This is a genomic window from Streptomyces sp. NPDC088915 (genome assembly GCF_044749825.1).
Taxonomy (GTDB): Bacteria; Actinomycetota; Actinomycetes; order Streptomycetales; family Streptomycetaceae; genus Streptomyces.
Window position 1 is genome coordinate 1 of sequence record NZ_JBIVIR010000005.1, and the last position, 55,539, is coordinate 55,539.

At 73.8% G+C, this 55,539-nt stretch carries 55 protein-coding genes, 1 pseudogene and 1 riboswitch (1 of these 57 only partly in view); of the genes and pseudogenes, 35 read left to right on the forward strand and 21 right to left on the reverse strand.

What is annotated here, in order from left to right; genetic code table 11:
- Positions 1-184 precede the first annotated feature (184 nt).
- The 10 genes from ACIP5O_RS10365 (at position 185) to ACIP5O_RS10410 (ending at position 10,698) form a co-directional block, all read left to right on the forward strand.
- The gene (locus ACIP5O_RS10365) at positions 185-793 is read left to right on the forward strand and encodes a CDP-alcohol phosphatidyltransferase family protein (protein WP_356544842.1); all 609 of its coding nucleotides are present in this window, start codon (positions 185-187) and stop codon (positions 791-793) included.
- Between the two features lie 120 nt (positions 794-913).
- The gene (locus ACIP5O_RS10370; RefSeq protein ID WP_125667252.1) at positions 914-3,409 is read left to right on the forward strand and encodes a mannose-1-phosphate guanyltransferase; all 2,496 of its coding nucleotides are present in this window, start codon (positions 914-916) and stop codon (positions 3,407-3,409) included.
- A gap of 101 nt (positions 3,410-3,510) precedes the next feature.
- Complete coding sequence (locus tag ACIP5O_RS10375) at positions 3,511-4,437, forward strand: DUF881 domain-containing protein (protein ID WP_356544846.1); 927 nt, start codon at positions 3,511-3,513, stop codon at positions 4,435-4,437.
- A complete protein-coding gene (locus ACIP5O_RS10380; protein WP_015032176.1) occupies positions 4,434-4,766 on the forward strand; it encodes a small basic family protein in 333 nt (110 codons plus the stop codon). Before ACIP5O_RS10375 ends, ACIP5O_RS10380 begins: the two co-directional genes overlap by 4 nt.
- A 428-nt stretch (positions 4,767-5,194) precedes the next feature.
- Positions 5,195-6,001 carry a DUF881 domain-containing protein gene (locus ACIP5O_RS10385; protein WP_401291908.1) on the forward strand — a complete coding sequence of 269 codons (807 nt, stop codon included), beginning with the start codon at positions 5,195-5,197 and terminating at the stop codon, positions 5,999-6,001.
- An 82-nt stretch (positions 6,002-6,083) separates the two neighbouring features.
- A complete protein-coding gene (locus ACIP5O_RS10390) occupies positions 6,084-7,025 on the forward strand; it encodes an FHA domain-containing protein (protein ID WP_401291911.1) in 942 nt (313 codons plus the stop codon).
- Between the two features lie 31 nt (positions 7,026-7,056).
- Positions 7,057-7,800, forward strand: a complete 744-nt coding sequence (locus tag ACIP5O_RS10395; RefSeq protein ID WP_401291007.1) for a MerR family transcriptional regulator — start codon at positions 7,057-7,059, stop codon at positions 7,798-7,800.
- Between the two features lie 53 nt (positions 7,801-7,853).
- Positions 7,854-8,327, forward strand: coding sequence for a bifunctional nuclease family protein (locus ACIP5O_RS10400; RefSeq protein ID WP_017238433.1), 474 nt, complete (start codon positions 7,854-7,856; stop codon positions 8,325-8,327).
- A gap of 192 nt (positions 8,328-8,519) precedes the next feature.
- On the forward strand, positions 8,520-9,137 hold the full coding sequence (locus ACIP5O_RS10405) for a MerR family transcriptional regulator (protein ID WP_185893539.1): 618 nt from the start codon (positions 8,520-8,522) through the stop codon (positions 9,135-9,137).
- A gap of 106 nt (positions 9,138-9,243) precedes the next feature.
- Entirely contained in the window at positions 9,244-10,698 is a 1,455-nt protein-coding gene (locus tag ACIP5O_RS10410) for a DNA polymerase IV (RefSeq protein WP_401291010.1), read from the forward strand.
- A 206-nt stretch (positions 10,699-10,904) separates the two neighbouring features.
- On the opposite strand, the gene ACIP5O_RS10415 is transcribed toward ACIP5O_RS10410, so the two are convergent.
- The gene (locus ACIP5O_RS10415; protein ID WP_401291012.1) at positions 10,905-11,279 is read right to left on the reverse strand and encodes a PRC-barrel domain-containing protein; all 375 of its coding nucleotides are present in this window, start codon (positions 11,277-11,279) and stop codon (positions 10,905-10,907) included.
- A 112-nt stretch (positions 11,280-11,391) separates the two neighbouring features.
- Positions 11,392-11,491: riboswitch (glycine riboswitch) on the forward strand.
- Positions 11,492-11,669: 178 nt separating this feature from the next.
- On the opposite strand from ACIP5O_RS10415, the gene gcvP reads away from it, so the two are divergent.
- Positions 11,670-14,555 carry an aminomethyl-transferring glycine dehydrogenase gene (gene gcvP, locus ACIP5O_RS10420; RefSeq protein ID WP_401291014.1) on the forward strand — a complete coding sequence of 962 codons (2,886 nt, stop codon included), beginning with the start codon at positions 11,670-11,672 and terminating at the stop codon, positions 14,553-14,555.
- Between the two features lie 90 nt (positions 14,556-14,645).
- Here gcvP and ACIP5O_RS10425 read toward each other — a convergent pair whose 3' ends face one another.
- Both ACIP5O_RS10425 and ACIP5O_RS10430 read right to left on the reverse strand, forming a co-directional pair.
- Positions 14,646-14,852 (reverse strand): DUF5999 family protein, encoded by a 207-nt coding sequence (locus tag ACIP5O_RS10425; RefSeq protein ID WP_053648929.1) that lies wholly within the window; start codon positions 14,850-14,852, stop codon positions 14,646-14,648.
- Between the two features lie 331 nt (positions 14,853-15,183).
- Positions 15,184-15,774, reverse strand: a complete 591-nt coding sequence (locus ACIP5O_RS10430) for a hypothetical protein (RefSeq protein ID WP_401291018.1) — start codon at positions 15,772-15,774, stop codon at positions 15,184-15,186.
- Between the two features lie 480 nt (positions 15,775-16,254).
- On the opposite strand from ACIP5O_RS10430, the gene ACIP5O_RS10435 reads away from it, so the two are divergent.
- Complete coding sequence (locus tag ACIP5O_RS10435; protein ID WP_401291021.1) at positions 16,255-17,754, forward strand: glutamate--cysteine ligase; 1,500 nt, start codon at positions 16,255-16,257, stop codon at positions 17,752-17,754.
- A 122-nt stretch (positions 17,755-17,876) separates the two neighbouring features.
- The gene (locus ACIP5O_RS10440) at positions 17,877-18,659 is read left to right on the forward strand and encodes a CPBP family intramembrane glutamic endopeptidase (protein ID WP_356544863.1); all 783 of its coding nucleotides are present in this window, start codon (positions 17,877-17,879) and stop codon (positions 18,657-18,659) included.
- A gap of 86 nt (positions 18,660-18,745) precedes the next feature.
- On the opposite strand, the gene ACIP5O_RS10445 is transcribed toward ACIP5O_RS10440, so the two are convergent.
- The 5 genes from ACIP5O_RS10445 to ACIP5O_RS10465 all read right to left on the reverse strand — a co-directional run bounded on the left by ACIP5O_RS10445 (position 18,746) and on the right by ACIP5O_RS10465 (position 23,260).
- On the reverse strand, positions 18,746-19,555 hold the full coding sequence (locus ACIP5O_RS10445; RefSeq protein WP_401291025.1) for a PhzF family phenazine biosynthesis protein: 810 nt from the start codon (positions 19,553-19,555) through the stop codon (positions 18,746-18,748).
- A 231-nt stretch (positions 19,556-19,786) separates the two neighbouring features.
- Positions 19,787-20,575, reverse strand: a complete 789-nt coding sequence (locus tag ACIP5O_RS10450) for a GNAT family N-acetyltransferase (protein ID WP_401291028.1) — start codon at positions 20,573-20,575, stop codon at positions 19,787-19,789.
- Positions 20,576-20,612: 37 nt separating this feature from the next.
- A complete protein-coding gene (locus ACIP5O_RS10455; protein ID WP_401291031.1) occupies positions 20,613-21,140 on the reverse strand; it encodes an SMI1/KNR4 family protein in 528 nt (175 codons plus the stop codon).
- A gap of 387 nt (positions 21,141-21,527) precedes the next feature.
- Positions 21,528-22,583, reverse strand: a complete 1,056-nt coding sequence (locus ACIP5O_RS10460) for a HEAT repeat domain-containing protein (RefSeq protein ID WP_401291034.1) — start codon at positions 22,581-22,583, stop codon at positions 21,528-21,530.
- 5 nt (positions 22,584-22,588) lie between these two features.
- Positions 22,589-23,260, reverse strand: coding sequence for a HEAT repeat domain-containing protein (locus ACIP5O_RS10465; protein WP_401291914.1), 672 nt, complete (start codon positions 23,258-23,260; stop codon positions 22,589-22,591).
- Between the two features lie 101 nt (positions 23,261-23,361).
- Here ACIP5O_RS10465 and ACIP5O_RS10470 point away from each other — a divergent pair, with 101 nt between their 5' ends.
- The gene (locus tag ACIP5O_RS10470; protein ID WP_401291036.1) at positions 23,362-23,796 is read left to right on the forward strand and encodes a VOC family protein; all 435 of its coding nucleotides are present in this window, start codon (positions 23,362-23,364) and stop codon (positions 23,794-23,796) included.
- A 36-nt stretch (positions 23,797-23,832) separates the two neighbouring features.
- Here ACIP5O_RS10470 and ACIP5O_RS10475 read toward each other — a convergent pair.
- Positions 23,833-24,686, reverse strand: a pseudogene (locus tag ACIP5O_RS10475) (phosphotransferase).
- 91 nt (positions 24,687-24,777) lie between these two features.
- Positions 24,778-25,452, reverse strand: a complete 675-nt coding sequence (locus ACIP5O_RS10480) for a formylglycine-generating enzyme family protein (RefSeq protein ID WP_401291039.1) — start codon at positions 25,450-25,452, stop codon at positions 24,778-24,780.
- A gap of 142 nt (positions 25,453-25,594) precedes the next feature.
- Here ACIP5O_RS10480 and ACIP5O_RS10485 point away from each other — a divergent pair, with 142 nt between their 5' ends.
- On the forward strand, positions 25,595-26,218 hold the full coding sequence (locus ACIP5O_RS10485) for a PadR family transcriptional regulator (protein WP_401291042.1): 624 nt from the start codon (positions 25,595-25,597) through the stop codon (positions 26,216-26,218).
- A gap of 60 nt (positions 26,219-26,278) precedes the next feature.
- On the opposite strand, the gene ACIP5O_RS10490 is transcribed toward ACIP5O_RS10485, so the two are convergent.
- Complete coding sequence (locus ACIP5O_RS10490) at positions 26,279-26,503, reverse strand: hypothetical protein (protein WP_356544881.1); 225 nt, start codon at positions 26,501-26,503, stop codon at positions 26,279-26,281.
- A gap of 197 nt (positions 26,504-26,700) precedes the next feature.
- Here ACIP5O_RS10490 and ACIP5O_RS10495 point away from each other — a divergent pair, with 197 nt between their 5' ends.
- From ACIP5O_RS10495 to ACIP5O_RS10505, 3 genes are all read left to right on the forward strand, one after another.
- On the forward strand, positions 26,701-27,342 hold the full coding sequence (locus tag ACIP5O_RS10495) for a Clp protease N-terminal domain-containing protein (RefSeq protein WP_401291046.1): 642 nt from the start codon (positions 26,701-26,703) through the stop codon (positions 27,340-27,342).
- A gap of 41 nt (positions 27,343-27,383) precedes the next feature.
- The gene (locus tag ACIP5O_RS10500) at positions 27,384-28,430 is read left to right on the forward strand and encodes an EamA family transporter (protein ID WP_401291049.1); all 1,047 of its coding nucleotides are present in this window, start codon (positions 27,384-27,386) and stop codon (positions 28,428-28,430) included.
- A gap of 175 nt (positions 28,431-28,605) precedes the next feature.
- Entirely contained in the window at positions 28,606-29,568 is a 963-nt protein-coding gene (locus tag ACIP5O_RS10505) for a DMT family transporter (protein ID WP_401291052.1), read from the forward strand.
- 23 nt (positions 29,569-29,591) lie between these two features.
- On the opposite strand, the gene ACIP5O_RS10510 is transcribed toward ACIP5O_RS10505, so the two are convergent.
- Together ACIP5O_RS10510 and ACIP5O_RS10515 are read right to left on the reverse strand one after the other, a co-directional pair.
- Positions 29,592-30,236 (reverse strand): FMN-binding negative transcriptional regulator, encoded by a 645-nt coding sequence (locus tag ACIP5O_RS10510; protein ID WP_401291055.1) that lies wholly within the window; start codon positions 30,234-30,236, stop codon positions 29,592-29,594.
- 25 nt (positions 30,237-30,261) lie between these two features.
- On the reverse strand, positions 30,262-31,056 hold the full coding sequence (locus ACIP5O_RS10515) for a pyridoxamine 5'-phosphate oxidase family protein (RefSeq protein WP_401291058.1): 795 nt from the start codon (positions 31,054-31,056) through the stop codon (positions 30,262-30,264).
- Between the two features lie 35 nt (positions 31,057-31,091).
- On the opposite strand from ACIP5O_RS10515, the gene ACIP5O_RS10520 reads away from it, so the two are divergent.
- Positions 31,092-32,426: an aminotransferase class I/II-fold pyridoxal phosphate-dependent enzyme gene (locus tag ACIP5O_RS10520; RefSeq protein ID WP_401291061.1), complete on the forward strand. Its 1,335-nt coding sequence runs from the start codon at positions 31,092-31,094 to the stop codon at positions 32,424-32,426.
- Between the two features lie 300 nt (positions 32,427-32,726).
- The gene (locus ACIP5O_RS10525; RefSeq protein ID WP_401291064.1) at positions 32,727-33,575 is read left to right on the forward strand and encodes an oxaloacetate decarboxylase; all 849 of its coding nucleotides are present in this window, start codon (positions 32,727-32,729) and stop codon (positions 33,573-33,575) included.
- A 52-nt stretch (positions 33,576-33,627) separates the two neighbouring features.
- Here the strand turns inward: ACIP5O_RS10525 and ACIP5O_RS10530 are convergent, their stop codons facing one another.
- Positions 33,628-34,695 (reverse strand): DMT family transporter, encoded by a 1,068-nt coding sequence (locus tag ACIP5O_RS10530; RefSeq protein WP_401291067.1) that lies wholly within the window; start codon positions 34,693-34,695, stop codon positions 33,628-33,630.
- Between the two features lie 75 nt (positions 34,696-34,770).
- On the opposite strand from ACIP5O_RS10530, the gene ACIP5O_RS10535 reads away from it, so the two are divergent.
- The 3 genes from ACIP5O_RS10535 (at position 34,771) to lepB (ending at position 37,629) form a co-directional block, all read left to right on the forward strand.
- Positions 34,771-35,673 carry a LysR family transcriptional regulator gene (locus tag ACIP5O_RS10535; protein ID WP_401291070.1) on the forward strand — a complete coding sequence of 301 codons (903 nt, stop codon included), beginning with the start codon at positions 34,771-34,773 and terminating at the stop codon, positions 35,671-35,673.
- A gap of 131 nt (positions 35,674-35,804) precedes the next feature.
- On the forward strand, positions 35,805-36,848 hold the full coding sequence (locus tag ACIP5O_RS10540) for an AraC family transcriptional regulator (protein WP_401291073.1): 1,044 nt from the start codon (positions 35,805-35,807) through the stop codon (positions 36,846-36,848).
- A 172-nt stretch (positions 36,849-37,020) separates the two neighbouring features.
- On the forward strand, positions 37,021-37,629 hold the full coding sequence (lepB, locus tag ACIP5O_RS10545) for a signal peptidase I (protein WP_401291075.1): 609 nt from the start codon (positions 37,021-37,023) through the stop codon (positions 37,627-37,629).
- A 5-nt stretch (positions 37,630-37,634) separates the two neighbouring features.
- Here the strand turns inward: lepB and ACIP5O_RS10550 are convergent, their stop codons facing one another.
- Positions 37,635-38,249 carry a TetR family transcriptional regulator gene (locus ACIP5O_RS10550; protein WP_356544902.1) on the reverse strand — a complete coding sequence of 205 codons (615 nt, stop codon included), beginning with the start codon at positions 38,247-38,249 and terminating at the stop codon, positions 37,635-37,637.
- A 187-nt stretch (positions 38,250-38,436) separates the two neighbouring features.
- Between ACIP5O_RS10550 and ACIP5O_RS10555 the strand changes: the two genes are divergently transcribed.
- From ACIP5O_RS10555 to ACIP5O_RS10580, 6 genes are all read left to right on the forward strand, one after another.
- A complete protein-coding gene (locus ACIP5O_RS10555; RefSeq protein ID WP_356544904.1) occupies positions 38,437-39,117 on the forward strand; it encodes a cholesterol esterase in 681 nt (226 codons plus the stop codon).
- A 194-nt stretch (positions 39,118-39,311) separates the two neighbouring features.
- The gene (locus ACIP5O_RS10560; protein WP_401291079.1) at positions 39,312-39,905 is read left to right on the forward strand and encodes a DUF6114 domain-containing protein; all 594 of its coding nucleotides are present in this window, start codon (positions 39,312-39,314) and stop codon (positions 39,903-39,905) included.
- Positions 39,902-40,687 carry a DUF6230 family protein gene (locus tag ACIP5O_RS10565; protein ID WP_401291082.1) on the forward strand — a complete coding sequence of 262 codons (786 nt, stop codon included), beginning with the start codon at positions 39,902-39,904 and terminating at the stop codon, positions 40,685-40,687. The genes ACIP5O_RS10560 and ACIP5O_RS10565 overlap by 4 nt, the downstream gene beginning before the upstream one ends.
- A complete protein-coding gene (locus ACIP5O_RS10570; protein WP_401291085.1) occupies positions 40,681-41,067 on the forward strand; it encodes a DUF6114 domain-containing protein in 387 nt (128 codons plus the stop codon). The genes ACIP5O_RS10565 and ACIP5O_RS10570 overlap by 7 nt, the downstream gene beginning before the upstream one ends.
- Positions 41,064-41,687: a hypothetical protein gene (locus tag ACIP5O_RS10575; RefSeq protein WP_401291088.1), complete on the forward strand. Its 624-nt coding sequence runs from the start codon at positions 41,064-41,066 to the stop codon at positions 41,685-41,687. Before ACIP5O_RS10570 ends, ACIP5O_RS10575 begins: the two co-directional genes overlap by 4 nt.
- The gene (locus ACIP5O_RS10580; protein ID WP_401291090.1) at positions 41,684-42,391 is read left to right on the forward strand and encodes a DUF6230 family protein; all 708 of its coding nucleotides are present in this window, start codon (positions 41,684-41,686) and stop codon (positions 42,389-42,391) included. Before ACIP5O_RS10575 ends, ACIP5O_RS10580 begins: the two co-directional genes overlap by 4 nt.
- 58 nt (positions 42,392-42,449) lie before the next feature.
- Here the strand turns inward: ACIP5O_RS10580 and ACIP5O_RS10585 are convergent, their stop codons facing one another.
- From ACIP5O_RS10585 to ACIP5O_RS10600, 4 genes are all read right to left on the reverse strand, one after another.
- Complete coding sequence (locus tag ACIP5O_RS10585; RefSeq protein WP_401291093.1) at positions 42,450-43,211, reverse strand: anti-sigma factor domain-containing protein; 762 nt, start codon at positions 43,209-43,211, stop codon at positions 42,450-42,452.
- The gene (locus ACIP5O_RS10590) at positions 43,208-43,798 is read right to left on the reverse strand and encodes a sigma-70 family RNA polymerase sigma factor (protein WP_401291096.1); all 591 of its coding nucleotides are present in this window, start codon (positions 43,796-43,798) and stop codon (positions 43,208-43,210) included. Before ACIP5O_RS10590 ends, ACIP5O_RS10585 begins: the two co-directional genes overlap by 4 nt.
- Before the next feature lie 82 nt (positions 43,799-43,880).
- Positions 43,881-46,037, reverse strand: coding sequence for an MMPL family transporter (locus ACIP5O_RS10595; RefSeq protein WP_401291099.1), 2,157 nt, complete (start codon positions 46,035-46,037; stop codon positions 43,881-43,883).
- Between the two features lie 270 nt (positions 46,038-46,307).
- Positions 46,308-46,799, reverse strand: coding sequence for a MarR family transcriptional regulator (locus ACIP5O_RS10600; RefSeq protein WP_356544921.1), 492 nt, complete (start codon positions 46,797-46,799; stop codon positions 46,308-46,310).
- A gap of 128 nt (positions 46,800-46,927) precedes the next feature.
- Here ACIP5O_RS10600 and ACIP5O_RS10605 point away from each other — a divergent pair, with 128 nt between their 5' ends.
- The 4 genes from ACIP5O_RS10605 (at position 46,928) to ACIP5O_RS10620 (ending at position 52,235) form a co-directional block, all read left to right on the forward strand.
- Positions 46,928-48,703 (forward strand): SDR family oxidoreductase, encoded by a 1,776-nt coding sequence (locus tag ACIP5O_RS10605; RefSeq protein WP_401291103.1) that lies wholly within the window; start codon positions 46,928-46,930, stop codon positions 48,701-48,703.
- A 376-nt stretch (positions 48,704-49,079) separates the two neighbouring features.
- Positions 49,080-50,453 carry a cryptochrome/photolyase family protein gene (locus ACIP5O_RS10610; RefSeq protein ID WP_401291106.1) on the forward strand — a complete coding sequence of 458 codons (1,374 nt, stop codon included), beginning with the start codon at positions 49,080-49,082 and terminating at the stop codon, positions 50,451-50,453.
- A gap of 142 nt (positions 50,454-50,595) precedes the next feature.
- Entirely contained in the window at positions 50,596-51,288 is a 693-nt protein-coding gene (locus tag ACIP5O_RS10615; protein ID WP_401291109.1) for a sigma-70 family RNA polymerase sigma factor, read from the forward strand.
- A 299-nt stretch (positions 51,289-51,587) separates the two neighbouring features.
- A complete protein-coding gene (locus ACIP5O_RS10620; RefSeq protein ID WP_053649006.1) occupies positions 51,588-52,235 on the forward strand; it encodes an alpha/beta fold hydrolase in 648 nt (215 codons plus the stop codon).
- 50 nt (positions 52,236-52,285) lie between these two features.
- Here the strand turns inward: ACIP5O_RS10620 and ACIP5O_RS10625 are convergent, their stop codons facing one another.
- Complete coding sequence (locus tag ACIP5O_RS10625) at positions 52,286-53,353, reverse strand: MerR family transcriptional regulator (protein ID WP_401291111.1); 1,068 nt, start codon at positions 53,351-53,353, stop codon at positions 52,286-52,288.
- A 38-nt stretch (positions 53,354-53,391) separates the two neighbouring features.
- On the reverse strand, positions 53,392-54,117 hold the full coding sequence (locus tag ACIP5O_RS10630) for an adenosylcobinamide amidohydrolase (protein ID WP_401291113.1): 726 nt from the start codon (positions 54,115-54,117) through the stop codon (positions 53,392-53,394).
- A gap of 224 nt (positions 54,118-54,341) precedes the next feature.
- Here ACIP5O_RS10630 and ACIP5O_RS10635 point away from each other — a divergent pair, with 224 nt between their 5' ends.
- Together ACIP5O_RS10635 and ACIP5O_RS10640 are read left to right on the forward strand one after the other, a co-directional pair.
- Entirely contained in the window at positions 54,342-54,995 is a 654-nt protein-coding gene (locus tag ACIP5O_RS10635; RefSeq protein ID WP_401291116.1) for a fasciclin domain-containing protein, read from the forward strand.
- Between the two features lie 229 nt (positions 54,996-55,224).
- Positions 55,225-55,539, forward strand: partial view of a hypothetical protein gene (locus ACIP5O_RS10640; RefSeq protein ID WP_401291118.1) — the beginning only. Its footprint extends 2,091 nt past the window's final position; only the first 315 of its 2,406 coding nucleotides appear in the window; it begins with the start codon at positions 55,225-55,227; its stop codon lies beyond the right edge, outside the window.

The window sequence follows — 55,539 nt, forward strand, 5'->3', positions numbered from 1 at the left end:
AGGGGGGACCCTGTGGGAGAGTAGGACACCGCCGAACAATCATTGTGGGAAAGCCCCGCACCTTTATGGTGCGGGGCTTTTCTGCGTTCACGGGCGCCGGCGAGACCCCTGCGCGCGGTGGTCCGGTGGCTGAAGGTAGGGTCAGGGGGCAACGTCGGCATCATCCCCAGCAGGAGGCCCCCGGGTGGAGGTCCAGGAGACTCGCGTTCAGACCGACCGGGTCCTCACCATCCCCAACATTCTCAGCATGGCGCGCCTCGTCGGCGTGCCGCTGTTTCTGTGGCTGATTCTCCGCCCCGAGTTCGGCGGCCCCAAGAGCGACGGCTGGGCGCTTCTCGTCCTGATGCTCAGTGGTGTCAGCGACTACCTCGACGGGAAACTCGCCCGACGCTGGAACCAGATCAGCAGTCTCGGCCGGCTGCTCGATCCCGCTGCCGACCGCCTGTACATCCTGTCCACCCTCGTCGGCCTCACCTGGCGGGAGATCCTTCCGCTGTGGCTGACCGCCGCCCTGTTGGCCCGCGAGGCCATGCTCCTGGTGATGGTGGGAATCCTCCGTCGGCACGGCTACCCGCCGCCCCAGGTCAACTTCCTCGGGAAAGCTGCGACTTTCAACCTCATGTACGCCTTCCCGTTGCTGCTTCTCAGTGACGGAACGGGCTGGCTTTCGTCACTCGCTGAAGTTTTCGGGTGGGCCTTCGCCGGATGGGGTACAACTCTGTATTGGTGGGCAGGGATCCTCTACGTGGTCCAGGTCCGTCGACTCGTGAAGACGGATACCGAGGCCGATTGAGCCCGTTCCTTCTGTGTCGAGCAGCGTCGCCGGCAACAACGAGGACGTCCGTGGGCCAGTGAGCTAGCGGACAGGCGAAGTCGGCAGGACCGTCATCTCTTGAAGGAGGACGCTTCCGACATGAAGGCCGTCGTGATGGCCGGTGGCGAGGGAACCCGTCTTCGCCCCATGACCTCGAGCATGCCCAAGCCTCTTCTGCCGGTGGTGAACCGGCCGATCATGGAGCACGTCCTACGACTGCTCAAGAGGCACGGTCTCAACGAGACCGTCGTCACCGTGCAGTTTCTCGCCTCTCTCGTCCGAAATTACTTCGGCGACGGCGAAGAGCTCGGGATGGAGCTCACCTATGCCAATGAGGAGAAACCGCTCGGTACAGCGGGAAGCGTGAAGAACGCCGAGGAAGCGCTGAAGGACGACGCCTTCCTCGTCATCTCGGGGGACGCGCTCACCGATTTCGATCTCACCGATCTCATCGCCTTCCACAAGGAGAAGGGCGCACTCGTCACGGTCTGCCTCACCCGGGTGCCGAACCCGCTGGAGTTCGGCATCACGATCGTCGACGAGGAGGGCAAGGTCGAACGCTTCCTGGAGAAGCCGACCTGGGGCCAGGTCTTCTCGGACACCGTCAACACGGGCATCTACGTGATGGAGCCCGAGGTGTTCGACTACGTCGAGGCCGACACGTCGGTCGACTGGTCGGGGGACGTCTTCCCGCAGCTCATGAAGGAGGGCAAGCCGATCTACGGCTATGTCGCCGAGGGCTACTGGGAGGACGTCGGTACGCACGAGAGCTATGTGAAGGCCCAGGCGGACGTCCTGGAGGGCAAGGTCCAGGTCGACATCGACGGCTTCGAGATCTCGCCCGGCGTGTGGGTCTCGGAGGGCGCCGAGGTGCACCCCGACGCCGTGCTCCGCGGACCGCTCTACATCGGCGACTACGCCAAGGTCGAAGCCGGTGCCGAGATCCGCGAGCACACCGTCGTCGGGTCGAACGTGGTCGTCAAGAGCGGCGCCTTCCTGCACAAGGCTGTCGTCCACGACAACGTCTACATCGGCCAGCAGAGCAATCTGCGCGGCTGTGTCATTGGCAAGAACACCGATGTCATGCGGGCCGCCCGGATCGAGGACGGAGCCGTCATCGGGGACGAGTGCCTGGTCGGTGAGGAATCGATCGTGCAGGGCAACGTCCGGGTCTACCCGTTCAAGACGATCGAGGCCGGCGCGTTCGTCAACACCTCGGTCATCTGGGAGTCCCGGGGACAGGCCCACCTCTTCGGAGCGCGCGGGGTCTCCGGCATCCTCAACGTGGAGATCACGCCCGAGCTGGCGGTCCGCCTCGCGGGCGCGTACGCCACGACCCTGAAGAAGGGCTCGACCGTTACCACGGCCCGTGACCACTCCCGAGGCGCCCGCGCGCTGAAACGGGCGGTGATCTCGGCACTGCAGGCCAGTGCCATCGACGTCCGGGACCTGGAGAACGTGCCGCTGCCGGTGGCCCGGCAGCAGACCGCGCGCGGAAGCGCCGGCGGCATCATGATCCGGACCTCGCCCGGCGTGCCCGACTCCGTCGACATCATGTTCTTCGACGAGCGCGGCGCCGACCTCTCGCAGGGCGGGCAGCGCAAACTCGACCGGGTGTTCGCGCGCCAGGAGTACCGGAGAGCCTTCCCCGGTGAGATCGGGGACCTCTCCTTCCCGGCGAGCGTCTTCGACTCGTACACCGGATCGCTGCTGCGGAACGTCGACACCTCCGGGATCGCGGAGGCCGGGCTGAAGGTCGTCGTGGACGCCTCCAACGGCAGTGCCGGGCTCGTCCTGCCCAGCCTGCTCGGACGGCTCGGGGTCGACTCGCTGACGATCAACCCCGGTCTCGACGAGTCCAGGCCCACGGAGTCGGTCGAGAGCCGGCGGGCCGGGCTCGTACGGCTCGGGGAGATCGTGGCCTCGGCGCGGGCCGCGTTCGGCGTGCGGTTCGACCCCGTCGGCGAGCGGCTGTCCCTTGTGGACGAGCGGGGCCGGATCATCGAGGACGACCGGGCGCTCCTGGTCATGCTGGACCTGGTGGCGGCCGAGCGGCGCTCCGGACGGGTCGCGCTGCCGGTGACCACCACGCGGATCGCCGAGCAGGTCGCCGCGTACCACGGCACCCAGGTCGAGTGGACGACCACCTCGCCCGACGACCTCACCCGGGTCGGCCGGGAGGAGTCGACGATCTTCGGCGGTGACGGGCGCGGCGGGTTCATCGTGCCCGAGTTCAGCAGCGTCTTCGACGGGACCGCCGCCTTCGTGCGGCTGATCGGTCTCGTGGCGCGGACGCAGCTCACGCTGAGCCAGATCGACGCCCGGATCCCGCGGGCCCACGTCCTCAAGCGGGACATCGCGACCCCGTGGGCCGTGAAGGGCCTCGTGATGCGCAAGGTGGTCGAGGCGGCGGGCAACCGCTCCGTCGACACCACCGACGGCGTCCGGGTCGTGGAGGCCGACGGGCGCTGGGTGATGGTGCTGCCCGACCCCGCCGAGGCCGTCACCCATCTGTGGGCCGAGGGTCCCGACGACACCTCCGCGCAGGCCCTGCTCGACGAGTGGGCCGCGGTGGTCGACAGCGCAGGTCGCTGACGCAGTCGCCCCGTCCGGTGGGGAGGTGCCCGAGAGGCGCCTCCCCACCGGACGGAGGGGCCATTCGGCGGTACGCCGTGCGACGTGCGACGATGTGCGGCATGTCGCAGCAGCCCCCCGTTCGGAGCACCGGATCACCGCCGCCGCGGCCGGACGCGTCCATGTCGCTGCTGAACAACGTGATCGACCACGCCCTCGACGACGGATACGCCGAGGCGACCGCCCGGCGGGCCGCCGAGGGCGGTGGGCTGCCCCGCAGTCTGCGGGCGAAGCTCGGCGTCGCCGCTGGCCTCCTGCTCGCGGCCGCCGTGGTGACCGTCGGCGCGGCCGAGGCACGGGTCTCCGCGCCAGTCGTCGCCAAGGAGCGGCAGGAACTGATCGACCGGATCGAGGCGGAGTCCTCGGAGGCCGACGACCTGGAACAGGACGTCGAGCGGATCCGTACCGAGGTCGGGGAGCGGCAGAGGCAGGCACTCCAGGAGTACGGCGGCGACCAGGCCGAGCTGGTGGCGCTGCTCTCGGGCGCGACGCCGGTGCACGGCCCCGGGGTGCGGCTCGTCGTCGACGACGCCAAGGACACCGGCACCGGTGGTGGCGGTCCCCGGGAGAGCAGTGGTTTCTCCGACACCGGCCGGGTCCGCGACCGGGACATGCAGCGCGTGGTCAACGGGCTGTGGGAGTCGGGCGCCGAGGCGGTCGCGATCAACGGGCAGCGGCTGACGTCGCTGTCCGCGATCCGGGCCGCCGGCGACGCCATACTGGTCGACAACAAGCCGCTGGTGCCGCCGTACACCGTCCTCGCGATCGGGAACGGGCAGAAGCTGAGCACCGCGTTCCAGGACAGCGCCGACGGGCAGTACCTGCACGCGCTGGTGGAGAACTTCGGGATCAGGAGCAGCATCTCCGCCGAGGGCGACGTGCGCCTTCCGGCCGCGCCGAGCCTGACCGTACGTACCGCAGAGCCGAGGGGGGCCGGGGCGACGCCCTCCGGTCGGGCCACGGCCGACACAGGGAAGGGCACATCGTGATCGCCGTACTGGGCCTGATCGTCGGAGTGGTGGTCGGACTGTTGGTCCGCCCCGAGGTTCCGGCGGTGGTCGAGCCCTATCTTCCGATCGCCGTGGTCGCCGCCCTCGACGCGGTCTTCGGCGGGCTGCGGGCCATGCTCGACGGGATCTTCGTCGACAAGGTCTTCGTGGTCTCCTTCCTGTCCAACGTGGTCGTGGCCGCGCTGATCGTCTTCCTCGGCGACAAGCTGGGCGTGGGCGCGCAGCTGTCGACCGGTGTGGTCGTCGTGCTCGGCATCCGGATCTTCTCCAACGCGGCCGCCATCCGGCGCCACGTCTTCCGGGCGTGAGGCCGATGAGCGAGAACCCCCAGGACCCGCAGAGCTCCCAGGACCCCCAGGACCCGCAGAACCCGCAGAATCCTCAGGCTCCCCGGGGTCCTCAGGACCCGCAGAGTCCTCAAGGCCCGCAGGGGCCTCACGTCCCGCAACGCCCGCAGAATCCCCAGGACCCCCGGAGCCCCCGGGTTCCGGAGGAGCAGCGGCGTCCCGGGAACCCCGAACGCCCCGAGGGGGCCGGGGGCCAGGAAGGGCCTGTGGCGCCCAGGAGTCCCGGCGTGCCCGAGGACGTGGACACCCGGGTCTTCCGGAAGGTGGAGAAGCAGCCGCCCTCCGCCCCCCACCACCAGCACCGGAAGCCCACGGGCGAGGGTGTGCCCGGCGCGGCCCCCGACTCGCCCCCGGCGCCGGGGAGTACGGACCGGGGCGTCCGGGAGCCCGTGGTGCCTCCTCCCGCGGCCGGGGCGCCCGCTGCCGCCGAGGCGCCTGCCGCGGCCGAGCCGTCGGGCGCGGGCGGGCGGGACGAGCAGGGCGGGCGGCGCAGGCTGATCTCCGCGCTGTGGCCGCCGAGGGTGACCAGGGCCCAACTCGTCGTCGCCCTGCTGCTGTTCGGCCTCGGGCTCGGTCTGGCCATCCAGGTCTCCTCGACCAGCGACAACAGCGCCCTGCGGGGCGCCCGTCAGGAGGACCTGGTGCGGATCCTCGACGAGCTCGACGACCGCACGCAGCGCCTGGAGGACGAGAAGACCCGTCTGGAGAAGCAGCGTTCCGAGCTGGAGTCCAGCTCGGACCAGGCCGAGGAGGCGCGCAAGCAGACCCAGGAGAAGGAGCGGCAGCTCGGCATCCTGGCCGGCACGGTCGCCGCCGAGGGCCCCGGCATCACCCTGTCCGTCGGCGACCCCACCGGGTCCGTCGAGTCGGACATGCTGCTCGACGCCATCCAGGAGCTGCGCGCGGCGGGCGCCGAGGCGATCCAGGTCAACGGTGTCCGGGTGGTGGCGGACAGTTATTTCACCGGCAGCGGTGATGACATGCGGATCGATGGAACGCAGGTGGCCGCTCCGTACGTCTTCAAGGTCATCGGCAAGCCGGAGGATCTCGAGCCCGCGCTCAACATCCCCGGCGGTGTCGTGCAGACCCTCGAGAAGGAGCAGGCCACGGCCACGGTGGAGCGGTCGGCGAAGATCGTCGTCGACGCCTTGCGACCCGCGAAGCGGCCTGACTACGCTCAGTCGTCCTCGCAGTGAGGAGGCGTACGAGGGGGGTCCCGCGACAAGGGCAGGGCCTTGCGGGGGGTCGGCGCATCACAACGGTGGTGCGTGGTGGAAACTGTCCGGAGGATACGGACGTTGTGAAGGTGTCCGGGTCGGCAGGTGTGATGGATCTCGGTTCGTCCTGCCCCACGGGCGGGTCTGTTTCGGTCAAGGGGAATCGCCCGTGAAGTTGTTTGCGAAGTTGTTCGGCAAGAGCGCACGCGAGGACGGCGGCAACGCCCGGCACCGCGCGCCGCGCCACGCCCAGAGCGAGGAGCAGGGCGGCGAGCGCCCGCTCTTCCGTGACGAGGTCGGAGGTCGGGGCGGTGACATTCCGGGCGCACCGGGCGCGTCTTCTGTTGACCCCGCCGGGGCCGCCCGCATAGGTTTCGGAGAACCATCGACCTCAAGTACGGGTGGAGGGTTTTCCCCCGACCCGTACGCGACACAGACCTCGGCGGGGCAGCCGCGGCAGGAGGATGCGTCCATGCCGGTGTGTACGAGGTGCGGTCACCGCAATGCGGCCGACAGCCGCTTCTGCTCCCACTGCGGCACGCCGCTGCGGGGCGGGGTCGCCCCCGAGCGCGCGTCGGAGACGACGTCGACGATCTCCATCTCGGGCCTCGAGGCCTACGACGCGGAGGTCACCGGCCAGACCGCGCTGCCGTCGCTCTCTCCGGAGGCGCTGGCGGCCGTGGAGGCGCTGCCGCTGGGATCCGCGCTCCTCGTGGTGCGCCGGGGGCCGAACTCCGGCAGCCGGTTCCTCCTCGACGGGGAGCTGACGACGGCCGGCCGTCACCCGCAGAGCGACATCTTCCTGGACGACGTCACGGTCTCCCGGCGTCACGTCGAGTTCCGGCGGGGGCAGGACGGCAGTTTCACCGTCTCGGACGTCGGCAGCCTCAACGGCACGTACGTCAACCGCGAGCCGATCGACTCGGTCGTTCTGTCCAACGGTGACGAGGTGCAGATCGGCAAGTACCGGCTGGTCTTCTATTCGAGCCAGCGGGGCGTGTGACGCCTCGGGGAATCCCCTTCAGGGAAGGTCCATGCTGCGAACACCGACGGGCGGTGCCGGATCCGGCACCGCCACCGCGGGCGACAGGCTGGTCAGCATCGGCACGGTGCTGAACCAGCTGCGTGACGAGTTTCCCGAAGTGACCATCTCCAAGATCCGGTTCCTGGAGGCCGAGGGGCTCGTCGAGCCCCGGCGGACGGCCTCCGGATACCGGAAGTTCAGCCCGCAGGACGTGAAGCGGCTCGCCCGCATCCTGCGGATGCAGCGGGACCACTACCTTCCGCTGAAGGTCATCCGCGAGCACCTCGACGCCCTCGCCCGGGGGGAGCGGGTCGAGCTCCCGGCCCCCGGGCGCCGGCGCGACCTCCTGGAGGGGCCCTGGGAGCAGGACCCGGAGCCGCCGGCCGCCGCGCGGCTCGGACGGGCCGAGCTGCTCACCGCCGCCGAGGTCACCGAGGCCGAGCTCGCCGAGTGGGAGTCGTACGGTCTGATCGCCGAGGCGGAGGGCGGGGGCTACGACCCCGAGACCGTCACCGTCGCCCGGCTCGTGGCGGATCTGGGGAGATTCGGTCTGGAGCCCCGTCACCTGCGGTCCGTGAAGGCGGCCGCCGACCGGGAGGCCGGACTGATCGAACAGGTGGTCGCGCCGCTGCGCCGGCACCGCAATCCGCAGACCAGGGCCCACGCGGAGGCCACCGCCCAGGAGCTGGCCGCGCAGTCGGTGCGGCTGCACGCGGCCCTGATGCAGATCGCCCTGGGCACCCGCTCGCAGTGACCGGGGAGGGGCCCGACTATCCAAACCGGTCGGGCACGTCCTAGGGTTGCTGTGTGAACGAGCTCGACGTTGTGGGTGTCCGAGTGGAAATGCCCTCCAATCAGCCGATCGTGCTCCTACGTGAAGTGGGAGGCGATCGTTACCTCCCCATCTGGATCGGACCGGGGGAGGCGACCGCGATCGCCTTCGCGCAGCAGGGAATGGCCCCTCCGCGACCGCTGACGCACGACCTGTTCAAGGACGTGCTGGAGGCCGTGGGGCAGGAGCTCACCGAAGTCCGCATCACGGATCTGCGTGACGGGGTCTTCTACGCCGAGCTGGTCTTCGCCAGCGGCGTCGAGGTGAGCGCCCGGCCGTCCGACGCGATAGCGCTGGCGCTCCGGACCGGGACGCCGATCTTCGGCAGTGACGGTGTCCTGGACGACGCCGGCATCGCGATCCCGGACGAGCAGGAGGACGAGGTGGAGAAGTTCCGCGAATTCCTCGACCAGATCTCACCGGAGGATTTCGGGACCAACAGTCAGTGAGACCGGGCGGTACGGCCGTAGGCCGTTCGCGGGGTGCTGTCAGAGCATTCGAGTAGCCTTTCCCCGAAGAGAGACACGGGAAACCACTCTCAGGGTGATTATCACTCGGCGTGCCGAGTGTGGCGATCGTTGACGCACCCCGAGTGACTGCCTACCTTCGTGTGGGCAGGTCAAGGACGGAGGGTCGGCGTGATGAGCAGCGCGGACGGTACGGCGGGCAGCTCCCTCGGACGCGTGTCCGGGGAGAACGGTCCGTATCCGCTTCACGGCAGTGTGGGCGACTTCGGTACGGGAGCCGGTACGGGCGCGGCGGACGAGGTGATCGGCTACCGCGGCCCCACGGCGTGCGCGGCCGCCGGCATCACCTACCGCCAGCTGGACTACTGGGCGCGCACCGGTCTCGTGGAACCGAGCGTGCGGCCCGCGTACGGGTCGGGGACGCAGCGGCTCTACAGCTTCCGGGACGTCGTCGTCCTGAAGATCGTCAAGCGCTTCCTCGACACCGGGGTGGCCCTGCAGAACATCCGGGCCGCGGTGCAGCACCTGAGGGCCCGGGGCTTCAGCGACCTGGAGCGGATGACGCTCATGAGCGACGGGGCCACGGTCTACGAGTGCTCCTCGCCCGACGAGGTCGTCGACCTGCTCCAGGGCGGGCAGGGCGTCTTCGGCATCGCCGTCGGCGTGGTCTGGCGGGACGTGGAGGCGGCCCTCTCGCAGCTGCACGGGGAGCGGGTGGACACCGGCGAGACGCTCGTGGGGCACAACCCCGGCGACGAGCTGGCCCGGAGGCGGCGGGACCGGGCGGTCTGAGCCGGGTCCGCAAACGGCTCCCGGGGCGGCCCCGTCGCGGGGCGTGCCCCGGGTCGCGTCCCGGGGTGTCCGGGCGTTGTCAGTGGCGTAGGGGAGCATCGGAGGCGTGAGAGCCGCGCCGACGATCCTGCATCTCGACATGGACGCCTTCTTCGCCGCCGCCGAGCAGGCGTCGAAGCCCAGCCTGCGCGGAAAACCCGTGGTCGTGGGCGGGCTCGGGCCGCGGGGCGTGGTCGCCACCGCCTCGTACGAGGCGCGCCGCTTCGGGGTCCACTCGGCGATGCCGATGGGCCAGGCGCGCCGGCTCGCGCCGAACGCGGCCTATCTCGTACCGCGCTTCGCCTTCTACCGGTCGATCAGCGAGCAGGTCATGCGGCTGCTCGGGAGCCTGTCCCCGCTCGTGGAGCCCCTCAGCCTCGACGAGGCCTTCGTGGACCTGGAGGCGGGGGGCGTCGCCGACGACACGGCGAGCGCGCGGGCCGCGGGGGAGCGGCTGCGGGCCGACATCCTCGCCACGACGGGGCTCACCGGGTCGGTGGGGCTCGCGGGCTCCAAGATGCTCGCGAAGATCGCCTCCGAGCAGGCGAAGCCGGACGGGCTCGCCCTCATACCGCCGGGCACCGAGCGGGAGCTCCTCGGGCCGAAGTCCGTGCGGATCCTGCCCGGGGTCGGGCCGGCGACCGGGGAGCACCTGCGGCGGGCCGGGATGACGACCGTGTCCGACCTCGCGGAAGCGGGCGAGGACGAGCTCGTACGGCTCCTGGGGCGGGCGCACGGGGCCTCGCTGTACCGGATGGCCCTGGGGCACGACGACCGGCCCGTGGTGGCCGAGCGGGACGCCAAGTCCGTCTCCGTCGAGGACACCTTCGCCGTGGACCTGCACGACCGGGTGCGGATCCGGGCCGAGGTCGAGCGGCTCGCGGAGCGGTGCGTGGAGCGGCTGCGGGCGTCGGGGCACTCGGGGCGGACGATCGTCCTGAAGGTGCGGAGGTTCGACTTCTCGACGCTGACCCGGTCCGAGACGCTGCGGGGGCCGACGGACGCGCTGGGAGTCGTACGGGAGGCCGCGGGGCGGCTGCTCGAGGCGGTGGACACCACGGGGGGCGTGCGGCTGCTCGGGGTGGGGGTGAGCGGGCTCGCGGACTACACGCAGGAGGACCTGTTCGCCCAGGCGGAGCTCACGGGCGAGCGGGGCGGTGAGGAGGCCGGCGCCGCTCCGGTGGTGCCGGTGGTCGAGCCGGCCGGGGCCGTCGCGCCTGCCGAGCGGTACTGGGCGCCCGGGCACGACGTGCGGCACGCGGTGCACGGGGCCGGGTGGGTGCAGGGGAGCGGGCTCGGGCGGGTCACGGTGCGCTTCGAGGAACCGGGGTCGGCGCCGGGGCGGGTGCGGACGTTCGCCGTGGACGATCCGGAGCTGGAGGCGGGGGAGGCGTTGCCGCTGGTGCGGGGTTCCGGGGCGGGGGCGGGGGTGGTGTTGGCGCCTGTGTCGTCGGCGGCCGCGGGCCGTGGGGGTGCGCCCGGCCCGGCGGCCGGGCCGGGTTCCCACCCGCACCACCCGTGACGGTGAGTGGGTAAAGGTGCGGGTCTTCCTGTGGGGCGTGCCGCGCCGTCGGCGGCCGCGGGTCCTGGGGTGTGCCCGGCCTGGCGGCCGGGCCGGGTTCCCAGCCGCGCCGCCCGTGACGGTGGGTGGGCAGAAGTGCGGGTTTTCCCGTGGGGCGTGCCGCGTCGTCGGTGGCCGCGGGTCGTGGGGTTTTCGGGCGGCTCCGGTCAGGTGCCCTCCTGGCCCGCCAGGCGGCCGAAGTCCTTGTCCGGGGTGTCCGTGGGGGGCGGGGGGAGGGCGAGGCTGTAGTGGCGGTAGAGCTGGAGTTCCTGCTCCGGGGAGAGGTGGCGGCCCACGCCGAAGTCCGGGGCGTCCTTGATGAGGGCGCGTTCGAACGGGACGTGGAGGCCGTCGTCGAGCAGGTCGCTCGGCTCCAGGGGGACGAACGCGTCCCTGCTGAACAGGCCCGTGCGGACCGCGGCCCACTCCGGGACGCCGGTCGCGTCGTCGAGGTACACCTCGTCGACGGTCCCGATCTTGTGTCCGTTCCGGTCGTACGCCTTGCGGCCGATCAGGCTGCGCGGATCGATGTCGGTCTGCACGGTCCCTCCAACTGGTCGCAACTCCTCTACCCCCTACCAAAGGGCACATCCGGGATGTCGGCCACTTGAGCGAAGGGAGGCGCAACCGCGCTGGTAGGCTGGGTGTGGCTGTCGACCCCGTGCGGGAGAGTCCCCCGGAGAAACCTTCCGGTGGGCGCCGAAGGAGCAAATCCTCCCCGGAATCTCTCAGGCCCCCGTACCGCACGGACGAGGTCACTCTGGAAAGCAGAGCGGATGTCCGACGGCATGCGCTCTCACCGACGGTGAAAGCCGGCGTGCCGCGAGGCGTGCCGGTGAAGCTCTCAGGTTGAGATGACAGAGGGGGAGGCCGTCCGGGCACCCGCGCCGTGGTGCCCCTCGCAGGTCGTGACGACCAGGAGGCCTCCGTACATGACCGCCAACCGCATTCCGCTCTCCGAGCTCGAACAGGGCATCCCGTTCGAGCAGCGGCACATCGGGCCCGACGCCGAGGCCCGGGCCAAGATGCTCGCCCAGGTCGGTTACGGCTCGCTCGACGAGCTCACGGCCGCCGCGGTGCCGGACGTGATCAAGAACGCCGAGGCGCTGGGCCTGCCGGCCGCGCGCACCGAGGCCGAGGTGCTAGCCGAGCTGCGCGCGCTCGCCGACCGCAACCAGGTCCTCGCCCCGATGATCGGCCTCGGCTACTACGGCACCTTCACCCCGCCGGTGATCCTCCGGAACGTGATGGAGAACCCCGCCTGGTACACGGCCTACACGCCGTACCAGCCGGAGATCTCCCAGGGCCGTCTGGAGGCCCTGCTGAACTTCCAGACGATGGTCGCCGACCTGACCGGCCTGCCCACCTCCGGCGCCTCCCTGCTCGACGAGGGCACCGCCGCCGCCGAGGCCATGGCGCTGTCCCGCCGCGTCGGCAAGGTCAAGAAGGGCGTCTTCCTCGTCGACGCCGACGCCCTGCCGCAGACGATCGCCGTCATCGAGACCCGCGCCGAGCCGACCGGCGTCGAGGTCGTCGTCGCCGACCTGAGCGAGGGCATCCCCGCCGAGGCCGCCGAGCGTGGCGTCTTCGGCGTGCTGATCCAGTACCCCGGCGCCTCCGGTGCCGTCCGCGACATCAAGCCGCTCGTCGACGCGGCCCACGAGCTGGGCGCGATCGTCACCGTCGCCGCCGACCTGCTCGCCCTCACCCTGCTCACCTCGCCCGGCGAGCTGGGCGCCGACATCGCCGTCGGCACCACCCAGCGGTTCGGCGTCCCCATGGGCTTCGGCGGCCCGCACGCCGGTTACATGGCCGTCCAGGACAAGCACGCCCGCTCCCTGCCCGGCCGGCTCGTGGGCGTGTCCGTCGACGCCGACGGCAACCGCGCGTACCGCCTGGCCCTCCAGACCCGCGAGCAGCACATCCGCCGCGAGAAGGCCACCAGCAACATCTGTACCGCCCAGGTGCTGCTCGCCGTCATGGCCGGCATGTACGCCGTCTACCACGGCCCCGACGGCCTCAAGGGCATCGCGCTCCGCACCCACCGGTACGCCGCGATCCTCGCCGCCGGTCTGCGCGCCGGGGGCGTCGAGCTGACCGGGGACGTCTTCTTCGACACCCTCACCGCCCGCGTGCCCGGCAAGGCCGACGAGGTCGTGGCCACCGCCCGCGAGGCCGGCGTGAACCTGTACCGCGCCGACGCCGACCACGTGTCGGTCTCCTGCGACGAGACCACCACGCGCGAGCAGCTCGCCGCCGTCTGGGACGCCTTCGGCGTCACCGCCGACGTCGAGGCCCTGGACGCCGCCACCGAGGACGCGCTGCCCGCCGGTCTGCTGCGCTCCGACGCGTACCTGACCCACCCGGTCTTCCACGCGCACCGCTCCGAGACCTCGATGCTGCGCTACCTGCGCCGCCTCGCGGACCGCGACTACGCGCTCGACCGCGGCATGATCCCGCTCGGCTCCTGCACGATGAAGCTGAACGCGACCACCGAGATGGAGCCGGTGACCTGGCCCGAGTTCGGCCAGATGCACCCCTTCGCCCCGGTCGGGCAGGCCGAGGGCTACGTCACGCTGATCACCGAGCTGGAGGAGCGCCTCGCCGAGGTCACCGGCTACGACAAGGTGTCGATCCAGCCCAACGCCGGTTCGCAGGGCGAGCTGGCCGGTCTCCTCGCCGTCCGCGCGTACCACCGGGCCAACGGCGACGAGCAGCGCACGGTCTGCCTCATCCCGTCCTCCGCGCACGGCACCAACGCCGCCTCCGCGGTGATGGCCGGCATGAAGGTCGTCGTGGTGAGGACCGCCGACGACGGCGAGGTCGACGTCGAGGACCTGCGGGCCAAGATCGCCCAGTACCGCGACGAGCTGTCCGTCCTGATGATCACCTACCCGTCCACGCACGGCGTGTTCGAGGAGCACGTCGCGGACATCTGCGCCGAGGTCCACGAGGCCGGCGGCCAGGTGTACGTCGACGGCGCCAACCTCAACGCCCTGGTCGGCCTGGCCAAGCCGGGTCACTTCGGCGGCGACGTCTCGCACCTGAACCTGCACAAGACCTTCTGCATCCCGCACGGCGGCGGCGGTCCCGGCGTGGGCCCGGTCGGCGTCCGCGCCCACCTCGCCCCGTACCTGCCGAACCACCCGCTCCAGCCCACCGCGGGCCCGGAGACCGGCGTCGGCCCGATCTCGGCCGCCCCGTGGGGCTCCGCCGGCATCCTGCCGATCTCCTGGTCGTACGTGCGCCTGATGGGCGGCGAGGGCCTCAAGCGCGCCACCCAGGTCGCGGTGCTCGCGGCGAACTACATCGCCAAGCGCCTGGAGCCCCACTTCCCGGTGCTCTACACCGGCCCGGCCGGTCTGGTCGCCCACGAGTGCATCGTGGACCTGCGTCCGCTGTCCAAGGCGACCGGCGTCACCGTCGACGACATCGCCAAGCGCCTGATCGACTACGGCTTCCACGCGCCGACGATGTCCTTCCCGGTGGCCGGCACGCTGATGATCGAGCCGACCGAGTCCGAGGACCTGACCGAGCTCGACCGCTTCTGCGACACGATGATCGCGATCCGGGCCGAGATCGAGAAGGTCGCCGCGGGCGAGTGGCCGGCGGAGGACAACCCGCTGCACAACGCCCCGCACACCGCGGCCGCGCTCGGCGGCGAGTGGAACCACCCGTACACGCGGGACGAGGCGGTCTTCCCGGCCGGCGTCTCGGCCGCCGACAAGTACTGGCCGCCGGTGCGCCGCATCGACGGTGCCTTCGGCGACCGGAACCTGGTCTGCTCCTGCCCGCCGCTGGACGAGTACGACCACTGAGGCCGTAGGCCTTCACGGCGGGGTTCCATGACCGAGGGCCGGCCCGGAGAGTTCTTCTCCGGGCCGGCCCTCGGGCGTCGTGCCGCCCCGTCAGGCGGCGGTCGTCACGCGGCCCGCCGTGAGCGGCCGGTGCGGGGCGATGATCTGCCCGTCCGGCAGGAGCTCACCGGTGTCCTCGAAGAGCAGGACGCCGTTGCACAGCAGGCTCCAGCCCTGCTCCGGGTGGTGTGCCGTCAGTCGGGCCGCCTCGCGGTCGGCGGAGTCGGCGGTGGGACAGGCGGGCTGGTGCTGGCACATGGGTGGATTCTTTCGCTGCGTCGTGGTGGATGTCCTGCGGCTCTGCGCGCTCATGGCCGCCCCCGTGGTCGGTTCGGTTCCGGTCCAAGTCTTGCCCCCGGGACGGTCTTCCGCAGGGATTTCGCGGCAGCTCGTCCTCTCCGGGAAGGACGCGTCACCCGCAGGGGCGGTTCGGCCCGACCACCCCGTCCCTTCGGGTGGTTCGGGGTGGTCCGAGCGGGCTAGTCCGTAAGGGCGGGGCGTTCGGACGGCGCGTTCGGGCGGGCTTTTCGGACAGCAGTGCGCCCCGTGGCCCGGTCGGGTCGCGGGGCGCGGGTGCGCGTGGGGTGGATCAGGCGGGCGCCGCCGAGCCCAGGAGGGGCGGCGGCGCGAGGCGCGTGCTGAGGACGGGCAGCAGGTCGGCGACCGGGTACGGCCGGTGGGGCGCGATCCCCGGGGGCGCGGGGGCCAGGGGCACCAGCAGGTCGGCGGTGCCCGGGGTGACGGTGGTGCCGTCCGTCTCCGGATCGGCGTGCAGCCAGAGGGTCAGCATGTAGAGCTCCGGCACGGAGAGCAGCCGGGGCTGGTACACGTCCGGCAGGCCCTCGGCCTGGTGCAGGGCCCGCTCCGTGGCGGAGACGTACGGCCCCTCGAAGAAGTGCGAGAAGGACCAGCCGTCCGGGGTGAGCATGCTGTCCGCGGCGGCGATCGTCCGGTCCCCGTTCCGGATCAGGAAGCGCCATCCGGCGAGCCGGGTGCGGGGAGGGTGCCCCGAGGCTCCGGTGACGCCCAACACGTGGACGGGCAGGGGGAGTTCGGGACTCAGTGGTCCCTGCGCGGCCCGCAGGGCGGGGGTGCGCGCCTCACGGACGGCGGTCGGTGAGCCGAGCGCCGCGAGGACGCTGCGGAGGGCCGGCGCAGGGGCCGGAGAGGGTCGGAGCATGGTGGGTCGCCTCTCGCTCAGGAGACACGGTGACGCGTGGGCAGGTACGACGGCGCTGTCGGCGGCGGGGCCAGAGAGGGGCCATGGGGCCATGGCCGGGCGCCAACACTCTGCCTCGTCCGCGGAGTTTATACGACATGTGTTCACACAGTGTTTCCGCTAGACGTCGCCGATATTCCTGACAAGGCCTCATCAGGTCGTCGTCGAAGGGTGTCGAAGCGGAATCAGGAGGACGATACCGCTCTCACCTGCGCACACCGCGAGGAGCCGGTCGGCTGAATTCCGACCCCGAATCCCGGGACAATATGACATTGGTATATGTCGTCTGTTCCGTGCCCGTGGAATGTGCCGTTGGAGTGCTGCATCCAGCCTATCCTCCGACAGGCCCGTCCCGCAGGCGTTGTGGATCAAAGAGGTGGGCATCATGGTCCGTGACGCGCGGCCGCCCTGACGGCCGCCCACCCGGGGAAGGACGCTTCGATGGGCGAGAAGGTCGTGGCCGACGGGTTCGGCCCGTCCGACCGGCAGCAGTACCGGAGGAAACTCCAGCAATGTCTGGCGGGGCTCGCGAGGCTCCTGGCGGAGAAGAGGTTCGACCGGCCGCGCAATCTCATGGGCGTGGAGATCGAACTCAATCTCGCCGGTCCCGACGGCCTGCCCCGCATGCTGAACGGGCCGGTTCTCGAAAAGATCGCGAGCCCCGATTTCCAGACGGAACTCGGAATGTTCAACCTAGAAGTGAACATCGCCCCCCACCAGCTGGAGGGGCGCGTATTCGACCGGCTCGCGGAGGAGATCGGAGCCGGAATCGGGTACGCCGACCGCAAGGCCGCGGAGCTGGACGCGGGCGTCGTCATGATCGGCGTGCTGCCCACCCTCGAACAGCACGACCTGGTCCCCGAGAACCTGTCGGACAACGACCGCTACGCCCTCCTCAACGACCAGATACTGGCCGCGCGGGGCGAGGACTTCATCCTCGACATCCACGGCGTCGAACGGCTCCAGTGCACCTCGGAGTCGATCGTCCCCGAGGCCGCCTGCACCTCGGTCCAGCTCCACCTCCAGGTGACCCCGGCCCGGTTCGCCGCCGTGTGGAACGCGGCGCAGGCCGTCTCCGGGGTGCAGATCGCGCTCGGCGCCAACGCCCCCTTCGTCTTCGGCCGCGAACTGTGGCGGGAGTCCCGCCCACCGCTCTTCCAGCAGGCCACCGACACCCGGCCGCCCGAGCTGCAGTCGCAGGGGGTGCGGCCGCGCACCTGGTTCGGGGAGCGCTGGATCGACTCGGCGTACGACCTCTTCGAGGAGAACCTCCGCTACTTCCCCGCCCTCCTCCCCCTCCGGGACGAGGAGGACCCGCTGCTCGTCCTCGACCGGGGCGGGGTGCCGCGCCTCCAGGAGCTCGTCCTGCACAACGGCACGGTCTACCGCTGGAACCGGCCGGTGTACGGCCTGGTCGACGGCGTCCCGCACCTGCGCGTCGAGAACCGGGTCCTGCCGGCGGGACCGACCGTGACGGACGTGATCGCGAACGCCGCCTTCTACTACGGCCTCGTGCGCGCGCTCGCCGACGAGGCCCGGCCCGTGTGGAGGCGGATGTCCTTCGAGGACGCCGAGGCCAACTTCGACACGGCCTGCCGCCACGGCATCGAGGCGGAGCTGCGCTGGCCCCGGCCGGGGCGCGCGGGCGGCGTCGCCACCCTGCCGGCCGTACGGCTCGTCCTCGACGAACTGCTGCCGCTCGCCGCGGCCGGGCTCGACGCCTGGCACATCGAACCCGCCGACCGGGACTTCTACCTAGGGGTGATCGAGCAGCGCTGCCGGCGGCGGGTCAACGGCGCCTCCTGGCAGGTCGACACCTTCCACCGGGCCCTGGAGGCGGGCCTCGACCGGAAGACGGCGCTCGCGGCGACGACGCGCCGCTACCGGACGCTCATGAGGGAGGGGGAGCCGGTCCACACCTGGCCGGTGGGGATCCACTGACGGCTCCGTCCCCGCCCCCGTCCCCTTCCCGGGCGGCTCATGGGCGATCATGTCCGGACGGTTCGGGTCGTCCGGGACGTGTCGTCCGGGAAGTGGGGTCAGGCGTGGTGTCGGAGCAACGAGTGAGAGACGCTTCCCCGTCCCCCGGGGGGCTGCCGCGCACGGTGCTGCGCTCCGAGACGCTCATCGTGCTCGCCCTCTCGCTCGGGGCGAGCGGGGTGTCGGCCCTCATCAGCTTCGTCGGCTCGCTGACCAGGCCCGGGGCGCTGAAGGAGCAGGCGGCGACGCTCAACGGCTCGTACGCCCCCGGGCGGCCCTGGCTCGACCTGTCCTGGCAGCTCTTCGGCATCGCCACGGCGCTCGTGCCGGTCGTCCTCGTCGCCCACCTGCTGCTGCGCGAGGGCTCCGGGCTGCGGGCCGTCGGCTTCGACCGCACCCGCCCGTGGCCCGACCTCGGGCGCGGGGCGCTGGTCGCGGCGGGGATCGGGAGCGCCGGGCTCGCCTTCTACCTGGCGGCGCGGGCGTCCGGGTTCAACCTGACGGTGGTGCCCGAGTCGCTGCCGGACGTGTGGTGGAAGTACCCCGTCCTCATCCTGTCGGCGATCCAGAACTCCGTCCTGGAGGAGGTGATCGTCGTCGGCTACCTGCTGCGCAGACTCGGGCAGTTGGGGTGGTCGCCGACGGCCGCGCTGGTGGCGAGTTCGGTGCTGCGCGGCTCGTACCACCTCTACCAGGGCGTCGGCGGCTTCATCGGCAACGTGGTCATGGGCGTGGTCTTCGTCCTGCTGTACCGCCGCTGGGGCCGGGTCGGGCCGCTGGTCGTGGCGCACGCGCTGCTCGACATCGTGGCCTTCGTCGGGTACGGGCTGCTCGCGGGGAAGGTGGGGTGGCTGCCGACCGTGTGACGGACGGTCGCGACGACGGCGAGGGGCGTGCGGAATCCTCCGCACGCCCCTTTTCGTCGCCCTTCCGGCCGGTGGCCGGTGAGCGGTCAGGCGTGCAGGTCGCCCTCGATGACCGTGACGGCACGGCCGCCGAGGAGGGTGCGGTCGCCGCGCAGACGGGTGCGGACGAGGCCGGTGCGGGCGCCGCCCTGGAGGCCGGTCAGCTCGTCGCGGCCGAACCGGGCCGACCAGTAGGGGGCGAGCGCCGTGTGGGCGCTGCCGGTCACCGGGTCCTCGTCGATGCCGACGGCCGGGAAGAAGCCGCGCGAGACGAAGTCGTAGCCGCCGTCCGGGCGTTCGGCGGCGGCGGTCACGATGGTCCCGCGCGAGGACATGGTCTTCAGGACGGCGAGGTCGGGGGCGAGGGAGCGGACGGCGGCCTCGTCGCGCAGCTCGACGACGAGGTCCCCGATGTGGGCCCCCGTGTCGTGGACGGCGACCACCTCGGCGCCGAGCGCCTTCTCCAGGCCGTCCGGACAGGGGACGGGGGTAAGGGGCGAGGTCGGGAAGTCCATGGTGATCGTGCCGTCGGCCTCGGCGGTGGCGCCGAGGACGCCGCAGCGGGCCGCGAAGCGGACGGTTCCGGTCGCGGCGCCGGTGGTGTGCAGGACGTGGGCGGTGGCCAGGGTGGCGTGACCGCACATGTCGACCTCGGTGGTCGGCGTGAACCAGCGCAGGGCCCAGTCCGCCTCGCCGCCGGCGGGCAGCGGATGGGCGAAGGCCGTCTCGGAGAGGTTGACCTCCGCGGCGACCTTCTGGAGCCAGGCGTCCTCCGGGAAGGAGTCGAGGAGGAGGACTCCCGCGGGGTTGCCGGAGAAGGGCCGGTCGGTGAAGGCGTCGACGATTCGGATGCGCATGGGGCCGACGGTACCGGGGGCGGTTTTCCGGCGGCCAAGGCCAATCGCGGAGAACTGGACCGGGCGTTCCGCGCGTCGTCGGAGACGGAGATGGAGACGGAGACGGGCATGGACACGGGCACGGCTACGGCTATGGCCACGGCCACGGAAGGTGTCGCCGTGTGCGGACTCGGGGGGCTTCGATGTACATCGGCGGCATCACGGTGCTGCCCCGGCTCCTCGGGTACGGAATCACCCGCCTGGTCCGGGCCGCGCGGGCGCGCCGGGACGGGGGCGTCTCCCCGGGGTGAGCCGGAAGGAGAGCTGGGCGCCCCGTTCCTCGAAGCCCAGCGCGGCGGCGACCCGCCGGGAGGCCGGGACCCGCGCGCGCCACTGGGGGAGGAGACCGGCGGTGAGGGCATGGGCGACGGCCGCCGACGCCGCTGTCCGCGCGAGCCCGCGTCCCCGGGCGTCCGGGGCGGTCAGCACGCCGAGATGGGCGGTCGAGGCGGGCCAGGCCCGGTAACCGGCGGCGGCCACGACCCGGCCCTGCTCCCGTTCCCGTTCCCGTTCCCGTACGACGAAGGCCGGTGACGTGATCTCGTCCAGGGCGGCCTCCCCGGCGTCGTCGGGGCCCGCCTCCTCCTCCAGGTTCCGCAGGGCCGGATGACGGCCGGGCAGTAGCTCCACCACCGGTGGGGCGACCACCGGGCGGAAGCCTTCGCGCGAGACGTACGCGAGGGCCGCGGGGCCGAGCACGGCGGTCACGGGCAGGACCGCGCGGACCGCGTCGGCGTCCGTCAGGGACTCCGTCGGCAGCCCCGTCAGCGCGTCACGTACGAGCGCGGCCGTGTCCTCGTCCGGCGCCGTCGCGAGCGCCGCCCCACCGAGGGACACCACCCCGACCCAGCCGGGCGGACAGATTCCCGATCCCGGGGAGACGGCCACGGCCACCCCGTCGGCGGGCGGAAAGGGGACGGACGCTCCGGCGAGGTCCTCCCAGAGGAGCCGGGCGCCGGTCAGGAGCGCGGCGGTCCGCACGGTCTCCGTCTTCCTCTCCCCCCCTCGTCTCCCGGGCTCAGCAGCAGAGCTTCGTGATGATGTCGTCGAAGTCGGGGAACTCCCGGGCGGCCTGCTCGATCACGGTGGTCGCCGGGGCCCGGAGGCCGGGTGCGTACCGTTCCGCGACGGTGGTCAGTTCGGGGTGGGGGTGCGGGGACGGGACAGGGCCGTAGGAGTTGGCCGCCTCGCAGGGGCCGACGCCGTCGGCCAGGAGCCACAGGAAGGAGCCCAGGTCGAGGGCGACGACGCCGGTCTCCCCCTCGGAGCCGAGGAAGACGACGGGCTGGTTCTCCAGCGCCTGATCCGGGCGGACCAGCCAGAACGTGGCGTATCCGCCGGTGCCGTCCTGCCCGAACACGCGGAAGTCCTCACCAGTGAGCTGCTCGTTGCCGGTCCAGGACCGGAGCCACTCGGTCGTCTCGTCGGGGGAGAGGAAGGCCGGGAAGGGCTCGAAGTCGACGCCGTCGCCGCCGACGTGGTCGAACCGGACCGCCAGGGCGGCGGCGAGCGCGGGAGGGAAGCGGAGGTCTTCGGCGGGCGTCACGCGAACAGGTTATCGAGGGGGGTGATGTGGCGGGGCTCGGCCAGGAGAAGGAGAGCGGGAGGTCCTCGCGTGAGCCGGGGCCGGTGAAGAGCCTCTCCGCGGCGGCCAGGTCCTTCGCGAAGCCCGGCGCGCGTTCCTCGATCGCCTCTTCCAGGGACCGGGGCCGTGGTGAAGTCCTTTCGCGGGCCGCGGCGTTGAGGTCGTCCACGGTCGCCGGCATCAGACGCTGCCCACGACGGGGCGGAGCTCCCAGCCTGTCGGGACTCCAGGGCCGCGTCGGTCCAGTCCTCCGCCGCGGTCGGGCGGGACGCGAAGTCCGCCGGGTCGTCGAGCGGTGCGTACGGGTATGCGGCGATCACGCCGCCCGGTATCCGGTGCCGGGGCGCGTCAGCGTCCGTCGCGCAGTCCGAGGACGTACGCCGCGGTGAGGGCGACGGCGCGGTCCTCGTCGTGGGAGAGGTCCGCGAGGGCGCGTGAGGCCGTGGAGCCCGGGATGTCCGCGAGGGCCTGGGCCAGCCGGCGGCGTGCGGCCGGTCCGGTGGTGGCGCGGGCGAGGCGGTCGACGAGGCCGATGGCGATCCGGTCCGCCAGGGCGGGGTCGTCCGCCAGGGCGCTCAGCGCGTCGGCCGCGTCCACGTCGTTCGTCCCCTCCCTCCTCTCCTTTCCCGTGCTCCCCGTGCTCCCCGTGCCCTCCGTCTCCCCGGCGACCAGGTCGACGAGCGTCGGGATCGCGTCGGCCACGCCCCGCGCCCCGAGCGCCACGGCCGCGTACCCGCGGACCGCGGTGTCGGGGTGCGCGAGGGCGTCCCGCAGGAGCGCGGTCGCCTCCTCGCCCGGCAGCTCGGCGAGGGTCCGTACGGCGCGTTCCCGTACTTCGGCGGCCGGGGAGCCGAGGCCCTCCGCCAGGAGCGCCGGACCGTTCTCGCCCGTCCGGGCCAGGGCCCAGCGCAAAGCCCCGGCGACGTTGGGGTCCGACTCGTTCAGTACGGCCTCGACCAGCGCCTCCACCGGCAGGGGCACCTCTTCTGACGCGGACAGGGCCGCGCGCTGGCGCGTGCCCGCGCTCTTTGACCTCAGCGCCTGGAGGAGCGCGACGGTCCGGAGGACGTCCTCCCAGTCGCCGGGCTCGGCGGCGCCGATCCGGCGGAGCCGCGTGAGCAGCTCCGTCTCCGCCGCGATCCGTTCCCGCGTCCGGCGTACGAGGTCGTCGACGAGCTCCGCGGGCGCGAAGCCGGGATCGCCGAGGGCGCGCCCGACCTCGCGCAGCGAGAGTCCCAGCGACCGCAGGCTCTCGATGTGGAAGATCCGCCGGATGTCCTCGTCGGAGTACTCCCGGTAGCCGGAGCCGGTGCGGCCCGTCGGGCGCACCAGGCCGAGCGTCTCGTAGTGCCGGAGCATGCGGGCGCTGACCCCGGACCGCCGGGCCACGTCACCGATCAACACGCCTGTCACCCCTCCTGGCCGGCCCCGCCGAGGGCCACGACGCGCTTCGCCTCCTCGACCGCGGACTCGAACCCGGCGTCAGGGTCGCGCCACAGGCGTTCCGTGGCGATCGCGTGCGCGCGCACGTCGGGGTCGGGATCCGTCGCCGCGCCGGCGAGGACCGGCAGCGCCGCCTCCCCGAGCGCGATCAGCGCCCGGCTGAGGCTCAGCCGCGTCTCGCGTCCGCCGCGTCCGAACTGTGTCGCCAACCCTACGGCCAGCCCGTGCTCCTCACCCTCGGGCACGAGGACGACCGCCGCCCGCCAGGCGCTCCGGGCCACCTCGTCGTCGGCGTCGGCCAGCAGCGCCGGGGTGATCACCGGCCACGCCCGCCGGTCCCCGATCTTGGACAGGGTGTGCAGGGCCTGGCTGCGGGCCTGCGCGCGCCCCGAGCGGACCTCGTGCAGGAGCTTCGGGACGGTCGTCGGCGACGGGTGGCGGGTGAGCGCCCAGGTCAGCATCTCCCGTACGGAGAAGTCGGGTTCGACCGCGCACCGTTCGACGAGTCCGTCGACGGTCCCCGGGTCCGGGGCCGTGCCGATCGCCAGCGCCGCCCGCAGCCGGACGGACGGGGCGTCGCTTCCCAGTGCCCGGAGGACCCGCTGTACCGTCCCGCCCTCTTCCTCTTCCTTCGACATGGTCATCGGGACCACCTCCTCGGCGCCAGTGAAGGCCTTGTCACGGTGTCAAGGTCAAATATGGGTTCCCGGCGGACGGCACGTGCCCCTAGGGTGTGCCGATGCCAAAGACCAGGAAAGTCCAGATCACCTTCGACTGCGCCGACCCCGAGCGCCTCGCCCGGTTCTGGTGCGAGGTGCTGGGTTACGTCCTGCCGCCGGTGCCCGAGGGGTTCGACACCTGGGACGACTACCACCGCTCGCTGCCGCCCGAGCACGAGGTGAAGTGGTTCGCCTGCGTCGATCCCTCGGGCGAGGGCCCACGGCTGTTCTTCCAGCGGGTCCCGGAGGGCAAGGTCGCCAAGAACAGGGTGCACCTCGACGTACGGGCCGGCACCGGGCTCGTGGGCGAGGAGCGCCTCACCACGCTCCAGGCGGAGTGCGCCCGGCTGGTCGAGCTCGGCGCGGTGCACCTGTACACGCTGTTCGCCGACGAGGAGAACGAGTCCTGCATCACGATGCAGGACATCGAGGGCAACGAGTTCTGTCTGGACTGAGGTCCGCGAGGGTGTCCCCGGCCGGGGACACCCTCTTCATCGCCCCCGGTGAGGACGTAGCAGGGCGGCCGTGAACGTCCGGCGGTGGTCCGCCGGCCAGGTCTGCGCGCGGTCCCGGTGTTCCCCTCCACCGCGCTCGGCCGACGCCCGGAGGCAGACGGGGTCTGCGTCGGCCGCGCGCCGGGCGACGAAGGACCGGCAGACCTCCGTGGCCCGCTTGACGACGCCGGGCAGCTCGGCGCGGTCCCCCGCCGAGAGGCCGCAGCCGTCGGCGAGAGGCCGCAGCCGTCGCCGAGAGCCCGCAGCCGTCGGCGAGGGTCCGCAGTCGTGCGGCCGCGTCCAGCCCGGGGGATGGAGAGCGGCCGCGGACTCGGGATCGAGCATGGGCACCCAGGAGGGGGCGGTCAGGGCAACGTCCCGGAGGGGACGGCCCGGGGCCGCCAGGTCGAAGTCGATCAGGGCCGCGGCGCGACCGTCGCGGAAGACGACGTTCTCCGGGCACACGTCGTTGTGGCACAGCGCCGTTCCCCCTTCCGGGTCGGTGAGGTCCGGGGTCCACGCGGCGCGGATGCCGACCGCGACGGCCGCGCCGGTCTCGCGCAGACGCCGCAGCAGGCTCCCCACCGAGGCGAGGGCGGAACTCGTCATCGCCCGGTCCGGGAACGGCGGCAGAGCCGCGTCGCCGGGGAGGGAAGTCAGCCGCTCACGGCCCTCCGCGATGAGACCGACAGGGGTCGGCGCCGCGTCGAAGCCGTGCTCCTTCAGCGCGAGGAGACGGGCGTGGAGGGCGCGCACGGTGCGCGGCGCCGGTCGCTCCACCCATTCCCCCGGCGGAAGACCGCCCCCGCGTCCATCATGCCGCCGGTCAGTGCCTCGTCCTCGGCCGTCATGAGGATCACGCTGTCGCCGGACCGCCCCCGCGCGGGCCGGACCGCACACGTCGTGGATCAGCGCACGTGACAGATCAGCGCACGTGACAGATCAGCGCACGACGGAACGCGCGACGCGGAATCCCACGTCGTCGACCTGGAAGGTCGGGTGGCTGCGGCGCCGCGCGGAGGCCCGGCAGCTCCAGTGCTCGTCGAACCAGCCACCGCCGCGGAGCACCCGGTAGGTGCCGTAGACCTCGGCGTCGTAGACATCCCAACACCAGTCCCAGACGTTGCCGAGCATGTCGTGGAGCCCCCACGCGTTGGGGCGCTTGCCGCCCACCTCGTGGACGCGCTCGTGCGAGTTGCCGCGGTACCAGCCGATCTCGTCGAGATCCCCGTAGCGCGGCCCGGTCGTCCCGGCGCGGCAGGCGTGCTCCCACTCGGCTTCGGTCGGCAGTCGGTACCCGTCGGCGGACGCGTCCCACTCGACGTCCTCGGTCTCGGCGCGGAGGTGGTACGCGGGCGTGAGGCCGTCGCACCGGGACAGGGCGTTGCAGAACCGCACCGCGTCCCACCAGGAGACGCCCTCGACGGGCAGCCGGTCCCCGGGGACGGCGCTCGGCCGCCGGCCGGTGACCTGTGCGTACAACGCCTGGGTGACCGGGGACGCCGCGAGCCGGTAGGGCGCGAGTTCGACCGCCCAACTGCGCCGCGTCCGCCGGTCCGACAGCGTCACCCGCCCCGGCGGGATGGCGATCATCTCGGTCCCCGTCATCACGTCCATGATCAAAAGATCCTAACGGGGCCCGTCCGTGCGGGACGACGGTGCGTCGCCTTCCGGCCCTCTTGCTCACCGAACAGTTCCGATATATCGTTGAGGCATCGCGATGGTTCGTAGAAGAAATCCCGATGGAAGGAGCGTTGCGATGCGTTCACATGGACACGAGTACGGAAACGGACACGGAGCCGGTCGTGGAGGCCGTGGCCCCGGAGGCCGGGGAGACTTCGAGGGACGGCGCGCCGCCTTCGGGCCCTTCGGGCCCGGGTTCGGCGGCGGACCGTTCGGCGGAGGCCCCTTCGGGGGACGGGGTCGCGGTGGCGGCCGGGGACGGGCGCGGCGCGGTGACGTGCGGGCCTCGATCCTGGCGCTCCTAAAGGACCGCCCGATGCACGGCTACGAGATGATCCGCGAGATCGGCGAGCGCAGCGACGGGGCCTGGAAGCCCAGTCCCGGCTCCGTCTACCCCACCCTCCAGCTGCTGGAGGACGAGGGGCTGATCACCAGCGCGAGCGAGGGCGGCAAGAAGCTGTTCACGCTCACCGACTCCGGGCGCGCCGAGGCCGAGAACGGGCCCGAGGCCCCCTGGGAGGAGGCCGGGCGCGGGGTCGACTGGGAGGCCGTGAACGAGATCCGGCAGGCCGGCTTCGGTCTGATGGAGGCGTTCGGGCAGGTCTGGAAGACCGGCAGCCCCGAGCAGCGGGAGAAGGCGGTCGCCGTGATCAACGAGGCGCGCAAGAAGCTGTACCTGATCCTGGCCGACGAGCACTGAGACGAAGGGGAAGGGGCCCGCGGTGATCGCCGCGGGCCCCTTCCTCCGCTTCTCCCGCCCTCAGGACCGGTGGACCGTCAGCTCCGCCGTGGCCGGGCCCGCCCCGTCGCCGATCCACCGGATCTCCGCCGCGTCGAAGCTGTCGGAGGCGCGCGGCGCCCCGTCCTCCTCGTGGCAGTGGAACGCGGCCCAGAACAGATCGGCCGGCAGCGCCTCCCGGGGCGCGTACACCCGGTACACGTACTGCCGCCCGTCGAGCGCGAGCAGACCCACCGTCCAGAACACGTTCGGAAGGACGAGCGGAGGGGGGTCGTGGTTGCAGAAGGGGCGCGGGGCAAGGCGGCACGCGCCTTTCCGGGCGTGTCGGGGGCAATCTCCTTCCCGAGGAGGAGGAACCGCGCGTCCGTGCCCACCTCCGGTGGGATGCGGACATGCTTCTCCCCGGTGATGTTCCGGCCGTCCCGGCCTGATGAGGTGGGAGCGTGCACAGTCCCGTCCCGCGCCCTCCGTCGCTCCGGCAGCCCGCCGCCCTGCGCGCGGAGCTCCTCCCCTTCCTGACGCCGTCGCTCGCGGCGGCCGTCTCGGGCGCGCGCCGCAGGGCCCTGCGGGACGGGGACCGCCAGATCGACACCGCGCACCTGCTGCACTCCCTCGTCGAGTCCGACCCCGAGGCCGCCGCCGTCTTCGAGGGCCGCGAGCAGCTCGCCCGCGTCCTCGGCTACCTCGTCCAGCGGTCCATCGGCTACGGCCTGCGCTGGCAGCGCTCCGTCGAGGACTCGGGAGCCCGGCGCCTGCTGCCCGCGACGCGCGGGGCCGAGCCCCGGGACGTCCGGGCCTCCGGCTGGTCGCCGGCCGCGGCAGCCGCCCTGGAGGGCGCCCTCCGGCGGGCCGCCGAGCGCGGCGAGCCGCAGGCCCGGGGCGTCGACCTGCTCGCCGTCGTCGCCGCCGACCCCGAGAGCCGGGCCGTCGAAGTGCTGCGCCGCGCCGGGGTCGACCCGGCCGCCCTGGCCGCCCGCGCCGACCTCCTCGGCACCCCGTGCGAGGCCCTCGACCGCGCCGGTGACCCCGCCCTCGGCGGCGCCTCCGACGGAGCCCGCCACGGGGGGCCGTCTCAACAGGTGTAACGGGGGTTACACCCCTGACGGCGTCCTGTCATGATGACCCCATGCACGCGTCTCAGGGGAGAAGCGCCGGCCTGGGACTCGCCCTGGCCTCGGCCTTCGCATTCGGTGGTTCGGGAGTGGCGGCCAAGCCGCTCATCGAGGCGGGACTCGACCCGCTCCACGTCGTCTGGCTCCGGGTCACCGGCGCCGCGCTCGTCATGCTGCCGGTGGCCTGGCGCCACCGGGACCTCCTGCGCCGCAAACCCGCCCTCCTCCTGGGCTTCGGACTGCTCGCCGTCGCCGGCGTCCAGGCCTTCTACTTCGCCTCGATCTCCCGCATACCCGTCGGCGTCGCCCTCCTCGTCGAGTACCTCGCCCCGGCCCTCGTCCTCGGCTGGGTGCGCTTCGTCCAGCGGCGGCCCGTCACCCGCGCCGCCGCCTTCGGCGTCGTCCTCGCCGTCGGCGGCCTCGCGTGCGTCGTCCAGGTCTGGTCCGGACTGAGCTTCGACCTCCTCGGCCTCCTCCTCGCGCTCGCCGCCGCCTGCTGCCAGGTCGGCTACTTCGTCCTCTCCGACCAGGGCGCCGACGAGGCCGAGCCGGCCGACCCGGTCGGCGTCATCGCGTACGGACTGATCGTCGGCGCGCTCGTCCTCACCGTCGTGGCCCGGCCCTGGGGCATGGACCGGGCGGTCCTCGGCGGCCGCGCCACCATGGACGGGACGACCGTGCCCGCCTGGCTGCTGCTCGGCTGGATCGTGCTGATCGCCACCGTCTTCGCCTACGTCACCGGCGTCGTCTCGGTGCGCCGGCTCTCCCCGCAGGTGGCGGGTGTCGTGGCCTGCCTGGAGGCCGTCGTCGCGACCGTCCTGGCCTGGGTCCTGCTCGGCGAACACCTGGGCGCGCCGCAGATCGTCGGCGGCGCGGTGGTCCTCGTCGGCGCCTTCATCGCCCAGTCCTCGACGCCGAAGGCGCCGCCGTCCGCACCCGTGGCCGGCGGGGCGGGCGACGCGGACGGGGCCGGGGCGGCCACCGACGACGGGACGGGTCCCGGGGCGGTCGGCCGGGATGCCCGGGACGCCGGGTTGTCCGCCGGACGGACCGCCCCGTAGGGTGCCGATCATGCGTCTGACCGTGCTTCCGCCTCCCGCCGCCTAGCGCGCGCGGAGGCCTTCCCCGACGAAGACCGGACCCGAGCGGCGATCCCTCGCCGCCGGGTGGTTCGTCGCTGCCCGCGCGCGGAGCCGAGCGACCACCTTTCCCTCCTGTCTTCCACGGAGAAGTCACGTGTCGAACTCCTCGGGATCCGCCCTGTCCGTCGGGCGGAGCCTCTGCTATCTGATCGTCGCCGGGATCGCCTGGGGCACGGCCGGTGCCGCCGCCTCGCTGATCTTCCGCGTCAGCGACATGGGCCCCCTCGCCCTCTCCTTCTGGCGCTGCGCCGGCGGCCTGGTCCTGCTGCTCGGCGCCCTCGCCCTGCGGTCCCGCCGCGCGGCCGTCCCCGCCGTGAGGGAACCGCGCCGCCGGAGGGCGGTCCGCATCCTCGGCACGGGCGTCGGACTCACGGTCTTCCAGAGCACGTACTTCGCCGCCGTCGAGGCCACGGGCCTGGCCGTCGGCACCGTCGTCACCCTGGGCGCCGGCCCCGTCCTCATCGCGCTCGGCGCCCGCCTCACCCTGGGGGAGCGGCTGGGCCGCGGCGGGGCCGCCGCCGTGGCCGGAGCGCTCGCCGGGCTCGTCGTCCTGGTCATGGGCGGCGGTGACGCCGAGGTGCGCCCGGCGGGCGTCGTCCTCGCGGTCGTCTCGGCGGCCGGGTACGCGGCGATCACCCTGCTCACCCGCCGGCTCGGCCGCGCCGGCGGAGGCGCGGACGCCCTGACCACGACCACCTGGGCCTTCGCGATCGGGACGGCCGGGCTGCTGCCCGCGGCGCTCGCGGAGGGACTCGTCCCGCACACCGACGAGCCGGTGGGCGTGCTGCTCCTCCTCGTGTACGTGGCGGCGGTGCCGACCGCGCTCGCGTACGCGCTGTACTTCGCCGGAGCGGCGGTCGTCCGGGCCGCCACCGTCTCCGTGATCATGCTCCTGGAGCCGGTGAGCGCCGCCCTGATCGCGGTCTCGCTCCTCGGTGAGCGGCTCACCGCCGCGATCGTGCTCGGCACGCTGCTGCTCCTCGCCGCCGTCACGGGCCTCGCCTTCGCGGAGACGCGGACGGCGGTGGAACGCAGGCGCGAGGCCGCGGCGGTGTAGAGGCGGCCCCCTTCCGGCGGGTGTCAGCCGGTCGTGAGGCGGCGCAGCTGGTGGGTCCGGGCCTCCCGGTCGCCGGGGCCGTCCCGTTCGGAGAGGTGCCGGGCGATCCGCTGCCGGACCTCTCGCGGCTTGTTGCCCGCGTACTTGAACTTGGCCCGTACGCCGGTCACTTCCAGGTCGAGGACGCGGATGCCCGACAGGAGGCGGCCGAACGGGACCTCGCCGGGTGCGGCGGGCGCGGTGCCGCCCTCCGGCTGGAAGCGGGCGACCTGGCGGTTGAGGAGCTCGGCCTTCTCCGCCGGGTCGTCGACCACGCGCGCGGTGCAGTGCAGCTGGACGGCCGCGTAGTACGAGGTCGGCGTGCCGTGCTCGGACGGCGCGCCCTCGGGGGCCGTCCAGTGGCCCGGTACGAAGACGTAGTCGTCGACCACGCTCAGGAGCACCGCCGGGCTCGCCTCCAGGGCCCGCCAGAGCGGGTTGGGCCGGGCCAGGTGGGTCAGGACGCGGCCGTGGGGGCCGGGCTCCGGTTCGTACAGGAAGTGCGTCGGCTGCACCCACGGCGGTTCGCCCGGCGGGCCGTTGACGGCGAGCTGGCCGAAGTCGTGCCGGGAGAGCCACGCGCGCCACTCGTCCTCGTCGTGCGCCGCGTCCCAGGGGTGGATCAGCATGGTCCGTGCGTCCCTTCGCCCGCCGTCAGAGCGCGGCGAGGTAGCCGGGCAGGGCGACGGACGGGTCGAGGTCGTCCGCCGGGACCGGGGCGCCGTAGCCGCCGCGCACGGGGACCACGCCGGCCCAGTGGGGGAGGGCCAGGTCCTCGGGGTCGTCGTTGGGGCCGCCGGTGCGGACCTTCGCGGAGACCTCGTCGAGGTCGAGGCGGATCACGGCGGTGGCGGCGAGCTCCTTGGCGTTCGCGGGGCGCGAGTCGGCGGAGCGGCCGGGGACGACGTGGTCCACCAGGGCGTCGAGGGCGATCCGCAGCTCCTCGGGGTCGGTGACCCGGTGGGCGGTGCCGTGGACGACGACCGAGCGGTAGTTGAGCGAGTGGTGGAAGGCGGAGCGGGCCAGCACGAGGCCGTCGACGTGGGTCACGGTCAGGCAGACCGGCAGGCCGGGGGCCTTCGTGCCGTCGCCGGTCGCGCGCAGCGGCCGCGAGCCGGTGGAGCCGTGCACGTAGAGGCGCTCGCCGACCCGGCCGAAGAGGGTGGGGAGCACGACGGGCGCGCCGTCGCGGACGAAGCCGAGGTGACAGACGTAGGCCTCGTCGAGGATCGAGTGGACCAGTTCCCTGTCGTACGAGGCGCGCTCCCGCGAGCGGGTGGGGACGGTCCGGGCGGTCGGCGTGTAGGCGGCGGGCGGGACCGGGGCGGGGATGGCGGTGGCAGCCGTTTCCGGGGCCGGGGTGGCAGCCGGGGCCGGTTCCGGGGCGGGGGCGTCGGTCGGCGTCGGTTCCGGGGTGGTGGGCGGGAGGCCTTCGGCGGTGGCGCTCATTGCGTACTCCATTGCACTAGTGCATAATCGTGTTTGTGCTAGGAGAGTATCGGATCGAAGGCCGCCGCGCATCGGACATCGCCGCCAGCGTCGAGCGGGGGGTCGGCGCCGGAGCGCTCGCGCCCGGCCAACTCCTCCCGCCCATGCGGGAACTGGCGGCCACCCTGGGCGTGAATCCCAACACCGTCGCCGCCGCCTACCGCACCCTGCGCGAGCGCGGGGTCATCGAGACCGACGGGCGGCGCGGCAGCCGGGTGCGGCCCCGCCCCGCCACGACCGCGCGCGGCTCGATCCGGGTCGAGGCGCCCGCCGGAGTGCGGGACGTGAGCAACGGCAGCCCCGACCGCGCCCTCCTCCCGTCCCTCGACGCCGCCCTCGCGGAGGTCGCGCGCCGCTACGCCGAACAGCCCGGCATGTACGGGGAGGCCCCGGTCGACGAGGAGTTCGGGCGGCTCGCCCGCGCCGCCTTCGACGCGGACGGCGTGCCGGGCGGGCCCGTCGGCGCGGCCTCGGGCTCCCTCGACGCCATCGAGCGGGTCCTCGCGGTCCACCTCAGGCCGGGCGACGCCGTCGCCGTCGAGGACCCGGGCTGGGGCAGCCTCCTCGACCTGGTGCCCGCGCTCGGACTGCGGCCGGTGCCGGTCGCCGTCGACGACGAGGGGCCGCTCCCGGAGGAGATCGAGCGCGCGGTCCTGCGGGACGGGGCACGGGCGGTGATCGTCACCGACCGGGCGCAGAACCCGACCGGCGCCTGCGTCACCGGCGACCGGGCCCGGGAACTGCGGCGGGTCCTCGCCGCGCACCCCGGCGTCCTGCTCGTCGAGGACGACCACGGGCACGGCATCGTCGCGCAGCCGCTCCACCCCCTGGCCGGGGTCACCGACCGCTGGGTCTTCGTCCGCTCGGTCGCCAAGGCGTACGGCCCCGACCTGCGGATCGCCGCCTTCACCGGGGACGCCGAGACCGTCGACCGGGTCCTCGGGCGGCAGCGGCTCGGCCCCGGCTGGGTCAGCCGGCTGCTCCAGCGGACCGTCGCGCACCTCTGGGCCTCGGAGGCGGTGGACCCGGCCGTCGTCGCGCGCTCGTACGGCGAGCGGCGCGACGGACTCGTCCGGGCCCTCGCCCGGCACGGCGTCGAGGCGTACGGGCGCTCCGGCATGAACGTGTGGGTGCCGGTCGCCGACGAGACGGGCGCGGTCGCGCGGCTCCTCGCGGCGGGCTGGGCGGTGGCCCCGGGCGCGCGGTTCCGGATGGACACCGGTCCGGCCGTCCGGCTCACCGTCTCGGGCCTGGCCGTCGCGGACGTCGAGCCCCTGGCCGACGCCGTCGCGGGGGCGGCGGGGCCCGCGCCGGCGCGGAGTTACGGGTAGGTCTCCTCCGGAAGGGGGTACGGGTGGGGGCTTCTCCGGAAGGGGTTGCGGGTGGGGGCTTCTCCGGAAGGAGTGACGCGTGGGGGCTTCTCCGGGAGTGCCGTCACCCGCGGCACGTAGCGTCCCAGTGACGTTTCTGCGGTGAACGCGCTACGCCTGGAGGGTGAGTCGCCCCCCTGCGGGGCGGAAGTCCCCCTCCCGGTCGGGGAATCATCGGGTTCCGGCGCGGGCCCGCCGTTCCGCGGTGGTGCGCGCCCCTTCACGTTTCCCGTGTTTTCCCAGACCCCCAGGAGTCGGACGATGAGCCACGGCAGCAGGTTGCGCGACCGGATCGCGGAGCCGGGGACGACCCCGCTGATCGGCGTGTACGACATGTACTCGGCCTCCCTGTCGGCCGCGCACTACGACGGGATGTTCGTCTCCGGGTTCGGCTTCGCCGCCTCGTACTACGGGCTTCCGGACACCGGCTTCATCGCCTGGCCCGACATGGTCGCCTTCGTGCAGCGGCTGCGCGGCGCGTTCCCCCGGCACCACCTCCTCGTGGACATCGACGACGGTTACGTCGACCCCGAGGTGGCCTGCCACGTGGTGGAGGCCCTGGAGCGGACCGGCGCCTCGGGCGTGATCCTGGAGGACCAGAAGCGTCCGCGCCGCTGCGGCCACGCGGACGGCAAGCAGGTCCTGCCGCTCGACGAGTACCTCGCCAAGCTGGAGATGGTCCTCGCCACCCGCCGGGACATGGTCGTGGTGGCCCGCACGGACGCCACCGAGGAGGAGGACATCCTCCACCGGGCCAAGTGCCTGGCCGCCACCGACGCCGACGTGGTCCTCGTGGACGGCGTGCGCAGCGTGGAGTGGATCCGCCGGATCCGCGAGGTGGTCGACGGCAAGCCGCTGCTCTTCAACCAGATCGGGGGCGGCAAGTCCCCGCGCCTCTCGCTCGCCGAACTCACCGAGCTCGGCGTGGACGTGGCGATCTACAGCACCCCCTGCCTCTTCGCCGCCCACGAGGCGATCGACTCGGCCCTCGCCGAGCTGAAGCGCGCCGACGGCAGGCTGCCGGCGCCCGCCCCGGACGGCGGCGTCGGGGTCGCCGCCTCGACGCGGCTCCTGGAACGGAACATCGCCCGCCGGCGTACGCGGGTCTGAGGGGGAGGCGGGGGGCCGTACCCCCGGGTCGTCACCCCGGGGGTACGGAAACTCAGGCGCAGGCGGCGGGCTTCGGGAGGGCGGGGGCCGGCTCCGGCGCTTCCGGGACCGGAACCGCCGCCCCGGCAGGGGGAGCCGTGCGGCGGCGGGAGGTGCGGGTCTGGGTGAGGGCCGCTCCCGCCAGGACCACGACGGCGCCGACCGGGGTGTTCCAGCCGAACTGCTCGCCCAGGAGCGTGACGCCCGCCGTCGCGGCGATGACCGGGATGAAGTACGTGACCATGGAGGCCGTCGTCGGGCCGACCTCCGCGACGATGCCGTACTGGAGCAGCATCGCGTACCCCGTGCCGAGCGTGCCGAGCGCGATCACGGCGAGCAGCGGCAGGAGCTCCACCGACTCCGGGATCGAGGTGAACAGCGGGGCGACCACGGCCAGTTGCAGCGTCGCCAGGCCCACCTGGGAACCGGCGAGCGAGAGGTTCGAGGCGCCGGTGCCGGTCAGCGTCCGGCGGACGTGGATCCAGCCGACCGCGTAGCTGAAGGAGGCGAGGAGGGCGAGCGCGGTGCCGGTCACGTCCAGGCCGGAGAAGCCCTGCCAGGCGCCGAGCACGGTCAGCACGCCGACGAAGCCGATGCCCAGGCCGGCCGCGCGGACCCGGGTCGGGCGGTCCTCGGAGAGCGCGACGAGGGAGAGCAGCATGCCCCACAGCGGGGTCGTCGCGTTGCAGATGCCCGCCAGGGTCGACGGGATCGTCAGCTCCGCGTACGCGAAGAGGGAGAACGGCAGGGCGTTGAGCAGGAAGGCCGCGACCGCCAGGTGGCCCCAGACGCGGGCGCCGCGCGGCAGCCGGTCGCGCTTCACGACCAGGGCGACGGCGAGCACCGCCGTACCGAACAGGAGCCGTCCGAAGGCGACCTGGAGGGGCGCGAAGCCCTCCGTGCCGACCTTGATGAAGAGGAAGCTGAAGCCCCAGACGAGGGCCAGCGCGCCGAACCGGACGCGCCAGTCGAGCAGGCGGGAGGCGGGACGGGACGACCCGGCGGGAGGGACGGCGGGCGGAGTGGAGGAAGGAGGGGAGGGAGGGACGGCGGGGACGGAGGGCGGGGCTGCGGGGCTCATGCCACTCAGGGTGAGGGCGAACGACGCCTTAGGACAAGTGAGACTTCCTCGACCCCTTCCCTTAGGATCGCTTACATGTTGAACCTGGAGCGCCTCCGCACCCTCGACGCCGTCGCCCGGCACGGCTCCGTCAGCGGCGCGGCCGACGGGCTGCACGTCACGACCTCCGCCGTCTCCCAGCAGCTGTCCAAGCTGGAGCGCGAGGTCGGGCAGCGGCTGCTCGCGAAGAACGGGCGGGGCGTGCGCCTCACCGACGCCGGGATGCTGCTCGCCGAGCACGCCGCCCGGATCCTCTCCCAGGTCCAGATGGCCCAGGCCGACATCGAGGCCCAGCGGGGCCGGGTCGTGGGCGAGGTGCGGCTCGCCGGCTTCCCCACGGCGGCGCGGGGCCTCTTCCCGGGCGCGCTCGCCGCCCTGCGCGCCGGACATCCCGAACTCCGGGTCCGCACGACGGAGCTGGAGCCGGAGCCGGGGGTGCGCGCGGTGCTGCGCGGCGACGCCGACCTCGCGATCGTCCTGGACTGGAGCAACAAGCGGGCGCCCGTCCCCGGCGGCCTGGAGCGCGCCCACCTCTTCGACGACACCGCCGACGTGGCGCTGCCCGCCGGGCACCCGCTGGCCGGACGCGAGGCGGTGGACCTGGCCGACTTCGCCGACGAGGAGTGGGTGTCCTGGCCGGAGGGCGAGTTCTGCCACGACTGGCTGATGTTCACCCTGCGCTCGCAGGGCATCGAGCCGCGCATCGGTCACTTCGCGGGCGAGCACCACACCCAGCTCGCGCTGGTCGCGGCCGGGCTCGGCGTCTGCGTGACCCCCCGCCTCGGCCGCCCGGTGCCGGAGGGCGTCGCCTTCGTGCCCGTACGCCAGAAGATGCGACGCCACATCTACGCCACCTGGCGCGCCGACGCGGGCCGCCGCCCCTCCGTACGGGCGGTCGTCGGGGCGCTGCGGGCGGTGGCCGAGCCACTGGGGTGCTGAGGCACGGCCTTCCGGGGCGAACCGAAGCGCCTTACAGTTCTCGTTAGAATGTCCGAACCTGGACATCCTTCCAGGAAAGTGTCCAGCTTCGGGGTCCGGAGCGCGACGCGGCCGGAACGGAGGCGACGCACGTGTCGACACGGTCGGTCAGCTCCCACCACGTGCGGGCCGCGCTGCTCGGCGCCGAGCGGCGCGGGATGGCCGCCGGGCCGCTCCTCGCCCGGGCCGGACTGCCCCCGGCGCTCCTGGAGGAGCCCCAGGTCCGGGTGCCCGCCGAGCAGTTCGGCCGGCTCGTCAGGACGCTGTGGGACACCCTGGACGACGAGCTGATCGGCTTCGGCGGCGCGCCCAGCAAGGTCGGCACCTTCGCGATGATGGCCCACGTCGTGGTCCACGGCAGCCGGGACCTGCGCGAGGCCCTCCGGCGTGCCCAGACCTTCTACTCCCTCTTCCCGGCCGGACCGCGCTTCCGCCTCGTGGAGCCCGGACCGGGCCCGGAGGTCCCCGACGGCGAGGAGGCCGACGAGGCCCGGCTGGAGTTCGACGTCTCCGGGTACGACGACCCCCTCCACTTCGGCGCCGAGTCCACCGTCCTCGTCGCCCACCGCTTCGCCGGCTGGCTGATCCGGCGCAGGATCGGCCTGCGCCGGGTCGAGTTCGTCCACCCCGAGCCCCGGCACGCCCGGGAGTACGACCTCCTGTTCGGCGCGCCCTGCGTCTTCGGCGCGGAGCGGACGGCCGCCGTCTTCGACCGGGCGGACCTCTTGGAACCCGTCCTCCGCGACGGCGCCGCGCTCAAGGTCTTCCTGCGCCGCGCCCCCGTCGACGTGCTCGTCTCCGCCGACTACGGCAGTACGGTCACCGGCCGGGTGCGGCACCTGATCGGGCGCGCCCTGCCCGCCGGGCCGGTGCCGACGCCCGAGGAGCTCGCCGTCCGGCTCTCCGTCAGCCCGCAGACCCTGCGCCGCCGGCTGGCCGCCGAGGGGACGACGTACCAGCGCCTCCGCGACCAGGTGCGGCGCGACCACGCCCTCGCCGAACTGGCCGGCGGTCGCGTCTCGATCGAGCGGCTCTCCCGGCAGCTCGGGTTCTCCGAACCCAGCGCGTTCCACCGGGCGTTCCGGCGCTGGACGGGCGAGACGCCCCGGGCGTACCAGGGGAGGGGGCGGGGGTAGTCCCCTCGTAGGGTGCGGACGGCCCGTACGGGCCGCGAGGCCCGGGCGTGCCGCGGTCAACAACCCTGAGCGGTACGGTCACAGCCGTCGTCCGCCGTCCGGCCTACCGTCCCGCCATGACCGAAATCGACCGGTCCGGTGGCGTGCGGCCCCCGGACCCCACCCGACGCCGGTGAACGCGCGCCGGGCGGCCGGCGCCGTCCTCGGGACCGGAGTCGCGCTCTGCCTCCTCGCCTGGGTGGCCGTCACCGCCCTCGGCATCCGGGTCGACGGCACCAGCATGGCCCCCACCCTCCACCAGGGCGACCGCGTCCTCGCCGCCCCGGGCTCCGCCGGGGAGGCGCGCCGGTTCGACGTGGTGCTGCTGCGGGCCTCCCACAAGGACACCCTCCTGGTCAAGCGGGTGATCGGGCTCCCCGGCGACCGGGTCGCGATCGTCTCCACGCCGGACGAGCCCTTCCAGGTCCTCCTCCAGGAGGGCGGCAAGGGGCCCCTGTACCGGGTGACGGCGTCCCAGTGGACGGCGCAGGCCCACCGTACGGGCGCCTGCTGCACCCCGGAGGGCAGCCGCTCGTCGCGGGCGGCGCTGCGGGCCGTGCCCGAGGGCGCGTTCTTCTACCTGGGCGACAACCCCGACCTGTCGGACGACTCGCGGGCGTACGGCTGGGGCGAGATCGACCGGATCGAGGGGAGGGTCGGCGTGCGCGCCTTCCCCGTCTCCGCGTCCCCGGACATCGGCAACCGGCCCGTCCTGGAGGAGTACCGGGGGGCGAGCCCCTGAGGCGGCTACGTCACCGGGCCCGGCGGGAGCTCCTCGCGGCCCGTGCTCAGGGCGACCCTGACCACCGTGTCCGCGACGCGCCGTGCCGACTCCTCGGGGGAGGCGGTGGCCTGCACGATGTGACTCGCCGTCAGCCGCACCGCCGCGTCCACGGCCAGCTCGCGCGCCACCGGGTCGACGGTGGGCCAGGCCTCCGTGACGTACGCGTCGGCCATCGCCGTGGCCGTGGCGAACGCCGCCGCGGACCGGGTCGTGAGGTAGGGGAGCAGTCCGTCCTCGCCGGTGCTGGTCAGCATGGCCCTGATCAGCGGGTTCCGGCCGGCCAGCGTGAGCGTGAAGCCGACGGCGGCCTCGACGGCCGCGCGCAGGTCGTCCCGGTGCGCGTCCAGGCCCGCCTGGATGCCGACGAGGCAGCGCTCCAGCTCGCGCTGGAAGAGGGCCTCGCCGACCGCCTCCTTGGAGGGGAACTCCGAGTACAGCGTCTGCCGGCTGACGCCGACCGCGCCGGCCAGGTGCGCCATGCGCAGCTTGTCGAAGCCGCGGTCCGCGACCGCCTCGTACGCCGCGTCGAGCAGGCGCTCGCGCAGCAGTGTCCGGACCGTCTCCCTGAACCGTGGCATCGGCCAAGCCTAGTCCAGAGGAATTCTCCCCAGAATTGTCCGAAGTGTTGACACTCCACAAGAGAGTGTCCAATTCTCGAACATGCAGCCGCAAAGTGTCACCCGTCTCCGACCATCCGGCCGAGGACGCACGGCTGTGTTCGCACCCCACCCGCGCGGCACGTGCGGGACGACGGTTGGAGAGCACATGCAGGAAGAGACCAGAGGGGTCACCCGCTGGCGCAGATCGGTGTTCCTGGCCCTGCCGGCCACCGTGGCGGTCGGCGCCATGGCCACGGCGATGGTGCAGGGCGCCCTCGCCGCGAACCTCTCGCTGACGAGCGTCCCCTTCACCCTCAGCTCCAAGACGGTGGCCGCGCCGCAGGGCATCGGCGCGGTCATGCACACCGTCGACGCGGGCGGGCCGAAGGGCTCCGCCGAGGTCGGCCTCGCCAAGGCGGGCCTCGACGGCATCTGCGTCCACGCCGTCCAGTCGGTCGACCTCCCGGTGATCGGCAGCCTCGGCACCTGGTCGCTCAACATCTCCTCGCCGGCCGCCGCGACCCCGCTCACCAGCGAGCAGCTCGTGGCCGGCGGCGGGCTCCAGGCGAACAAGCTGGTCCTCGACGCCCAGGCGCTCAAGGCGTCGACGGCCACCCTGCACGCCGCCGACGGCAGCCCGAACGTCATCGGCGCGGCCGCCGACAGCGCGGGGATCAAGAGCACCGGCATCAACGACGGCACCGCCGGCCAGTTCGGTCTGGACGCCACCGGTGGCCGGACGGACATCAAGAACCTCAACGCCGACGCCAACGCCGCCACGATCTCCGGCGCGATCACCCTGCCCGACCTGGCGATCGGCATCGCCCACGGCGACAAGGGCTGCTGAGCCGCACGACCCCGGCACGCCGCCGCCCCACCGGCGGGGCCCGCGCCCTCCGGAACCCTCCCGGTCCTCCGGGCCCCTTCGGGACTCCAGATCCCTCCGGGACTCCCGGAGGCGCGGGCCCCCGCCCCGGCCCCCGCCCCCGCTCCGTACCTCCCCGCTCCCGTACCTCCCCGACCCACCGCTGCGAGGCCTCCATGAGCACCGATCCGCCGACCGACCCGCCCGAACCGACCCGGCCGACCGGAGGGCCCGCGTCCACCGAGGAGTCCGCGTCTGCCAAGGGGCCCGGCTCCACCGGGAGAGTCGCGTTCACCGGGGAGCCCGGGGAGTCCGCACCGGCCGGGCGCCCGCGCGGCGCTCGCGCGGCCTTCCGCCGCTGGCGCCGCACCCGGCCCTTCTGGGCCGCCGTCTGGACCGGGCTCGGCGGCTTCGTCATCTTCTTCCTGCCGATGGCACCCCTCGGCAAGATCCTCCAGGTCGGCGTCGGCGGGATCGCGGGCATGGCGGGCGGAGTCGTCCTCATGGCGATGGCCCTGCTCATCCTGCTGCTGCCGAGCCAGCGCCACACCGCCGGCGTCCTCGCGGTGATCGCGGGCGTCGCCTCCTTCCCGCTGTCGAACCTCGGCGGCCTCTTCGTCGGCATGGTCCTCGCCGTCCTCGGCGGCTCCATGGCCTTCGCCTGGCTCCCCGAGAAGCCCGCCGGGCGGACCCGCGGCCTCCTCCGCCGCGACCGGAAGGCCGCCGAAACCCCCGTACCACCCATGTCCATCGGGAGCGGATCCGCATGAACCACCTCTTCTCCGGCGCCCGCGAGCTGGGCACGTCCTTCGCCCGGATGCGCACGACCGGCGCCCGCGCCGCCGCCGACTGGAACACCCGGATGCTGGCCGAGGCCGCCGACGACACCCGCCGCGGCACCCGCTGGGGACGCGGCGCCCTCGCCCTCGTCCCCTCGGCCCTGGCCATCGGCGCCCTCGGCACGGCCCTCGCCCAGGGGGCGCTGGCCGCCAACTTCAGCGTCACCGGGGAGCCCTTCACCCTGACCTCCAACGGCGTCCAGGGCAGCGGCTTCGGCGCCATCGTCAACACCCCCGCCGTCGGGCGCCCGGACGGCACCACGACCACCAACACGGCCATGGCGCGCGTCGGTTTCGCCAGCGCCGGGCTCGCCGGACTGTGCGGGATCGTCCACCAGAAGATCGCCGGCGTCCCGTACTCGCTGCTCCTGACCGGCGGTCAGAAGGTGACGGCCACCCCGCCCGGGACCTTCACCACCGACATCGACGCCTCCAACCTCTACATCCAGGCCACCGAACTCCAGGCGTACGGCCCCACCACCCTCCAGAACGCGGTGCTCGGCCAGTCCGCCGACCAGGTCACCGTCGCCGGCAAGCCCCTCACGGGCGCGCTGCCCGGCGGGTTCGGACTCGGCTCGGCGGGTGGCGAGGGCGGCAGCTCCATCAAGCTGCACGGCCTCAACGCCACCGCGTACGACGCGGAGATGGCGGGCGCCCTCGTCCTGCCCGACCTGAAGATCAAGGTCGTTCCCGGATCGGCCACGACGTGCTGAGCCGGATGCGGGCCGCGTGGGCGTGGTTCCGGGCCTTCCGCCGCACCCGCCCCTTCTGGGGCGGGGTGTGGCTGGTCGCCGGGGGCTGGACCGTCCTCAAGTTCTCCCTCAGCTCCCTGCAGTTGATCGTGAGCACGGGCTTCGGGGGGATCGCCGGCTACCTCGTCGGCGGCGGGATGATCCTGTGCGGCCTCGTCCCGATGGCGCTGCCCGCCCAGCGGTACACCTTCGGGCTCATCGGCGCGATCCTCGCCGTCGTCTCGCTCGTCGTCTCCAACCTGGGCGGCTTCCTGCTCGGCATGGCGCTCGGCGTCCTCGGCGGCTCCATGCTGGTCGGCTGGGGAGCCAAGCGCCCGCGCCGCAGGGCGGTGGAGGGGTGACGACCCGGCCGGGCGGGACCCGGCAGCGGGCCCTCGCCGTGAGCACCGCCCTCGTGCTCGCCGTCGCCACCGCCGTCTGGTCGGGGCAGCCGGGCAGCGCCGCGGGGGCGCCCGCCGCGGTCCAGCCGCTCGGCGTCCCCTTCCTGCCCTCCCCGGACCCGCTGCGCGTCACCATCGACAGCATGGTCGCCGTCTCGCTGAGCGTCGACAAGGACGTCACCATCCGGCTCTCGGACGGCACGACCCGGACCACCAACAAGTACACCTTCACCAAGCTCAAGATCCGCTCGCACATGAAGGTGGTCCAGAAGGCGAACGGCCACACCGTCACCATCGACGTCCCGGACGAGGGCTCCCTCGGCGGCTACGACAGCGCGGGCAAGCCCGAGACGACGACGATGTGGGGGAACATCAGCAACGTCTGCCTCCGCGTCCTCGTCAAGATCTGCGGGGTGCAGGGCCTCCTCGACTTCTTCGGCTCCCTCATCCCGCTGACCGCCGGGGCCGAGGACTTCGCCGGGGACATCTACGCGATCCGGACCGTCGACGACCACGCGGCCCTGAACTCCACCGACAACCCCGTCCACCTCCCCGGAACCATCACGGTGACCTCCCCATGAGCCCCGAAAGCCGCAGCGCCCCCGAGGAGGGGCGCACCCACTGGCGCCGGTCCCTCGCCGTCGCCGTGCCCGCGCTGCTCGCCGCCGGCGGCCTCGGGACCGCCATGGCGAGCGGCGCCCTCGCCGTCGGCCTCCGGATCCAGGACCGGCCCGTCGACTTCACCACCAGCAGCCTGTACGGGACGCAGTACGGCGCCGCCGTCGTCGACCAGGCCGTCGTACGGCCAGACGGCTCGGCCGGGACCGTGCGGGTGCTCCGCATGGGCTTCGCGGACGGCATGATCAACGGCCTGTGCCTGAGCCAGAAGCAGCAGATCGGCGGAGCCACGTACACGCTGATGCTGACCCTCGGCGACGACAACCCCGGCTCCTGGGAGATCAGGACCAAGAACACCGTCCTCGACCTGAAGAACGCCACCGGCGTCCTCGACATGGACGGCGTCGTCGACCTCAACACCAACGGCGCCGACGTGAAGACCGTCAAGGACTCCTCCGGGGCGTACGTCGACAACCCGCTGGACAGCCCGCAGCACCGCTTCGGCATCCAGGCTCGCTACGCCAAGTTCGACCGGATCGTCGGCACCGCCCAGGACTTCCAGCTCCCCGGCCTGCTCACCGCCCCGAAGCTGAAGCTGTCCGTGAAGCCGGGCTCGGTGGCCTGCCCCGCCCCGCCGGCGCCCACCGGAACACCGGGAACACCGTGAGCGCAGTGAGCGGGACGGGGCGGCCGCCCCCGGGCCGTGGCCGCCCCGTCCCGCCGCCTCAGGCCGTCGGCATCGCCATCGTCGCCACCGGGTCCGAGGTCGGGCGGGGCGAACCGCCCGCCGGCTCCACGGTGATGCCGATGCCGGCCGAGCGGTTCGCCGGCCCCTCCAGGAGGACCGTCGAGGTCGCCGTGCCCGGCGTCATCAGACCGGCGGGTCGCATCGTCCCGGAGTCGTCGTACCAGAGCTGGTAGACCTTCCCGGGCGGCGGCGCCGGCATCCCCGCGGCGGCGAACACCGCCCGGTCCTGGGACGGGGAGTGGACGAGGGTGCCCACCGCGCCGTCCGCGAGCCGGGCCGTGGAGACCCGGGCGTCGGGCGCGGCGAGGACGGCCGCGACCGCCTCCGCGCGCTCCTGCGCGACGGCCGCGCGCCGGTCGGCGTCCTCGGCGCGCTCGTACTGCCACCCCGCGACCCCGCCGAGCGCCACCAGGCCGGCGACCGAGGCGGCGAGGGCCCAGCGGGGCAGCCGCCGCAGCCCCCGGAGACCGCCCGGCGACCGGCCGACGGGCCGGGTGGGGGGCGGGAGCTGGCGGACGTCCACGATCCGGCGCAGCACCTCGGCGCGCAGGGCCGGGTCGATCGGCTCGGCGACGGCCAGGCCGAGGCGCGCGGTCGTCTCGGAGAGTTCGCGGACCTCGTGCGCGCACGGGGCGCAGTGGGCGAGGTGCCGTTCGAACGCCTCCCGCTCCTCGTCCGTCTCCAGGCCGTCGAGGACGTAGGCGCCGGTCAGCGTGTGCAGCTCGTCGGTGGTCGTCACGCCGTCACCCCCAGGCAGTCGCGGAGCCGGATGAGCCCGTCGCGCATCCGGGTCTTCACGGTCCCCAGGGGCAGCGAGAGCAGCTCCGCGACCTCACGGTAGGTCAGACCGCGGTAGTAGGCCAGGGTCACGGACTGGCGCTGGCGCTCGGTGAGACCGCGCAGACAGCGCCGTACCCGCTCGCGGTCGAGGCGGCTCTCCACCTCCTCGGTCACCTCGTCGTACGCGGGACTGTGGTCGAGCAGCGCGACCCGCCGGGCGCGGTCCGAGGCGGCCTGTTCGGAGCGCACCCGGTCCACGGCCCGGCGGTGGGCGAGGGTCAGCGCCCAGTTCAGGACGGAGCCCCGGTCCGGCCGGTAGCGGGCGGCGGAGCGCCAGAGGTCGACCATCACCTCCTGCGCCACCTCCTCGGACTGCGCGGGATCGCGCAGCACCGAGCGGACCACGCCCAGGACGGGGCCGGAGACCCGGTCGAAGACGCCGGCGAAGGCGTCCTGGTCCCCGCGGGCCACCCGGACCATCAGCTCGGGCAACCCCTCGCTCCGGTCCGGGACCGGACCGCCTCCGACGCGTGCGTGCTCTCTCATCCGCCTGTGCCCTCCTGCGTGGCCTCGGGTCCACTGCTCCTGCGGGGTCTTCGGAGCGGCGGTCCCGAGGGATTGGTCCGGTCTACGAACGGTCCGGCGCGGTCGCCCCCCTCACGTCCGCCCCGGCCGTCCCTTCCTCCGGGAGGCGGCTCAGCGCGCCCGGCCACCACGCCCTCGGGCCGAGGTCGCGGACCAGGGCCGGGACGAGGAGCGAGCGGACGACCAGGGTGTCGAGCAGGACGCCGAAGGCCACGATGAACGCGATCTGCGCCAGGAACGCCAGCGGGATCACGCCAAGCGCGGCGAAGGTCGCCGCGAGCACCACGCCCGCCGAGGTGATCACGCCGCCGGTCGCGGTCAGGCCGATGCGGACGCCCTCGCGCACCCCGTGGCGCAGCGACTCCTCGCGGACCCGGGACATCAGGAAGATGTTGTAGTCGACCCCGAGCGCCACCAGGAAGACGAAACCGTACAGCGGCACGGAGGAGTCCGTGCCGGTGAAACCGAGGACGTGCTCGAAGACGAGCGCCGAGACGCCCAGGGTGGCGGCGAAGTTGAGCGCCACCGTGGCGACGAGGAGCAGCGGCAGCACGAGGGAGCGCAGCAGCGCCACCAGGATGACCAGGATGATCGCCAGGACCACCGGGACGATGAGCGTGCGGTCCCGGGCGGCGGTGCGCTGGGTGTCGTACTGCTGCGCCGTCGAGCCGCCCACCAGGGCGTCCGAGCCGGGGACCGCGTGCACGGCGGTACGGAGCCGGGCGATCGTCTCCCGTGCCGCGTCGCTGTCGGCGGCGTCGGCGAGGGTGGCGTCGATCCGGACCCGGCCGTCGACCACGAGCGGCTTCCCGGGGGCCGGGCGGCCCGTCGCGTCCACCGGGAACGCCGAGTCGACGCCCTCGACGTCCCGCGCGGCGGCGGCCACACGGGTCGCGGCCCCGGCGTCGACGACGATCACGGCGGGGTTGCCCGCGCCGCCGGGGAAGTGGCGGCCGAGGGTCTCCTGCGCGGCGACGGACGGCGCGTCGTTCACGAAGATCTCGTCGAAGGGGACGCCCCGGGAGTTCAGGGCGGGCGCGAAGGCGGCGCAGGCCAGGAGACCGGCGAGGGTGATCGCCCAGACCTTGCGGGGCGCGCGGTCGACCACGGCGGCGACGCGCTGCCAGAGGGCCTGCCCGCCCCGGGCGGCCTCGGGGTCCGCGCCCTCCGGGAGCGCCTTCGGGCGGGCCGGCCAGTAGGCGGCGCGGCCCGTGAGGACCAGGGCCGCCGGGAGGAAGGTGAGCGCGCTGACCACCGCGCAGACGATGCCGATGGCGCCGACCGGGCCGAGTGCCCGGTTGTTGGACAGGTCGCTCGCGAGCAGGGCGATCAGCGCGAGGGCGACGGTGGCGGCGCTGGCGACGATCGGCTCGACGGAGCGGCGCAGGGCCTTGCGCATGGCGGCGAACCGGTCGGCGCCCGGGGCGGTGAGCTCCTCCCGGTAGCGGGCGGCGAGCAGCAGCGCGTAGTCGGTCGCGGCGCCGATCACCAGGATGGACAGGATGCCCTGCACCTGGCCGTCCACCCTGACCAGGTCGGCGTCGGCGAGCACGTACACGATCGCGCAGGCCAGGCCGAGGGCGAACACCGCGCCCAGGATGATCATCAGGGGCAGCAGGACGCTGCGGTAGACGACGAGCAGGATCAGCAGCACCGCGACCAGGGCGACGGCGAGGAGCAGCCCGTCGATGCCGGAGAAGGCGTCGGAGAGGTCGGCCTGGGTGGCGGCGGGGCCCGCGAGCCACACGGTCGTCCCGGGCACCGGGGCCGCCGCCTGCCGGACCGCGTCGAGCGTGTCCGGCAGGGCGTCGCCGAGGTCGGGCCGGAGCGGGACGACGGCCCGCAGGGCCTTTCCGTCCTCGGAGGCCAGGGCGGGGGAGGGCGGCCCGGCGGTCCCCGGGCGGCCGGAGAGCGCGGCGAGGGCCCGGGTGGCGGCGTCGGCCGAGCCGGGCTCCAGGGTTCCGCCGTCCTTCGCCGTCCACACCACGATCGCGGGCACCGACTCCGAGGTGCGGAAGGCCTTCTGCGCCTCGATGACCTTGGTGGACTCGGCGCTGCGGGGCAGGAAGGCCGCCTGGTCGTTGGTGGAGACCTCGCCGAGCCGGCCGGCGAAGGGGCCGAGCCCGCCGCCGACGGCGAGCCAGACGAGGAGGAGGACCAGCGGCACGAGGAAGCGGATCCGGCGGGGGACGCGGGGCATCGGGTCTCCGAACTATGACTTGAGTATTAACAATCTCAATGATTGAGAGAAAGGTGTACCACTCCCGGGAGGGGCCGGACGCCCGGGTACCCGGAACGGGCGGTCGGATGCCACGGAACACCGCGTACGCGTGCTCTCGTGGGACCTTCGGTGGTGACGGGCCGTACGGATGCACCCGTTCGGCGTAACGCGTACGCGTTCGCGTTACGCGACGCGCCCGTCCCGCGGGACGCCCGCTCCGTGGGACGCCCGCTCCGCGACGCGTCCGTCTCAGCGGCGCGGTACGCGCAGGGCGCCCAGTTCGTCGTTCAGGACGTTCAGGAAGCGCAGGGCCACCGCGAGTTCGTCGTCGTCGAACCGGTCCCGCGCCCGGGCCGTCGCCTCCGCGAGCGGCAGGAAGTACCGGCGGGCCGCCGCCCTCGCCCCGTCCTCGTAGTGCACGTGCACCACGCGGCGGTCGGCGCTCTCCCGGGACCTGCGGACGTGCCCGGCCCGCTCCAGCCGGTCCAGACAGGCCGTCACCGCGCCGGAGGTGAGCCCGAGGTGCTCCCGGAGCCGCCCCGGCGTCAGCGGCTCGGGGCTGTCCAGGACGACGGCGAGGGCCTGCACGTCCGTGGGGTGCAGCCCCTGCGCCTGGGCGAAGCCGTGCACGAGGCGGTTGATCTCGCCCTGCGTCCGCCGCAGCGCGACGGCGAAACTGTGCAGGTCACCGACGGCGCCCGGAGGGGCGGCGGAAACGTCTCGGTCTTCTTCGCGGGCCACGCGTTCAGCCTATAGACATCGCCCTCCCGCATCCGTCCGGGCCATGGTGGGAGAAGAAGCGGCGTGGGACCCGCCCCGCACGGGTCCCGACGAGCCCGCCCCCGGGACGGAACGGAGCACCCCCTGCCATGGCGACACACCCCAGGGCCACGCCCGACCCGACGGGAGAAGACCCGGCGGCAGAAGACCCGACGCAGCCCGATCCGAGGCCGGGCGATCCGAGGCCGGGCGATCCGAGGCCGGGCGATCCGAGGCCGGATGATCCGACGCCGGACGACCCGACGCCGGACGATCCGAGGCCTGACGATCCGAGGCCTGACGATCCGTCCGGTGCCGGGCCCGGCCTCTGTCTCGTGACCGGCGCCGGCGGCTACATCGGCGGCCGGCTCGTCCCCGAGCTGCTCGACGCCGGCCGTCGCGTGCGCTGCCTGGCCCGTACCCCCGCCAACCTCCGCGACTACCCCTGGGCCGACCGGGTCGAGATCGTCAAGGGCGACGTCACCGACGCGGCGACCCTGAAGCCCGCGTTCGAGGGCGTGGAGGTGGCCTACTACCTGGTGCACTCCCTCGGGTCCGGGAACGACTTCGAGGAGACGGACCGGCGCGCGGCCCGGACCTTCGCCGAGGAGGCCCGCGCCGCCGGCGTCCGCCGCATCGTCTACCTCGGCGGCCTCACCCCGCAGGGCGTGCCCGAGGAGGAACTCTCCCCGCACCTGCGCTCCCGCGCCGAGGTCGGCCGCATCCTGCTCGACTCCGGCGTCCCCACGACCGTGCTGCGGGCCGCCGTCGTCATCGGCTCCGGCTCCGCCTCCTTCGAGATGCTCCGCTACCTCACCGAGCGGCTCCCCGTGATGCTGACGCCGAGCTGGGTCAGGACCCACGTCCAGCCCATCGCCGTGCGCGACGTGCTGCGCTACCTCGTCGGCAGCGCGGACATGCCCCCGGACGTCAACCGCACCTTCGACGTCGGCGGCCCGGACGTCCTCACCTACCGCGACATGATGATCAAGTACGCGGTCGTCGCCGGCCTGCCCAAGCGCCTCATCGTGTCCGTGCCGATGCTCACCCCCGGCCTGTCCAGCCACTGGATCGGCCTGGTCACGCCCGTTCCGGCCGGCCTGGCCCGGCCGCTCGCGGAGTCGCTGCGGTACGAGGTGGTCTGCGCCGAGCACGACATCGCGGAGTACGTCCCCGACCCGCCCGGCGCCCCGGTCTCCTTCGACCGCGCCCTCACCCTCGCCCTCCGGCGCATCCAGGAGGCCAAGGTCACCACCCGGTGGTCCTCCGCCTCGCTGCCCGGCGCGCCCAGCGACCCGCTGCCCACCGACCCCGACTGGGCCGGCGGCAGCCTCTACACCGACGAACGCGAACGGACCGTCGACGCCCCGCCGGAGACCCTCTGGAAGGTCGTCGAGGGGATCGGCGGCGAGAACGGCTGGTACTCCTTCCCGCTGGCCTGGGCCGTACGCGGCTGGCTCGACCGGCTCGTCGGCGGCGTGGGCCTGCGCCGTGGCCGCCGGGACGCCCAGCGGCTCCGGGTCGGCGACGCGCTGGACTTCTGGCGGGTCGAGGAGATCGAGCGGGGCAGCCTGCTCCGGCTGCGCGCCGAGATGCGGCTCCCCGGGCTCGCCTGGCTGGAGATGCGCTCCGAACGCGACGAGGAGGGACGGACCCGCTACCGCCAGCGCGCCCTGTTCCATCCGCGCGGACTCGCCGGGCAGGTGTACTGGTGGAGCGTGGCGCCGTTCCACGCGGTCGTCTTCGGCGGCATGGCGCGGAACATCGCCCGCACGGCGGAACGGGCGGCGGCCGGCGAGCCCACGGCGCTGGAGGACGCGGACGGGTCGGCCGCCCGCGCCGGCGACGTACCGGCCCACGCGGGGGAGGCGCCGCCCCGCGCCTGAGGTGCGTCCTCCGGGGGGGGGCGTGCCGGTCTGCCGGGGTACGCCGTCGCCGCGGCCGGTCCGTTCCGGGTACGCCGTCGCCGCGGCCGGTTCGTCGGGGCGCGCCGTCTTTGGCGCTGGTCCGTCTGCGGGCACGCCGTTGCTGTCGCCGGTTCGCCGGGGCGCGCCGTCTTCGTCGCTGGCCCGTCCCGGGTGCGCCGGTCCGCCCGGTGCGCGCCGGTCCGCGCGGAGCACCCCCGCATCCGTACGCCTGCCGCAGGCGGAAAAGGGACGGCACGGCCGCCACGCGGCCACAGGGCCGCACCACAGTCGCAGTCCACCGGGCGTCCTGCCCCCGCGGGCGCCGTCCGGTGGCCGAACCCCAGGAACAGGCGTCATGACCGTCTCCGTCGTCCTCTTCACCTCCGATCTCCGGCTGCACGACCACCCGCCCCTGCGCGCCGCCGTGGACGGGGCGGACGAGGTCGTCCCGCTGTTCGTCCGGGACCCCGCCGTCGACCGGGCCGGTTTCGCCGCCCCCAACCGGCTCGCCTTCCTCGCCGACTGCCTGACCGACCTCGACGCCGGACTGCGGCAGCGCGGCGGGCGGCTCGTCGTGCGCGAGGGCGACGCCGTGGCCGAAGTCTGCGGCGCGGTGCGGCAGTCCGACGCCGACGAGGTCCACATGGCCGCCGACCACTCCGCCTTCGCCCACGCCCGCGAGGCACGGCTGCGGGACGCCCTGGAGTCCGACGGGCGCCGCCTCTACGTGCACGACGCCGTGACCACCGTCGTGCCGCCCGGCGACGTCACCCCACAGGGCTCCGACCACTTCGCGGTCTTCACCCCGTACTTCCGCCGCTGGTCGGGCGAACAGCTCCGCGCGCCCCTGGCGGCCCCCCGGGCGGTACGGGTGCCGAGCGGCCTGCGCTCCGACGGGCCGCCGTCGCGCGCCTCCGTGGCGGACGTGTCCGAGGGCCTCGCGAAGGGCGGCGAGACCACGGCCCGGCGCAGGCTCGGCGCCTGGCTGTCCCGGCACGCCGACGCCTACGAGACCGGCCACGACGACCTCGCCGGCGACACGACCTCGCGGCTCTCCCCGTACCTCCACTTCGGCGCGCTCTCGGCCACCGAGGCCGTCCACCGGGCCCGCGCCCGGGGCGGCCCGGGCGCCGAGGCCTTCGTGCGGCAGCTGTGCTGGCGGGACTTCCACCGCCAGATGCTCTCCGCGCGCCCCGCGATCGCCGCCGACGACTACCGGCCCCGGCACGACCGCTGGCGGCGGGGCGCGGAGGCCGAGGCGGACCTGCGGGCCTGGCGGGAGGGCCGCACCGGCTACCCCGTGGTGGACGCGGCCCTGCGCCAACTCGCCCACGAGGGCTGGATGCACAACAGGGGCCGGCTGCTCACCGCCTCCTTCCTCACCAAGACGCTCTACCTCGACTGGCGGGAGGGCGCCCGGCACTTCCTCCGCCTCCTCGTGGACGGCGACCTCGCCAACAACCAGCTCAACTGGCAGTGGGTGGCCGGGACCGGGGCCGACAGCCGGCCGAACCGGGTCCTCAACCCCGTGGCCCAGGGAAAGCGTTACGACCCCGACGGCGCCTACGTCCGCCGCTGGGTCCCCGAACTCGCCGCCCTGCCCGGCGCCTCGGTCCACGAGCCCTGGAAGCGGAAGGACCGGGACGGAGCCGCGCGCGACTATCCCGAGCCGCTCGTCGCCCTCGCCGACGGCACCGCCCGCTTCCGGCACGGACGGGGCCTGGAGTAGGGCGGTGGGCGCGCCCGAGCGGGCGGCGGTGCGTCGAAAGGCGGAAGACGACGCACAAACGATGCGAGTTGAGCCACGCCTTCCCCCGGACGGAGGCTGAGGGAGCCGGGGGCACGGAGCCCCAGCGAGGAGGAGCTTCGCCATGAACGCAGCCCGCACAGCCGTCCGCAGCCCCGCCCCCGCGTACGACCCGGCCGCGCCTGCGGCCCCTGCGGCGGACCTCCCCCCGGACACCGGAGTGGCTTTTCCCGCCCACCCCGCTCTCTCCGCCCTCTCCGACGCGGAGGTCGGCCGGGGGCTCGTCCGGGGCGACGAGCACTGCCTCGCCCTCGCCCACCACCGCTGGGCGCGCCTCGTGCACACCCTGGCCTCCCGCGCCCTGGGCGACCCGCGCGAGGCCGAGGACGTCACCCAGCAGGTCTTCCTCGCCGCCTGGCGCGGCCGCGCCGGATACCGCCCCGAGCGCGGCTCCGTACCCGCCTGGCTCGTCGGCATCACCCGGCGGAAGATCGCCGACGCCCTCGGCGCCCGCACCCGCAGGCTCGACCTCGTCGCCGCCGCCGGAGCGGCCCTGCCCCCGTCCGAGGGCACCGGGGAGGGGCCCGACCACGTCCTCGACCGGATCGTGGTCACGCGCGAACTCGCCCGCCTGCCGCGCGTCCAGCGCGACGTCCTGGCCCTCGCGTTCTTCGGGGACCTGACACAGACGCAGATCGCCCGACGCACGGGCCTGCCCCTCGGCACCGTCAAGAGCCACGCGCGCCGGGGCCTCCAGCGGATGCGCCGCAGCCTCGCCGTCTCCGAGGCGGCCACCGGCGGGGCGGTCACGGCCTGAACGGGCCCCGGGACGACCTGACGTTCTATGCCCCGCGCGAGGCCCGCCTTGTGCGGAGACCGCGCGTCCGGCCCGCCCATCCGGTGGGGTCCGTACCTGACGTTCCGTGGGACCTGGCAGACTTCGGGCCTCACGGTCGTCTCTCCCCTCGTCACGAGCGGACCGCTCGTCCTGGGAAGCGGCAAGCGACTTCTGGAGGCCCATATGGCGCAGCGGCCCCGACACGCGGCCCACGAGGCCCGCGCGAGCGGGTTCTCCCCCCGGCCCGCGCACCGGCGCGCGGACGGGACGGCCGCCCGGTGAACGTCTGCCGCACCCGGCGCGCCGAGACCGGCGCCCTCCTCGTCCGCAGCGCCCCCGCGACGCCCACCGCGGCCGTCCTGCTGCTCCACGGGGGCCGCGCCGACGGGCCCGAGCCGCCGCCCGCCCTCAACCTCCCCGCGCTGCGCATGCGCCCCTTCGCCGCCGCCGTCACCCGCGCCGTCCGGGGCCGGAGCGTCCTCGTCGCCGAGGTCCGCTACCGCCACCGCGGCTGGAACGGGGCGCGCGCCGACGCCGCACGGGACGCCGAGACCGCCCTGAACGACCTCCGCGAGCGGATCGGGCCGGTGCCCGTCGTGCTCCTCGGCCACTCCATGGGCGGCCGCGCCGCACTCCGCGCCGCGGGCGACCCCGCCGTGCGCGGGGTCGTCGCCCTCGCGCCCTGGTGCCCGTCCGGCGAGCCCGTCGAGCACCTCGGCGGCCGGCGCCTCTACCTGCTCCACGACGAGACCGACCGCGTCACCTCCGCCCGAGAGTCCTGGGACTTCGTCCGCCGGGCCAGGGCGGCGGGAGCCGACGCGGTGGGCATCCCGATGCGGATCGGCGGCCACGCCATGCTCCGGGGCGCGGACCTCTGGCACCGCAGGGCGGCCGAACTCACGGCGGCGCTGCTCTCGCACGGATAGAAGCCCGGGACCCGCAGCACACCCGGGCCCGCAGCACACCCGGGCCCGCCTCACACCGGGGGCGCGGTGATCCGTGCCCCCGCGTGGTGGGAGAGCGCGTCGAGCGCCTCCCGCAGGCCGCCAGGGCGCAGCATCCCCGGCTCCGGGCCCCGGCCCGCCCAGCCGGGGCCGGCCAGGAGGATCAGCGGACGCGTCCGCGCCCCCTTCACGCCGAACGAGCTCCCGGCGACGTGCCGGGCGAGGGCGTGGTTCGCGGTGGAGCGCGCCTGCGACCAGAGCACGACCGCCGCCGGTCCCATGCGCCGCACGGCGGCGTCGAGCGCCTCGGCGGGGACGGCCGCGCCGAACATCCGGGTCGGCAGACCGCGCTCGGAGAGCCCCGCCGCCAGCGCCTCCAGGGGCAGGGTGTGCTGCTCACCGGGCACACAGGCCAGGAGCACCGGCGGTACGGGGGCCGGGGAGCCGTGTCCGGCGGGCGCGACCTGCCGGAGCGCGGTCGACACGTGCCAGGACAGCAGGTGCTCCACCTCGACGTAGCGGTCCCCGGACGACTCCCACTTGCGGCCCACCGCGTGCAGGGTCGGGGCCATCACCTCCTCCCAGGCGGTGACGAGCCCGTGGTCCGCGACGGCGTCCCGGAGCAGGGCGTCCAGGGCGGGGCCGTCGAGCCGCACGGCGGCCCGCGCGAGCCCCCGGCACTCCCGCCGCACGTCACCGAGCGGAAGCCCGTTGCCGGACCCGGGCTGCCGGGCCGGGCCCGGCAGCCCGGGACGGTCCCGGCGCGGTCCTCCGGGACGGTCGGGGGACGGCTCCGGCTCCGTGGACCGGGCCCGCGCCCCCGGAGCCGTACCGGGAACCGCGCCGGAGTCCTCCGCCCCGGTCCTGGCCGCCCGCGCGATCCGCGCCGCCTCGGCCGGAGGGGCGCCCGAGGCCGTCAGCCGGCACATCTCCTCCAGCATCGCGACGTCCTCCGGGGCCCAGCGCCGGTGCCGCCCGCCCTCGCGGGCCGCGGGACCCATCCCGTACCGCCGGTCCCACGAGCGCAGGGTGGTCGGTGACACCCCGAGGCGCCGCGCCACCGCTCCGGTGGTGAGGCCGTACGTCGCCGTTTCGGTCATACGGCCAGGCTACGACGCACAACCGATGCGAGTACGCCTCAGGCGACGGTTCCGGTGCGTTCGGCGGCCAGCTGTCCCGCGCAGGCCTCCCGGGTCGCCCGGTGCACGGCGCGGGCGAGCCGCGCGCCCCAGAGGGAGCGCGGCCCGGCGAACGGTTCGGCGAACGCCCTGTCGCCCGCGCCCTCCGCGTCCTCCACGGGGACGGGCGCGGCCACGCAGACGGCGTCCGTCGGGGTGCCGGAGGCGTCGGCGCCCAGCTCGACCAGGGCCTGCGTCTTCGCCTCGGTGGCGGTGGCCACGGCGTTCACGAGGGCCGCGTCCGTCAGGGGCACCGGCAGCGACACGACGATGTTGATCGTCCCGGGGTGCGGGACCGCGACCCCGCCGACGCCCGGAGCGGCGGCCCAGCCCCGTACCCCGATCCCGGCCGTGACCACGGCGTGCGCGCCGCCGTCCACCGCGTGGCGCCGGTCCGCGACCGAGGCCGCCGTCATGAGGCCCACGCCCGGACCGGAGAGCCCGGCGCCCGAGGCGAGTCCGCGGAGGTGGGCGACGGGGTCGAGCCGGTCGTAACCGGGCGGCACCTGGGCGTTGAGCACCCACTCCCGCGCGCCGATGCCCCCGCCGAGCACCGCGCTCGACACCATCCGCACGCCCGGCCCCGGGACCCAGACGAGGAGCGGCCACTCCCGCCCCCGCTCCGTGTGGGAGAGGAGGACGGCGTCGGCGAGGGACGGGTGGGCGGGGAGGGTCCGGGGAAGCACCCCACACCCTAACGCGCGGCCTTTTTCTCACTCGAACGGGTGAAAGCTTTTTTGGGACCCATCCGATCGGCGGCCGGTGCCGAATAACCCGTGACAGCAGGGCCGGAAGTGAACGATTCGCCGCGGACGGCCCGGACGCGCCACCGTCTCCCCACCGGGAGGCGGGGCCGTCTCCCCTCTGGTGCGCAGTTCTCTACGCATCCGGACCAAAGAGGTTTCCTCCCATGACCACTTTCCGCATCCGCCGCACCGCCGTCGCCGTGGCCGCCGCGGCCGTCCTGCCCTTCTCCCTGGCGGCCTGCTCGGACTCCGGCAAGGACGAGGCGGCCGGGGCCGGGGCCCCGGCCTCCAGCTCCGCCGCCGCGGAGAACTCCTCGGCCCCCGCCGACTCGGGCATGACCCCCGACGGTCCGTTCGGCCCGGCCTGTGCCGGTGTGCCCAAGGAGGGCGCCGGTTCGTTCGACGGCATGGCGAAGGACCCCGTCGCCACGGCCGCCTCGAACAACCCGGCCCTGTCCACCCTGGTGACCGCCGTCAAGAAGGCCGGTCTGGTCGACACCCTCAACAACGCCCAGAACATCACCGTGTTCGCGCCCACCAACGACGCCTTCGCGAAGATCCCGAAGGCCGACCTCGACAAGGTCCTGGCCGACAAGGACATGCTCACCAAGGTCCTCACGTACCACGTGGTGGGGGAGAAGCTGACCCCGAAGCAGCTGGAGAACGGCTCCTTCGAGACCCTTCAGAAGGGCATGCTGACCACGAAGGGCTCCGGCGAGGAGTACACGGTCAACGACACCTCGAAGGTCGTCTGCGGCAACGTCCCCACGGCCAACGCGACCGTCTACATCGTCGACACCGTCCTCATGCCCAAGTAGGCACCGGGCGCGCGGAACCCGCGGCGGGAGCGGCCGCGGGACGGATCCCACGGGAATCGGGTCCCACGCGCGCGCGGCACGACCGAAGGGCACCCCTGCGCGGGGCCACCGGACCAAGGGGGTCGGTGGCCCCGCGCCTTTTCCGTTTCCGGGGCCCGCCCGCCGGCGGAGGCGTGGATCCGCCACGGGAGCGGAGTGACGCGGGGCCCGCCGGACTCGTTTGCCGGGCATGCCGTCCCGTCACGCCGTCCCCGGCACCGCGATATCCACGTCCGCGTCCGCCCACCGCCCCGCCCGTGAGGCCGCCGAAGCCGCGCTCGTCGAGCACTACCCCGCGCTCGTACGGCTCGCCCACCTCGTCCTGCCGCCCTCGCTCGGGCGCCACCGCCGCGTCCTCACCGCCCACGCCCTCGTCCAGAACTCCCTGGCGGAGGCGGCCGGCCGACGGGGGGCCGGGAGGCTCCGGCCCGGGAAGCTCCGAAGGGAGGCGCCTTCGGCCGAGACGCCCCTGACCCAGGTGGCCGGAGGCGAGGCGTCTTCGGCC

Excerpts from the sequence above, each read along its gene's own strand:
- ACIP5O_RS10370 (WP_125667252.1), top strand. The coding sequence starts at position 914 with ATGAAGGCCGTCGTGATGGCCGGTGGCGAGGGAACCCGTCTTCGCCCC.
- ACIP5O_RS10375 (WP_356544846.1), top strand. The coding sequence starts at position 3,511 with ATGTCGCAGCAGCCCCCCGTTCGGAGCACCGGATCACCGCCGCCGCGG.
- ACIP5O_RS10395 (WP_401291007.1), top strand. The coding sequence starts at position 7,057 with ATGCTGCGAACACCGACGGGCGGTGCCGGATCCGGCACCGCCACCGCG.
- ACIP5O_RS10405 (WP_185893539.1), top strand. The coding sequence starts at position 8,520 with ATGAGCAGCGCGGACGGTACGGCGGGCAGCTCCCTCGGACGCGTGTCC.
- gcvP (WP_401291014.1), top strand. The coding sequence starts at position 11,670 with ATGACCGCCAACCGCATTCCGCTCTCCGAGCTCGAACAGGGCATCCCG.
- ACIP5O_RS10425 (WP_053648929.1), bottom strand. The coding sequence starts at position 14,852 with ATGTGCCAGCACCAGCCCGCCTGTCCCACCGCCGACTCCGCCGACCGC.
- ACIP5O_RS10430 (WP_401291018.1), bottom strand. The coding sequence starts at position 15,774 with ATGCTCCGACCCTCTCCGGCCCCTGCGCCGGCCCTCCGCAGCGTCCTC.
- ACIP5O_RS10435 (WP_401291021.1), top strand. The coding sequence starts at position 16,255 with ATGGGCGAGAAGGTCGTGGCCGACGGGTTCGGCCCGTCCGACCGGCAG.
- ACIP5O_RS10445 (WP_401291025.1), bottom strand. The coding sequence starts at position 19,555 with ATGCGCATCCGAATCGTCGACGCCTTCACCGACCGGCCCTTCTCCGGC.
- ACIP5O_RS10465 (WP_401291914.1), bottom strand. The coding sequence starts at position 23,260 with ATGTCGAAGGAAGAGGAAGAGGGCGGGACGGTACAGCGGGTCCTCCGG.
- ACIP5O_RS10470 (WP_401291036.1), top strand. The coding sequence starts at position 23,362 with ATGCCAAAGACCAGGAAAGTCCAGATCACCTTCGACTGCGCCGACCCC.
- ACIP5O_RS10480 (WP_401291039.1), bottom strand. The coding sequence starts at position 25,452 with ATGGACGTGATGACGGGGACCGAGATGATCGCCATCCCGCCGGGGCGG.
- ACIP5O_RS10485 (WP_401291042.1), top strand. The coding sequence starts at position 25,595 with ATGCGTTCACATGGACACGAGTACGGAAACGGACACGGAGCCGGTCGT.
- ACIP5O_RS10500 (WP_401291049.1), top strand. The coding sequence starts at position 27,384 with ATGCACGCGTCTCAGGGGAGAAGCGCCGGCCTGGGACTCGCCCTGGCC.
- ACIP5O_RS10510 (WP_401291055.1), bottom strand. The coding sequence starts at position 30,236 with ATGCTGATCCACCCCTGGGACGCGGCGCACGACGAGGACGAGTGGCGC.
- ACIP5O_RS10515 (WP_401291058.1), bottom strand. The coding sequence starts at position 31,056 with ATGAGCGCCACCGCCGAAGGCCTCCCGCCCACCACCCCGGAACCGACG.
- ACIP5O_RS10525 (WP_401291064.1), top strand. The coding sequence starts at position 32,727 with ATGAGCCACGGCAGCAGGTTGCGCGACCGGATCGCGGAGCCGGGGACG.
- ACIP5O_RS10530 (WP_401291067.1), bottom strand. The coding sequence starts at position 34,695 with ATGAGCCCCGCAGCCCCGCCCTCCGTCCCCGCCGTCCCTCCCTCCCCT.
- ACIP5O_RS10535 (WP_401291070.1), top strand. The coding sequence starts at position 34,771 with ATGTTGAACCTGGAGCGCCTCCGCACCCTCGACGCCGTCGCCCGGCAC.
- ACIP5O_RS10550 (WP_356544902.1), bottom strand. The coding sequence starts at position 38,249 with ATGCCACGGTTCAGGGAGACGGTCCGGACACTGCTGCGCGAGCGCCTG.
- ACIP5O_RS10555 (WP_356544904.1), top strand. The coding sequence starts at position 38,437 with ATGCAGGAAGAGACCAGAGGGGTCACCCGCTGGCGCAGATCGGTGTTC.
- ACIP5O_RS10560 (WP_401291079.1), top strand. The coding sequence starts at position 39,312 with ATGAGCACCGATCCGCCGACCGACCCGCCCGAACCGACCCGGCCGACC.
- ACIP5O_RS10565 (WP_401291082.1), top strand. The coding sequence starts at position 39,902 with ATGAACCACCTCTTCTCCGGCGCCCGCGAGCTGGGCACGTCCTTCGCC.
- ACIP5O_RS10580 (WP_401291090.1), top strand. The coding sequence starts at position 41,684 with ATGAGCCCCGAAAGCCGCAGCGCCCCCGAGGAGGGGCGCACCCACTGG.
- ACIP5O_RS10590 (WP_401291096.1), bottom strand. The coding sequence starts at position 43,798 with ATGAGAGAGCACGCACGCGTCGGAGGCGGTCCGGTCCCGGACCGGAGC.
- ACIP5O_RS10595 (WP_401291099.1), bottom strand. The coding sequence starts at position 46,037 with ATGCCCCGCGTCCCCCGCCGGATCCGCTTCCTCGTGCCGCTGGTCCTC.
- ACIP5O_RS10605 (WP_401291103.1), top strand. The coding sequence starts at position 46,928 with ATGGCGACACACCCCAGGGCCACGCCCGACCCGACGGGAGAAGACCCG.
- ACIP5O_RS10610 (WP_401291106.1), top strand. The coding sequence starts at position 49,080 with ATGACCGTCTCCGTCGTCCTCTTCACCTCCGATCTCCGGCTGCACGAC.
- ACIP5O_RS10615 (WP_401291109.1), top strand. The coding sequence starts at position 50,596 with ATGAACGCAGCCCGCACAGCCGTCCGCAGCCCCGCCCCCGCGTACGAC.
- ACIP5O_RS10625 (WP_401291111.1), bottom strand. The coding sequence starts at position 53,353 with ATGACCGAAACGGCGACGTACGGCCTCACCACCGGAGCGGTGGCGCGG.
- ACIP5O_RS10635 (WP_401291116.1), top strand. The coding sequence starts at position 54,342 with ATGACCACTTTCCGCATCCGCCGCACCGCCGTCGCCGTGGCCGCCGCG.